The following is a 57,671-nucleotide window of genomic DNA, read 5'->3' as shown; positions in this document are numbered from 1 at the left end:
TTATAAGATTGTAAAAAGCAGGTATGATAACGATTTTGCTTTAATCAGCGAAATCGTAGATGCTGAATTACAATTGAACAACTCCCGAATTGAACTGGTTAACGCCAATTTAGATTTAATTATTCAATATTATTCCCTGCAATATGCTATGGGAAAACTTTAAGACAGGATATCATGAGCGAAGAAAATGCAACAAATGAAGCAATTCAAAAAGACAAAAAGCGAAATACGATTTTAACGGTTTTGTCTTTTGTTTTTTTAATTGCCGGAGCTTTATGGATTTTAAGCTTATTTTTTGATTTCAGTAATTATGAAACCACTAATAATGCTCAGGTTGAGGCTTATATCAACAGTGTTGCAGCAAGAGCAACGGGTCATATTAAAGAAATCAGGTTTGAAGCCAACCAGTATGTCCATAAAGGCGATACTTTGGTGATTTTGGATGATTCAGAATATAGCATCAAGGTAAAGCAGGCCGAAGCTGATTTGGCTATATCCGAGGGAAATCTGCATTCCTTAGTGCAGACCATTACAACGTCAGCATCCAATCAGGCTTCAGGACAAGAGAAGTTAGCCGGAGATTTGGCAAGTCTTGAAAAAGCCCAGAAAGATTATCAGCGATTCAAAAATATGTATGCGGATTCGGCTGTGACACGCAACCAATACGATCAGGTGATTTCCAAACTGAAATCGGAAGAAGCTTATGTAAAAGCGAGCCAAAAAGGACTGGAAGCGAGCGGATCTGTAACCAAACAAAGTAATATCAATCTGGAAGCGGCGAGAGCAACAGTTGCCAGAAAAAAAGCAGATCTCGATGCTGCCAAATTACAATTATCCTACACAAGTATTATGGCGCCATCTGATGGATTTGTTGGGGAACGCAATCTTTCTATTGGAGAATTAATCAACGCCAATCAAACAATAGCGACGATTGTACTGAACCAAAAATTATGGATTTCGGCCAATTTTAAAGAAACCCAAATTGAAAAAATAAAACAAGGACAACAGGTTACCATTACCATTGATGCATTGGACGGAAAAGAATTTAAAGGAAAAGTACTTGGTTTTTCGCCGGCAACAGGAGCTAAATTCTCTATGGTAGAACCGGATAATTCAACCGGAAATTTTGTGAAGATAACACAACGAATTCCTGTTAGAATTGAATTTGAAGCCACAGCCAAAGATTTGGAGGAAGTAAAACCGGGAATGAATGTAACTGTTGAAGTAAAAAAATAAAAGATGATCGCAGGAAAAAAAGGAAGCGTTTTTACCCTCATAGGATTATACATCCTTACGATTCCTTTTTTTAACGGACTGAATGTCACGACTTATGACAACTCGCAGATTCTTGGGCATTTTGGAGCGTCGACAATCGTTTTTACCTATTCTGTTTATATTCCCATTTTTAGCATGTTGGCTTTTATGCCATTGGGATTGAAATTGGGCAAACAAATTCGGGTTCGCACTATGATTTTATCGGTAAGTTTTTTATCAATTCTCTTCAATACGGCCTCTTTATTTGCACCAACTATTGAGTGGTTTACTTTGTGTCGCGCTCTTTTGGCTATTGTTTCCGTTATCGGAATATTTGCATCAATGGTTCCTATTTTATTAAAATACAATCCTGTTTTTAATATGGCTTTGCTGTACGGTATTCTTCAGTTTATTCAAAAAGGAAGTCAGCATTTGTATCAATATTTTGGTGCTCATTTTACGAGTTTACATAACTGGACTTTTGGTGTTTATTTTCTGAATGTCAATTTTTTGGTCTGTATTCTTCTGGCGTGGTATTTTTATAAAGCCGATGTCGCGCCTATGAAAGCAGTATTTGAGTTTGACTGGCGAGGCTGGATCATTATGATACTGTTTTTTATGGTCATTCTCTTTTTATGTGCCGAAGGACAAACCCGAAATTGGTTTGATGATCCTAAAATAGGATTGGCGACGGCTTTGTTATTTGTATTGTTTGGAATTTACCTACTGCATACCCGTTTTACAGAAAATCCTATAATCGATCCGGATGTGTATCGGTATAAAAATGTGGTGATTGGGGCTTTTTTGATGTTTTATATAGGCATAATGAACGGAACCGGAAGTGTTGTAACGGGTTATATGACTAATATTTTGGGTTTTGATTCGGTTTTGGGTGCACAAACGCATCTTGCTTTATTACTTGGTTTGTGTATTTCTATTCCGCTGTCGACTTATCTTTTATACAAACGAATCTATCTGGCAACCATCTGGATTATTGGCTTTGCCTGCTATGGCTTGTATCATGTTATGCTGTACTTAAGATTTTATCCCGGAATAGACTCATCGGATTTCTTTTTGCCATTGGTTTTTAAGGGACTCGGAATGGGGTTTCTTTTTCCGGTTTCACTGCTTTATATTTCAGAGGGAGTTCCTCCAAAACTAAGCACTTCACGTATGATGAGCGGAATTATTGCTCAGGCTGTTTTTGCATCACTTTTAGGGAGTGCCATTTTAGGAACCTTTATTTCAGATATGAACATACAGCACAAAACGGGTCTTAGTCAACAATTGATAGCAACTAATAAGCAAGCCGAGAATCAATTAGCCAATTCCAAAAGAAACTTTTTAGTCATGGGATTATCAGATGCTGAGGCACAGAAAAAAGCCGAAAAAAGCCTTTCTAATCAAACAGCTCAGACCGCTATGTTACTCGCGTACAAAGATATTTATCTCGTCATGTCGGCGATTTGTTTTTTGCCCATTTTTATCATTCTGCTCTTTAAACTTTGGCGCAGGCCGATTGGCAAAGTAGAAGCAGAGCCCATACCAATTTAAATATTGAATATGATTCAGTTTAGCCTCTTTTTAAATTAACAACCAGGAAATTATGGAACTAAAAAATAATCGCTTTTTATATCGTTTGTGGACACGGGAAAAAGGACTTAGTGTAATGTTGTTACTGCTCTGTATCATGCATTTTATTCTGATTCCGTTATTTGGCAGCTATTCTCGTTTCATGGTAGTTATTAATATTTTTTGGATGTTATTTATCATGGCGGGAATTATTTCATTGGCAAAAGATAAAAAGCAAGCCCTTCTTGTTTCTATTATCCCATTTTTGTTTTTAACGGTACAGTGGATCGATTTTTTTCAGCCCAACGTTATTGTGGTATTTGCAGACCTCTTTTTGTCGGTTGCTCTAATGTTGCTTCTAATTGGATTGGTTTTAATCAAAGTATTAGAACCCGGGCCCGTAACACAATATCGTATTATTGGTTCTATAGTCGTTTATATGTTACTGGTAAATCTATGGTGTACGGTGTATTTATTTGTTTTTAAACACATCGAAGGTTCTTTTCAGATCGCAGTTTCTCCATTTGATAGCAGTAGCGAACAGGCTAATTTTATGTATTTCAGTTATATCACCATGACCTCGACAGGTTATGGCGAAATTGTCCCCATTCATCCTTTTGCCCGTTCCCTGGTTCAGATCGAGGTGCTGACAGGCGTTTTATATCCAGTAATCTTAATAGGAAGATTGGTTTCTGACGCCAATTTTTCTTTAAAAAAATAATAAACAAACATATTTAACCAATTATTATCTAAAACAAAATAAAAATGGAAAATTCGAATGTGAATAAACGAAAAGAACTCTTTGACACTATTTTACAGCTATTTTTTATCTTTCTGGTTGTGGGTTTTTGTCTTACATTGCTAATGCCCTTTTTTATGCCAATTCTTTGGGCAGCAATATTGGCTGTAGCATTTTATCCTTTATTTAATTTTCTGCAAAGAATATTAAAAGGACGAAAAACGTTGGCAGCCGTAATAATTACAATAACGATTATTGCTGTAATGTTGATGCCAGTAATATATGCGTTAAAAGCAGCAACATCCAATTTTTTAGAATTGAAAACGGAGTTTGAAGCCGGAACGCTTAAGGTTAGTCCACCGGGACCTTCAATTAAAGAATGGCCTGTAATTGGTAAGCCTCTTTACGAATTTTTGCTTGCTGCATCAACAGATTTAGAACAGAGTGTTGTTAAATATCAGGATCAGATTAAAGAATTTTCTACAAAAATTATGGGTAGTATATTGAGTTCCGGAATGGCCTTTTTGCAATTTATACTTTCGGTCATTATTGCCGGAATTTTATTGGTTTCACCCGGAGCAAAAACGATGGTACATAAATTTCTAAAAAAGATTGCAGGAAACGAAGCAGATGAAATTATGACCATTTCAACTTCTACAATTTATCAGGTGGTGAAAGGAATTTTGGGAGTTGCTATCATTCAAACCATTATTCAGGCCTTTGGATTGTTTTTGGCCGATATTCCCTATGCCGGAATACTGACCTTGATTTGTCTCATATTTTCTATTTTACAAATCGGACCCATTATTATCAATATTGGAGTTATAGTATATCTTTTTTCCACTGGAGATTCCGGTTATGCGATTGGCTGGACTATCTTCTTTATCATAAGCGGACTTTCAGACAATGTGCTGAAACCACTTTTATTGGGTAAAGGTGCTTTGGTACCCATGCTTGTGATCTTTTTAGGCGTAATTGGCGGATTTATAATGTCAGGATTTATAGGATTGTTTGTCGGTCCAATTGTATTTTCAATTGGTTACAAATTATTTATTGCCTGGTTAGATGACAATCATTATGCAACTCCTCAGCCGGAAATTATTGATCCGGAAATTACTATTGAATAAAGTTTATTTCTTATCAATTATAAAAAGCAAAAATCCCATTTCATACCGAAATGGGATTTTTGTTTTATAAACTCGAATACGTTTTAAATCTTATCTACTACTCTTTAAAGCCGTTAATAAATCGACTAAATCTACAACTGCATAAGTAGAAGAATAATCAGATACGGCGTAAGGCAATATCAGGCTATTGTTATGAATAATAGCACCGCAAGAATAAACTACATTCGGAACATAACCTTCACGTTCGTCTTCAAGAGGGGAAAGTAAAGGCTCTTTTAATCTTCCAATTTCTTTAGACGGATCATCAAGATCAAACAAAGAAGCTCCAATGCAGTAACGTCGCATGGTTCCAACCCCGTGGGTAATCACGAGCCATCCTTCCGTTGTCCAGAGTGGCGATCCGCAATTTCCAATTTGTGTAAATTCCCAGGCAAAACGCGGTTCCTGAAGCAGGATAGGCGTATTCCATTGGGTAACTCTGTCTGAATACATGATGTAATTATTAACACCATCAATGCGCGAAAGCATCGCATATTTTCCTTTTATCTTTCTCGGAAATAAGGCGAGATTTTTATTTTGGGCACCTGCACCATGCAAAGGCATTACACGAAAAGTATAAAAGTCTTCGGTCGAAATAAGTTTTGGGAGTATGGCATGGCCATTATAAGCGGTATAAGTGGCCAATACACGATGTGAATCGTCATGATCATCATCAAACCGAACAAAACGGGCATCTTCTATACCACGGCTTTCTGACTCAGATATGGGAAAAATAACACGTTCTGTAATGTCAGAATCATGCTGGAAAGACAAATCATAGAACGAATTGGCCAGCCAGATGATTTCCTCTAGCGCCGTTCTTCTTTCCTGGCTAATCGAGGGATCACTTAAGCTGGTTTTTACCATGCTTTTTAAAACAGCATACTCAAATTCAGTAGGTAATTCCTGCATAACTTGCGCGATGTATTTATCATCAGTGTGCATTTCATACAGTTTCATCAGGAATCGCTCTTTATTGTACAAGGTTTTATGTTCAATCTCTGCCTTGTCAATATGATGCCCAATCTTCATTACCTGAAGATTGTTGTTGCGATCCAGAATTCCTCTTCTAAAAACAATCGACGAAATATGGCCTTCACCGGTTGCTCTAAAAGATAGAATGACACGTTTTTCGCCCATTTCTAAACCCGTCTGATCAAAATCTTCTATAATGGAAGGATTGAAAATAGCAGCAGATTCAATTGCATATTCCATGGTACAGTACGAACCAATCAGCATCTTACGATCGAGGGATATTGCTTCATAATCAACTTGCATTCCTTCAATAATAGGCCTGATTTTCTCGCAGTGTTTTAAAAATATGCTTGAAATATTTCGGTGTCGTCTCGCAAATTCCCGAAGTGTCTGTTCTAAAGTTTGTAAAACCTGTTTTTCATCCAGCATCATTATCCGCATCACCATTTGTTGGGTCCGTTCGTCACCATTCATAAAATATCTGGCGACAACTCTTTTGGAATCTGGTGTAAATACTATGTTTTTTCTAATGATGGGTACTCGCATATTTTTATTTTTTTGTTAGATAAAAGTCGGTCCAATTTTATTCCAAAATGGATAAAACGACTTCAGTTATTTTATTTTATGGTTCTTTTTTTAGAGAATTAAGAAACACATCTATTTTAAAACAAGCGTAACTTTGTATTAATAGCTCTATACAAGTTAGTGATTTTGCTAACGAAAAAAAACTAAAATTTTATTAAAACTCCATACATTGTCTCTTATTTTCAAATTTTAGTTTCTAAAGAAATCAATTTATAAAGTCTGATTTTAATAACGGGTATTTCAAATTTACAAAAAAGAATAAAATTATTTGTATAAATATTTGATTTACAATAGATATGTTTTACTGTTTGTTTTTTTGACAGGGATATCACATAAAAAAAAGGGACAAATGATCTTTTTTCACTTTGTCCCTTAAATAATTTTGAATGAATAATTAAACCTTTTAGGGTTATTCTTTATATAAAATGATCACCGCTTTGTAACCTTTACCAACATTCCACTGGCTTGATTCGATCACATCACCTTTATCATCATAAACCTGAAATTCAGCTGTATTTGGTGAAGCAGAACCTTCGTTCAGCGCTTCAAAATCAATTTTATTGATACCTTTTACTAAATTTATTTTGAAACCTTTATAACTTCCGTCAAGAAGTACTTCTGGTTCAATAACCTTATCATTCAAATATACTTTGATCTTATCACCGTCAACAAAAGCAGCATCCCTGTAACGAATGGTAGACGTAAAAGATTTCGTTACAAATCCACCTAAATATTCATTTCGTCTGTAAAAAACACCTTCTACATTAGCTTCTTTTTTATAAAGTATATTATTATTGAAAAGTTCGTCCGGGTTAATTTTTAAGACAATCGGCTCTTTTGAAAGTGCCGGTGGTTCTGCGGTTGGAGGTGTTTCAGTTGGCGGAATAACTTCTTTATTTTCTGAATTTTTAGGTGGGATTGATTGCTGTTTTCTGTTGAGCTCATCCTGCCCAAATCCATGCAGCGAAATACCAATCATCATAACTAAAAACAAAATCTTTTTCATACTTTTTTATTATTTTTTATATAAGTTAATATTAGATTTAACCTATTATCATAAACATTTAATTGAACTATTTATTGCCTTTATGAAGAACTGATTATCAAAAAGAGCTCGCTTTTATAAATTATTTAACAGCTGTTACCTTTTTTAAAAAGCTTCTCCAATTCTGAAATAAATTCCCCAGTCGTCTTTTCCAACTGCAGCATCAAGTCCTACGTTGAATTTTACGGTTTTAAAAGCTTTGTAGCGATATCCAACGCCGGCACCCGGATACATTTTCCAGTTGAAATCGGGTGTATCTGAGCCATAAATGGTGGCAAGACCCGCAAATCCTACAACACCCATCTTTTTATTAAAATTATATCGATATTCACTCTGTATCGCCATTAAGCCGTCACCGCGATATTTACCTTCAGAATATCCTCTGATGTCTTCCCCGCCAATGGTAACCTGTTGTTCAAAAGCAATATTACCCAATCCGAATTTACCGGAAAAACGGGCTGCCAAAACATCTGTTCCATTACGCATCGGAATGTATTTATTATATTCGGATAGTATTTTATTAGCATTAACCTCATTTCCAAACCATTCCGGAAAAGTAACCCATCGCATTCTGACTTTTTCACCTTTCGTAGGATAGTAAACGGCATCACGCGTATCATAAAGTGCTATGGCCTGTAAACCATTTGTATGTGTTTTTGAAGCGGGTTGTACATCGTCCTGGTAAGTAGTGTCATAATGTGCATACGAATAACCAATTCCCGCATATAATGATTTTACAATTTTACGTTGCACACTAAAATTCACCACAGTGGTTTTGGTACCATAATCGTAAAAATTAGGTGTATCAATATCATCCATATAAAATTGAGAATTCTGATTTCCTGTCATAAAGAAAAATGTGCCACGCCAACTATCTTCTTTAAAGTAAAATTTGTTGAATAAAGCCAGAAAATAAGATTTATTAGTAGTGTAAATGGCTGATGCTCCGGATAAGTTCTTGGGAGAAATTGTATCGGCTTGATTTATTTTATACATCATCATGGGAATAGCGCCAAACATAAATTCAAGATTTCTGTTGTAACTGATGTACGGCATTACATTAAAATCGATATTCTTTTGGGATTTTACAGCTGTTGCAGTACTATCATTTGGTTTAGTTTGCGTCCATGCCAATGAGCAATATAAAAACAAGATTATAAATACTAAAATTTTCTGCATTTGATTGTATTTGAAAGTTATGAATCGCTTATTAGTACACTATTTTACACAAAGAATTATCATAAATATACATAGAATTATTTTTAAAATGCTGATTTGTAATAGAATCATTATTTTTAAATGACCCATCAAAAAAAATTACCGCAAAGTGTGCAAAGTTTTTTTATCAGCTGTGTTTACAAGATCTTTAAAAAGTTCGCAAAGCTATGTGATTAACCTTTGCTACCCTTGCGTCAATTATTAGTTTGATTGCGTTTAAAAAGTTTAGCCACAGATTAAGGGATTAAAATAATTTCTTTTACTTTATTATTTCTCTCGCAGATTCCGCAGATATAGCAGATATAGGAATCTTAATTTAATCTGCGGAATCTGCGAGAGAAATTAATTTAAAAGACAACAATTCAAGCCATTTCAATTAACGAAATTCCTTCGCCTATTCGCTATCGCTTTTGTTGTGGCAAAAACTTTTATATATCGCAATAAAAAAGGCTTGAGCCTTTGTGAATTTTGCGGTTAAGGAAGCAAAACCTGAGTTTTCTATGTTAAAAACAAATTTTAATAAATAACAAAAAACACCTGCAGTTAGACTGCAGATGTCTTTCTCAGTAAAATGAAAATAAGTAATAAAGTATGCTGCTTATTCAGCTGCGACCATATTTACTGTATTTAATGCAACATCACTAAGCACACAATCGGCCTCTTTTTCTTCAGCCAGAGTTTGCGTTAATAATTTTGCGACGTCATTTTCGCCAAGTGTTTTTGCAAAGGCACATAAGGTACCATAAGTTGCAATTTCATAATGTTCAATTTTTTGTGATGCCGCTATAATACCAGCATCTCTAACAGCTCCCGGCACAGTTTCCAGAAGAATGCTGTCGCCTTCTTTTAGCAATCCGGCCATGGCTTCGCATTTTTTTCCTTCTGCACTTTCGCCAAGCAGTTCAAAAACTTTTTCCAATCTTTTTACTTGATTTTCGGTTACAGCCAGATGTTCTAAAATAGCACTTGTAAGGGTAGGAGATGTTGCATTGGAAGCCATTTTTGGCAAAGCACTCACAAGCGCATTTTCTGCCCAGTAAATATCTTTTAGACTGTCAATAAAGAAATCTTTTAGTTCCGAAGCAGCATCTGGAGAAGGTTGCACTATATTATTTTTTACCCCTTTATTTGTGGCAGTCGGAGTAGGGTTATCTGAATTTTTCATAAGTTGTATGTTTAGTGTTAATTGTATAAATTTTCCTCACGTTCCCAAATACGATGATTTGCCATGGCACTTATAAAATCGAGTGCAAATGTTTCGGTTGCAGGTTCACTGTAAAGTATTATACCTGTATCATCATTATTAAGTTTTGAAGCAAACGGTGTTTCGCTTAGAATTCCAATAGCCTGACCGTCGGCACCAATTACTTTGCAATGTTTGTAGGCGTCGTTTAAGAACTCAAGAACGTCATCATTCTTCGCCAAATCATTTAGGCCTTCACTAGACGGAATATAAACGGCATCAAAAAGAACTGATGAAGTAGTTAATAAACTAAAATCAACCGGAATTGCACCGCCTTCGTCTGTAAGAACAGATCCCAAGTTCTTAGCAATTACAAACCCTTTGGCATCTTCTTTTAATAAAATATTTTTGATGTTCATCACTGAAGCAGCAGAAACACCATCGGCACAAAGAATAGCTACTTTTCTGGAGGCAATTGTTGGAGAATTCGTTGGATTTTTGATCATCGAAAGCGCATCAGAAGACTTCACCGATGAATCGATAGAACGTGGTTCCTGATTTCCCATTTCATTTTCCGGAGAAACACCTTTGTTTATTGGAGTTTCAAGTATTGAGGGTACAGAAGTACCTAATCCTTCCGCCACTTTTTCGGCCAATTGCATGTCTACCTGAGATAAAAGGCCTAACATTCTGACTCTGATCGCAGCTGTTTCTACTTTTCCAAGTTCAAAACGCAACGCTTTTACAATATGACTTTTTTCTGTAGGGGTCTGACTGTTGAAGAATAATTTTGCCTGACCAAAATGATCGGCGAAACTTTCGCTTCTTTCTCGTACTTTATGAGCGTCTACACGTTCATTAAAACTTGAAAATCCACCTTCTTCAATTTTAGCCTGAAAAGGACATCCGCCTCCAAGCGAATTAGGATGGTAACTCACACGACCTTTATTGATCTCTTGGCGCATATGCCCGTCACGCTGGTTGTTGTGTGTTGGAGAAACGCTTCTGTTAATCGGAATTTCATGAAAGTTTGGACTTCCTAATCTTGATAATTGCGTATCGGTATAAGAGAACAATCTGCCCTGAAGCAGGGGATCATTTGTAAAATCAATTCCTGGTACAACATGTCCGGGATGAAAAGCAACCTGTTCTGTTTCTGCAAAGAAATTGTCCGGATTTTTATTCAATACCATGCGGCCAATTATTTTTACAGGAACCAATTCTTCAGGAACGATTTTAGTTGGATCCAGTAAATCAAATTCATATTTGTGTTCGTCTGCTTGTGGAATGATTTGTACACCTAGTTCCCATTCAGGGAAATTTCCCATGTCAATAGCTTCCCACAAATCCTGTCTGTGAAAATCAGGGTTTTTTCCTGAAATTTTCAAAGCTTCGTCCCAAACTACAGCATGTGTTCCTAATTTAGGCTTCCAGTGAAATTTCACAAAAACGGACTCGTTTGCTTCGTTAATTAATCTAAAAGTATGAACTCCAAAGCCTTCCATCATTCGATAACTTCTCGGAATAGCGCGGTCTGACATCGCCCACATAATCATGTGCATGGATTCCGGCATTAGCGAAATAAAGTCCCAGAAGGTATCGTGAGCAGAGGCAGCCTGCGGAATTTCATTATGCGGTTCTGGTTTTACAGCATGAATTAAATCAGGAAATTTTGAAGCATCCTGAATGAAGAAAACCGGAACATTATTCCCTACCAAATCATAAATTCCTTCTTGTGTATAAAATTTTACCGCAAATCCTCTCACATCTCTAGCAAGATCAGTAGAACCTCTAAAACCCGCAACTGTCGAAAAGCGAACAAAAACAGGCGTTTTTAATCCGGCTTCTTTCAAAAATCCGGCTTTTGTTAATTCCGGAATCGGGTTGGTCACTTCAAAAAAACCATGAGCACCGGAACCACGCGCGTGTACGATTCTTTCCGGAATTCTTTCGTGGTCAAAATGGGTTATTTTTTCTCTTAAAATAAAATCTTCGAGTAGCGAAGGGCCACGTTCGCCAGCTTTAAGTGAATTGTTGTCGTCGTTAATACGAACGCCCTGATCAGTGGTCAGGAACTTATTTGTTCCGTCTGATTTGTTTTGCAGCAAATCACGCTGTTTTTCATCTTGAAAATTTTCCATAATCTTGATTTTAGTTTTTTTTTTTGGAGTTTTTTGCTTTGTTATTGCCAGTGTATTAGTGTGTTATGTTTTAATAACAAATGATTTCAAATTTAATTTAAGTATCTGCTAACATCTTATAACATTATTTTTTAAGATTGTACAATTACCATTATATGCTTTGATGATGGGGTCTTATTTGCATGGTTACAATGTCACATCTTTTTGGTTGAGATAAACAAAATAAAACGCTCATGGCAATATCATCAGCTTCAAGCATTTCCATTTTATTAATTTTCTTTTGATGCTCTTCTTTTGTGCCGGGCTGCATATCGCTGGCAACAGCTCCAGGTTCAATTAAAGAAACTTTGATTCCGAATGGATTAACTTCTTTACGTAGTGAAGTGCTAAATCCTCGTATCGCAGATTTGGTGGTTACGTATATAGTGCTTTCCGGCGACTTGTTTTCGGCGCTCATAGAGCCTATATTGATAATATGTCCGGATTTTTGAGGTGACATTCTGGAAACGGCTTCTTTACAAAAACCGAGGTATCCCATAATATTGGTATCTATGATGTATTTCCATTCTTCAAAAGTTCCATCTGTAATGCCATCAGCGGCCAAAGCTGCGTTATTGATCAAAATATCAATACCGCCGAGCTCTTTATCAACTATTTTTAGGATAGTATTTATATCTTGTTTTTTCGTTACATCGGCAGGGGTACCATAAAGTTCGCAGTCTGGAAATTGTTGTTTGATATCATCAAAAGCCTTTCTGAAAGCTTCGTGGTCTCTTCCAAAAATAAGCACGCGTCCGCCAAGGGAAACCAATAAATCGGCAATGGCTTTTCCTATTCCGTTGGTTCCGCCTGTTATTACAATTCTTTTATCTTTAATGTTTTGTCCAAAATATTCGTTTAGCTGTCTCATAATTAGATTTTTATTTCTTAATTAATATTACCATTGTACTTTAATTAATCCCTTACCTGAAATTTCGTATTCGTTTATTTTTAGGTTTTCTTTAAATGGTTTCAGAGCTTCCTTGTTCTGAAATACTTTCATTTGAATTTTGTGATCATACATTTTTATAATTTTCAGATTGTATACCATATCCTGATCACCATCGAGTTTTATAGTGATTGATTTTCCTCTTTTAGTAGGTTGAGTAATAGGATAATCTATGAAAAGAAGAAAATTTCCACCGATTTTTATGTATTGTCTTGGTACAATTCCAAAGGCCATTCCGGCGCCATACACTTCCTGACCTACCTGACCGCTTTTTTGCCAGCCATTATACAAATCCTCCAAAGGAACCCACAAATCAGCCTGTATTTCTCCGGTTTTTACTTCGTCAGACAGCATGTCCTGCGGAAGCAGCGGCGGATAATAATAAGCGATTCGATTAACGGCGTATTTAACGAATTCCGGAATCAGGGTTTTTAACGATGGTAAAATATCCACGTCTTTCGACTGAACAAAATATTCCGACAATGCAGCATAAACTTCTAATTCTTCATAGGCAGCGGTATACGGCGCATCATTAAGTGGAAATATGGAAAAGAAATTAGTATAATTTTTACCGTAGCCATATTTGCAATCATAAAGCTGTACATTCTTGAATAATCCAGTGAGGCAGGTGTAGCTTATTTCCAGATATAATTTTTCATTGGTTATTTTATATAATTCTAATAATGCTCCGGCTGCAAATGCGGTGTTATTGGCCTGATACAATATTTCGACGCCTAGTTCTGCTAATTTTTTGGCTGCTTTTTTTGCTTCGTTTAAGTAGCGTTTTTCTTTAGTCAACTTAAAAAGCAATAGCATTAAGTGTGCATAAGCGCCTGCAACATCCCTTTCTCCTCCGGCGCCGGGAGCAGTCTCTTTTTTTATGATATTGAGGGTTTCCATATCATAAAACACCGGCCATTCGTATTTAAAATGATGAGCCACTTTTATAACATAATCGATAGAATCCAATACCAGCTTTCTGGCGCTCTTGTCTCCGTGTAATGCCAATCTGGCCAAATTCATTAAGGGATGATGCAAATACCAGGAATCCATCACCATTTCCTTCTTTTGTTCTTCAGACTGATCCAATTTGTCGGCAAGCGCCGGAAGCCATCGATTAATACAATTTATTTTTGGATCATAAAAAGCAGGCAACCCCTTAATTAAATCATCATAAAGTGCGTGTTTTTCACCAGTCCATTTTTCATATTCCTTAAATGGACCTAATACAGCAAGCTGAACCATACTTTCGGCCGGCGTTTCATAATCGCACAAGTAAGCATTTAGATACGGATTTCCGTTTGTTTGTGTCCATGCACCTTTATTTTGTTCTAAATCACTTAGAACTTTTTGAGCGATATCCGGCCAAATATGATATTCAATTCTGGGCTGTTGCAACACTTTATATACTTTAACAAGATTGTTTAAAAAGTGTTCACACACAGCTGAAGTTTTCTCTAAAATCTCAGTTTCCAAAACCACATACGCATCTGATATTATAAAAGGTTTACCTGCGGGAAGAGGTGATTTATCAGTTGCAGGGAGTTGAAATCCAATTTCTGGCCAGGTTCCTCCAACTGTACTTTTTGATTCGGTTTGGGTGGCTTCGCAATATTCTGACAATGAAGTAAGATTTTGATAATAAAGAAACGACCCTGTCTTTGGTTTTGTAATACTGGCAAATAGCAACCCGGATCGGGATCCAAATTGCTCCATATGAATTTTACCATTTGTATTTTCTACACTTCCATTTTGTGTCAAAGGCATAATGTCTCTAGGCCAAAACGGAATCATCAAGGGCGTATTTGCAGTAAAATTGGTTTTATAATGCAAGATAGGGGTTGCTGTGTCCGGAAAATCAACACTAACTTCATAATTTCCAAGTTTGGAATTCAATTGAATAACAATCGTTTCGTCATCATCAAAAAGATTAGTAATTTCAAAACAACTGTTCATTCCAAAAGCTGCACGAAATGCTATTTTTCCTTTTTTGGGAAGAAGTACGACAATCCATAAAGAATCGCCCGTATTATAAAATTGAAACGTATAATCAAGAATTTTTCTTTCTAAAAGTAATTCACTGTTTTTAACATCTTCCTGAACTGTGGCGCTCCAAGGCGTAACTGTTTGCATAATGATAAATTTTAATGGATTAAAAGATTCTTTTTATAGTTATTAAAATCTAAGGGTTATTCACCTGTTTGCATATGAGGTGCGTCAACAGGTTTCGACTGTGAGGAGCCAATCTGCCTTAAATAAACAGAAAGCAGTATGATGGCAAAAACAGAAAGGAATTCGCTTTGCCAGTTTTGAAAAGATTCAAACCAAAATCTGGAATCACCGATATAGTCAGAAACAGATTCTAAAGGCATTCCTTTTAATGTTAATTGCTCATTTTGATCTTTTAGACTTCCATAAAAATGAAGTATAAAAGAAATTACAAATAGCAATAACAACGAGATAGTGAGGGAATGTTTGTAGAGGGTAAGAATCCAACCGCCTTTTTTTACAGGCCAGGGCGCGTCTTTTCGGGCAGGTGAGGGTTCTCTGTCGACTTCTTCTTTTTTATCTAGATCCTTTGATTCTGAGGAACCTTTTTGCATTAAAAAAATAGTAAAGACAACAAACAAGCCCATTTGAAGAAATTCGCTTTCCCAATTTTCAAAAGTAGATTCAATAAAATGACCTGAAATAAAATAAGAAGAAAGATTTACGGCCGCACCGCCATTTTCGATTAACTCTTTATTATGTTCTTCAAATCCGAAAATTATCTGACCTGCCAGCGTTACTATAAAAAGTAATAAAAAGCAGATACATAAACCGTTATTGCGTAAGAAGTCTTTCATCTTTGTATTTGTTTCTATCAAAATTGACAAATACTTATGATGAAAAATTATATAATTAAGGTTAGAAGTTATAAAATTTAAAAGAAGATAATGAGTAGCAAAGCGGAGGGAAAAATAAAAAACCGCTAAAAATTGCTTTTACCGGTTTACTATAGAGAATAAAAATGCAATTACTCCAGTACTACATTTTTTAATTTAACTTTTCTGATCAGATGCAATGATTCTGTAATGTGGGTTTTGATTTCCAAAGTAGGAGTTCTGGTTATTTCAGAAGCATTTTTGGCAAGCGTCTCAATATTCATTTTGGCAGACAACAAATCAGATTCAAAAGCTCTCAGAACCGATCTTTTTAAAACGGCACTTTTATTATAGTAATAGATCGCATTATGCAAATCTTCAATTTGTCCGGTAAAATCTAAAATGGCTTTTTTAGAAACAGCCCTACTGTAATAATTTGAAAATTCCAATGGATTGGTTTCAATTGCTTTATCAAAATCTTCAATTGCATTGTAATGAAAATCCATCCTTTGTAAACAGTCGCCTTTAAGCTTATAAGCTTCAGGATGGGCATCAGAATTAGAAAAAGTACTCAAACAAACTAAAGCCTCTTCATATTTATTCGCTAAATAAAATTTCCTGGCTTTTTCTAAATTTTCAAACGATTTATCGGTTGTTGAATTTGAAAATTTCCCTCTAAATTTTAGCATCAAACTAGTGAACCATTTCATAATATGTTTACTTTTTAATTAATAACAGTTTGAAATCAGTGAGAGAGAAATGTAAATTTTTGGGGATTTAAATATAACTAATTTTTTGTAATATTTTGATTTTCAGTATAGAATTTGATTGTAATTTGTGTTAAAAAAAGTTTTTATACTTCTAAAGCAGCTAAAATTTCTTTGATAGAAAAATAAGCGCCACACACAAATTCGTCTGCAGCTCCGTAATACAGGGTAATTTTATCGCCATCCACAACATGGCCATTGGTAAAAACCACATAACCGAAAAAGCCACTCAGTTCGTAATTTTCCTGTGGACTCATAATGGGTTCGATTGTGCGGGCAATAACTTTAGAAGGATCTTCAAGGTCCATTAAAAATGCTCCTAGACAATATTGATGTTCTGCATTTGCTCCGTGGTAAATTTCGAGCCATCCTTTATCTGTTTTAATTGGCGCGGCTCCGGCACCAACTCTTGCACTATCCCAAAATCCCATTCGGGTTCCGAGAAGAAATTGATGATTTCCCCAATGAATTCCATCAGGAGATTCGGCCAGCCAAATAAAATTTCCTCCAATTTGTGGACTTGATGGTCGGTGTAAAGCATAAAATTTGCCGTTTATTTTTTCTTCAAAAAGAGCAACATCTTTATTGTGCGGAGGAAAGATCATGCCTTTCATTTCAAAATTTTTCCAGTCTTTAGTGGTTCGCAATCCAACTCCCACGCCGTTGGATGAAACTGCTGTATAAGTGATATAATATTGATTTTCGAGATAACTAACTCTGGCGTCTTCAATACCAAATTGTTCCAATATTCCGGAACCTACAAGAGGATTAAAACCTTGAGGAGTATAAAAATGAATGCCGTCATCGCTGCATACTAAACGAAGATGCGAAAGTGTCGTTAAATAATCAAGTCCTTTATATTGAATTACCCTGGCATCAGTAGCAATCAAATCAGGATCATTAAGCGGTATTTCAATAATTTCAATTTTTCCTAAAGCGTTTACTACCGGAAAAAAGATAACGCCTTCCTTTTGTGCAATACTTTCTGCAACTCGTACCAACAACCAGGTTTTTTCTTCGAAAACAAAAACTCCCGGGTTCAAAAGACTGATAATTTGTAATTCGTCGCTACTTGCCTGTAAATCTTTGGGCATTAAAAGTGGATTCTCTGGAAATCTTCGTGCAATGTCGCTCATAATTTATTTGTTTAAATTAAGTAGGAATCTGGAAAAGGTTGAAATGATTATAGAAATAAGGAAACATAAAAATAAGCAATTTTGTGCTTATGTTCTTTTATATAATAGGAGTTTAGTTTTTTAAAATTGACATTTCTATTTTTAAGAAAAAGTATAATTTATTTGATTTTATGTTTGTTATAGTGTTGTTTATCAATTATATGAGTTGATTTTTAAACCTTGTATTTAAGGTTGTTACTAATGAATTAGTTAAAATACTAACAAATTAGTTTGTCTACTAATTAATTAGTAGTATCTTGCATCAAAATTTGTAAACGATGATAAAACTAGCAAAAAGAGAAGAACAGATCATGCAGGTGTTTTGGGATTTGAACAAAGCCTTCATAAGAGATATTATTCCATTATTACCAGATCCGAAACCGCATTATAATAGTGTGGCGACTATAGTGAAGATACTGGAAGAAAAAGGTTTTTTGAATCATGAAACCGCTGGAAATATGCATTGCTTTTTTCCGGTAATAAGTAGGGAAGAGTACCAGCAATTTGCGCTAAAGGATATTGTGAGTCAGTATTTTGATAATTCTTATCCTCGAATGCTGGCCTTTTTTGCCAAAGAGCAGAAACTGACAGAAAAAGAATTAGATGAAATTGTGCACCTCATTAAAAAAGAAAAGATATGATACCTTATATTTTATATTCTGCGCTTATTCTTACGGCCTGTTTGGTATTTTACAAACTGCTTTTGCAAAAAGAAACTTTCTTTCATTTAAACCGACTTGTATTGCTTTCCTGCATGGCATTGGCTTTTATTTTGCCATTAGTTCCGGTTCCTTATCAATTATCTTTTAGAAAAATTGCTGTAGAAAAACCTGTTATTGTAACAGACACTCCGGTGAATACCTCTACAACTGCAGTGCTAAAAGAACAACCTGTACAACCAACACTTGCTGAAAAGACGGAACAATTTGTCAATTTTGAATCAATTACAAAGTTGTTATTTTATTTGTATTGGTTTGGTGTTATAGTGTTTGCCTTTAACTTTTTGATGCAGGCTGTCTTATTATTTTATAGAGCCTATTCGAAGTCGGTTATTCAGGATGGAAAATTCCGTATTGTCGAAATAACAGGCGATAAGGCGCCTTGTTCTTTTGCTAATACTATTTTTATTAATCCTGAAAAATATGAGTGGGAAACCTACAATCAGATTTTGCTTCATGAAAAAATTCATATTGAACAAAAGCATACCATTGATCTTTTGCTTGCTGAGATCGTTCTTATTTTTCAGTGGTTTAATCCTTTTGCCTGGCAATGGAGAAAAGCGTTAGAAATTAATCTTGAATTTTTGACAGATGACCAAATGCTGCAACAGGATACGGTGGAAAAAGAAAGTTATCAATTCAGTCTGCTACAGGTAGCAGCGCCACAATTCCCTTTGAGTCTTACAACTAATTATAATCAATCATTATTAAAAAAACGAATCATCATGATGAACTCAAAAAAATCAAACGTGCACACCACCTGGAAATACTTTTTCCTGCTGCCAATTATGGTGCTGTTTGCCTGCCTTTTTAATCAACCGGCAGCGCAAAGTCAAACGCTGGCTTTTAAAGAAAAAGAAGAAAAGCAAGAAAGACAGTCCAACATTCAGAGCGGAATGGAGACGGAAGGAAATTGGTTTGCCACTATCAAAGGCAATACTGTAAATGTGCAATTTAAAAGCGACGAAAACGACAATTCGAACAGTACTTTTCAGCTGAATGAATTTAAAGACCTCCCGAGAGACAAACAGGGAACATTCACCTTAACACGCGAAGCCGGAACAATGACTTTTGTTGGTAAATTTGAAGGTGACAAAGGCATGGGAACCTATAAATTTACGGCTAACACAGCTTATAGCGCAGCAATGGAGAAGGAAGGTATTGACCTTAAGGACGATGAAGATCGTATGGTTTTCTTTATGATTAACATCAAACAATCTTATGTACAAATGCTTAAGAAAAATGGTTACAGCAAACTAGACAAGGACCAACTTATTCCTCTTGCTGCATTAGATGTAAATGAGGACTATATTACTTCAATTAAACAAGCAGTTCCGGATATTGATTTGGAGGACCTTGTTCCTTTTAAATCATTGGGAATAGACCAGGCATATATTGAAGAAATTCGTAAATCTGGTTACAAAGATCTAAGTGCGGGTAACATTATTGCATTAAAATCTCAGGGAATTGATGCAAAATATATCAAGGATTTCCATGGTTCTACAACTTCGAAAAAGAATGACAAAGAGGCAAAAGATGGAGAAGATCAAGAAGATAAAGATGACGATATTATTGCATTTAAATCATTGAAAATTGATCAGGCTTTTATTGATTCCTTTAAAAAATTAGGTTATAATGCTCTTTCGAACGATGATCTAATTGCTTTCAAGTCGCTAAATGTAACGCCTGATTTCATAAATAGTTTTAAGAAAGCAGGTTATAACGATATCAGTGCAGAAGATTTATTAGCTTTGAAATCGTTAAATGTAACACCAGCATTACTACTAGAATAAAAGGATCTTGGTTTTAACGATTTGGATCTTGAAGATGTAGTGGGAGCAAAAGCAGTTGGTGCGACACCATCTTTTATCAAATCGATGAAAGGAAAAGGACACGATTTTAAAAGCCTGGATAAATATGTTTCATTGAAAGCGGTTCTGGGCGGTAACTAAACATAAAAATAAATCAGGTTGTAAGATAAAATAAGGCCCAAACCGAAAGGAATGGGCCTTATTTATGCTCCTTAATTAATGACTTTTGTCATTTTCAAAACCAAGAATGGTAATCATATAGGGTGTGGCAGAAACTTTTATTTTCTTTACAACTGTCAGTGTCGACAAATTTAGTTGTAGCAATTCGCCCGTAGCAGGAGAAGTGAGGTAAGCAAACTTTTCTGTTAATTGCATTTGTGGTTTTAAAGCGGCATCAGTGGCAGTTTCATTTATAATTTTGCCTTCTTTTTCAGCTTGTAAACTTGTCAGGTTGAATAATTTGAATTCACCTGAATGCAATAGGATTCCGAGTTTTGTCGAGTTGTAGTTCACCTTGCATTGCATGATGGCAGTACTCTGAAAAATAGGTTTAATAGAACCGTTAACTACATCAATTAAGTAAGCTCCTTTTGCAGCAGTATACCCAACAAATTTTCCTTTTGCTTTTGTTTCTAAAATACTTCCAAACCAGGCAGTTCCAAAATCTTCAGGAAGTGAAATAAGTTGCTGTTTTCCTGAACTTTCAACCACCAAAACACCGCTCGCTGAGCCGAAAACGGCATAAGTTCCGTCAGAGGCATTTCCGTGAATACCTTTTGTTGCCACAGTTGCATCAAAAAGGGTTTTCCCTGCATTATCAATAATTTTTACTTTTTCAGGAAGTGTTCCTGCAACCGAATTATCTTTTACGGTAATCGCATAAGTACCATTGCTAAAAGTAGCCATGGCACCGTGATGCGCCAACAAACCCGCATTTATCGATTTGAACTTTGCTCCGACTGTATTAATTTCTGATTCCTTAGCAACAGCTAACGTGCCGTCTCCGTCATTGAAAGTGAGTAATTCTCCTATTTTACTTTTAAAATGAGTTGGCAGAAGCGATTGACCAACCAAAGCACCAAACTTCGGAGTTCCGTCTACATCGACATGATCACCGTGACTTTCGAACCCACTGTCAAAAGTTTCTACAGTATTTGCTGTTCGGTGTATAATTCCTGCGTATCTACCGGATTCAGTGGTGTAAAGTGATGCTTTTGCAAATTTGGCAGTAAAGGAAGTTGTGCTGGCATCCAATGGATTTACCAATGTAAGAGCTGTTGTTTTTTCATCAGAAAGTAATATTCGCAGGTATTTGTATTCAGATAACGCTTCATCAGGAATTGCAGTGTTATCATCGTCATTGTTACAGGAAACTGCAAATGAGGCTAAAACAAATAAGAAAATCAGTTTGAAATAATTGTTTTTCATTTTTAAAGGGTTTAAAGTTATTATTGGGATTATGAATTAATAATTGATAGTAATGGGCATCGATTTATAAACACTCAGGTTGTAGGTTGTGTTTTTATAAAGTACCACCCAATTGTATTGACCAGATTGCCAGGCTTTGTCTCCCGTAATTACGGTTCCGTTTGCATCGTTTTCAGCACCAATTATGATACTCTCACCACCCCAAACCTCATTTATCTTGTGTAGGGTAGCCATTTTTGAAGCGGGTGGAAGGCCTTTATGTTCTACTTTTGAGATGACAATCACCTTTTTAAAATCCAGATTATCGATACTTTCAGGATGGTAATTGGCACTTTTCTTTATTAAAACAGAATACAAAATTCCGTCTCCCATAATCTGGCTCACCTGGGCATGTGCTGTAAGCAGATCCTTCTTTTTAAAGATTAATTCCGGTTCCACCCAGGTTTCCATATAATAAATCAAATCATCATTTCGGGAAAGCATATCTCTGCCAATTAACGGATCAGCAGGCATATTAGCGGGATCTGTAATCGTTAGTTCTTCTTTAATTTCGAGTTCGGTACCGTTTTCGTCTTTCACAATGAAATAGAAATCGAATTTACCTTCCGGAGCTTCTGAAGGAATATTGAAGTGTTTGTGTACATTGGTGTTTTTCGCCCCTTTGTATTCGATCCAGTTTAATTCAAACTTCCAGTCTTTACTATAGATTTCTCCTTTTTTTGGAAGGATTTTTAACTGTACATCGCCAATTTTATCACCGGAAATAACATCAGCATTAAAATGGAAATCACGGCCAATCAGGGCACGTTTGTTGTTGGCGGTTCCAATTTCGACGTTGTTAGCTGTTGGTTTCGAGACAGTGCGCTCGTCGTCGTCGTTATTACAAGCCGTAAAGGTGGCTGCCGTTACAAAAAACAGAAGAAATAATTTTACTTTTTTCATAGGGTTTGGGATTAATTAATTGAATTCATAGTGCATTTATTTTAATAGTAAAAAGGGAATTTTTACAGACAGAATAATGTTTCTGCTGGCTTCAGGCAGTTCTATTAAACGATAAAAACTGGTATGATTCAGGTATTTGGTATTGAATAAATTCTGAATCTGGAAGCTTAGAATGAAATCCTGCTGTCCTGCTTTAACTTTAGTTCCAAAGGCCAGATTAAAAACACTACTGCTTGCTGTTTTTTTCTCCGGCGGAACAATCTGATTTTGCGCCGCGGTATAACGGTAATCGATCGAAAAATAGGTACCGCTCAAATTTTTAATTTCCGGGGTATAATTCAGCCCAAACAAAATCGACGCAGGAGGCGAGAAAGGGAGTGTGTAGCCTTTTTTACTGCCCGATAATTGTTCTGAATAAAGATATTCTGCCAGAATTTCGCCGGTAAAAAGAGGCGTAAAGTGATAGCGCACTTGCAATTCTCCACCGTAGCGCATCACTTTGCTTTGTTCGTATTCAAAAACCTGATTGCCGGCACCATAATAAATATCGTGTAGCGAAGTCGGATTCAGGTAAATGTAATTGGGGAAATAATTGAAAAACGGACTCAACTGAACAGACCATTTATTGGACTTCCATTCCATACCAAGATCCAGCTGATAAGAACGTTCGGCTGCTAAATCTGGATTACCTTTCTCAAATCTGAAATAGTGGTAATTGACACCGTTTGAAGCGAGTTCTTTCGCAATTGGCATTCTGAAACTCGTTCCGAGATTTGCTTTTAACGACCATTGCCCGGGCGTATAATTCACGCCTGTTGACCAGTTAAAACTTTTAAATGTTCTTGTAAGGGCTGAAGAACGTTTTAAATGTTCAGCAGTAGTCAGCTCGTTTATTGTCTTTTCACTAGGAAACCAGTCTGTATATTGTTTCATTTCGATTCGGCCATAATCCATCCGAACAGCTCCATGTAACAACCATTGGTCGCTGAGCTGCATTTTGTCGTAAACAAATAATCCGGCATTGGTTTGTTTAAAAGCAGGAATTAAAAAACTCCAGCCGTTAATTTCATTTTGTTGCTGTTCGCCATTTAGCCCTACAGTTAAATGATGATTTTGGATTGAAAATTCATCCTTAATCGCAACAGAAAAAACTTCTTTATCATATTGTCTTTCTAAATCCTGTGGTGCATACATCCCTTCAGGATAGACAGGTGGCATATAGCCATGATTGACATAATGGCTGTATTCCCGACGGAAATTCTTCTGAAAACCCATTTGCGTTTCCAATTGATGAGCGCCCAATTGAAAAGAAGTTGTCGTACTAATTTTAGTATGCGTGACTTCCTGAAAAGGCATTAAAATATCTCTGCTTGATTTATCGTGAAGTTCGGTATCTACATTTCGGGGTTCCAGCCCATGTGCATTGGCAAAAAAGCCACTTTTGCTGTAAATGTTACTGATATATAAAACCGATTTAAATTTTTCACTACTGTAACCTCCACTGCCGTGCCAATCGAGTTCACGTCCTGCTGTGTTGCGTAAATGATTTTTATATAAGGGGACAGCATAATTATAAACCTGAACGGTATCAGTAGGAACACGATAATCTCCATAATCCATGGCAGTAAGTCGCGTATCGAAAAACCATTTCTCTTTACGTCCAAAAAGGTTGACCGAGCCACCAAATTGTGCATTATTGCTTTTTCCGCTAAAGTCAGCACTCCCCCCAAAAGTATTTTTAACTGGAAAAGGTACAGGTTTTATATTAACCGCACCGCCAATGGCATCTGATCCATAAATAAAAGAGGAAGGTCCTTTAATAATTTCAACCCGATTTACGGCGTATTGGTCAATTTCAAGCCCGTGATCGGCGCCCCATTGCTGACCTTCATGTTTGATGCCGTTTTCGACAACAATAACCTGATTAAAGCTTAGTCCCCGAATTAAGGGTTTTGAGCCACCGGAACCAATGGAAATGGTCTTAACACCCGGAATCCTTTGCAAGGACTGCATAAGGCTTCCACCGAGATTTCGCTGAATAAAACTGCTACTTACCGTTTCAATAGAAAGTGATGTTTCTTTTTTTCGATGTGTTTCATAAGAATCTGTAATAATCACTTCCTGCAACTCTTTTATTTCCGGATGTAATACAATAGCAGCAAGTACCATTTCCTTTTTATTTAAAGAAATTTGGACTTCATAGTACGCGTAACCGTAAAAATGTACGGTTAAGAATTTAGTATCTTTTGGTATCTGGTTAAAAAAGAAATTACCTCCGTGATCTGTAGTTGTACTTGCATTGCAGGGATAAAGAGTAACGATAGCGCCCTCTAATGGTTTGTGACCAGTAGAAATTACGCTACCCGATAAACGAACGGTTTGCGCTGTCCCCTTTGTCACTATAGCAAAACAAAAAAGCAACAGGCAAAAAGTCTGCAATCGATTTGATTTATTTTGATACATTAAAAACAACTTATAAAACTTTAATACTTAATCCTTTGATGGTTTGCCAGCCTTCTTTATCCGTCAAACGAATCATAAAATGATAATCACCCGGATCAACATCAGTCGGAATCAGGATTTCCTGTGATGCTTCGTAACTTTTTTGTCCTACGGGAATAGTAACTGAATTAATATACAACAGTGGGTTTACAGGCTTTTTGACAGGTTCAGTAGCACAATTATTGACTTCGGTGCTGTGCGTGTGATGGTCAAAATTGTGATGAATGTCAAGACTGTAAGAGCCCAATTCAGTGTTGTCTGTAAATTTCGCTCTGAATATAATTTTCTGGCCCCGGGTGACCTGGCTGCATTGTATAGGGAAAGCGTTTGCGGCCGAAGTATCCACTACAGGATACTCCGTATCAATTTCATTTTTGTCACTATCACAAGAAGTGAAAGCAAAGGCAATGGTGCAAAAAAATACCAGAATTCTGGTTGTTGGGCATGTTAGCGTATTCATAACTATTAAATATGGGTTACAGAGGACTGCATTTCGTGTCAGAAATGGGGTAAAATGTGAAATGTGAAATGCGGAATGTGAATTGTTAAACTGTGAAAAAGTGAAAAGGAGATGCGAGATGCTAGTGACGCAGAGTATTGTTTCCTAATGAAATAGAAATTATTATAATACGAATGCCTGAATTTACTGGTTTTCGAGGTGAAATAATCATGACACGCAAGCATTAAAGACAACGCTGGTGCTATTGTATGCAGGAAAAACGAATAGATACAACGCTTATCAGAAAAATTAATTCTTTTCGGATAATTTGCTTGTAAACCCTCTCAAATTTCAAACTTTACTTTTACAGTTTTAGAAAAGAGGAGGGGCCCTTAGAGAAAATAACGAGCCTTTGAAAAACTCAGAAAAGGATGAGAAATAAAAATGTACCGTATGGATTAACGGACTATTTTTATAAAACTGAAAACAGCTAAAAGAAAAAGTAGCTACAGGACTAAATTTAAAATGACAGATGGTACATTCTTCATTACTATGATCGTGTACTTTTAAATCCGCTTTATTGCTTTGTAATTGCAGTTTTACGCTTTTATGCGAAGTATTGTGACTTTGTATGTGTTCATAAGAATGTATCGCCGGAAATAGTATCGCAAATACTACAACCAGTGGTAAGAAAAGAGAAAAGATTCTTAATTTCATTTTCATTCTAATTAAACTATGCTTAACGCAATGTTGTTGCAAATATATACTTCTTATTTGTAAATGCAACATTGTTTCAATAAAAAAATCAGACATAAAAAAATCCTTATGTGTAGGTGCATAAGGATTAGTATTTTATAGTGAAATCGAGTTTTAATTATCGCAAAAAGCGCCAATTTGCTTTAGATGTCTTTCTGTTTGGTATTTATTAAAGTTGTCCCATTTTGGGGCAACAGTTGTTTTTTGACCGTACATCGCATCCAGACAAATATTGTTGTCTTTGTAGGTTTCATGTAAAACAGACAGAATTTTAAAGAAAAATTCGTCCAGCATTGTGATGGCTTCAAATTCAGATTTTAGCGTATCGTAATTCTCATCTGCCGAATTCAATAATTGAAGTAAATTTAAAACTTCCTTCTTTTCTTCTTCGTTGATTTCAGTAGCATAACCCATTTTCAATGTTTTAAAAACAAGATTATTCCATGCTTTGCTGTCATGACCCCACTGAACATCTGGAAGATTTAAGGAATGCTCACAAATCAGAATGATAGAAAAAAGAACATCATTTAAATATTCTGCAGGAAACTCATCAAAACTTCTGAATTCGAAACCGCTTTGGTACATTTTTTCCTGATTAAAATCAAGACCCACTTCTGAAAGCATTTCGTATTCCATTTCTGTTTCAATCTGATCGCGCCACCAGATGTTTTCTTCCTTTTCAAATTTCAATAACTTTCTGAAATTGTCTACGTTGTACGTTAGAATTTTACCTTTTGGCATTGCTTTGTTATACGTTCCAACGCCAATGTAACGGGACATTGCATTTCGCATAGAACCTAAAGTAAACTTTTTGTCCAGACTGTACTTGTCACTTATCACGCCCATAATATCAGGACTTCCAAGAGTAGCGATGAAAAAAGGCTCAAACCATTGCAATAAATAAATCGCATTAGCATGTGTTTTTTCAAAATCAGTATAGTCAACAATTCTGCTGTCTTCCGTCAATGAAGGTAACGTAATATGAAAATGATACGTTCCGTTATTAAACAAAACCAGGTTTTCCTGATTGGTCATGAACATATTAAGTCCGTTGTTGTAATCCGGAAAATTTAATTTTCCATTTAAAACAGATGATTCATTGATTTTATCTAAAAATAACTTTTTGGTTGCTTTTAGTTCTTTGCAGGAATCAGCAATGGTTCTGTTTTCAAAATATTTGGTTACAAATTCGATAGAATCGCCATCAAAATGTACAGATCCCATCGTTTTGTTTCTTTGGGTAATCATACTTTGAATGTTGTAAGGCTGATCTTCAAGGAAAAGTTCCATGATCGATTTCCCAAGATATTCAGGGTTTTCAATTGGCTGTGCGTTTTCTTCGCCAGTTGCCGTATCAATCAATGGTTTTATTGGCGATAACATTTTGTGCTGATAATTGATATCCAGTTTTTCAAGTGAATGACTGTTCATCATTCGGCTTACTTTGTAACTTTCTTTTGAGTTAAAAGCTTTTTTCAAAACAGGAGCAAGGCTTTCTGGTTTGTAGCATTTTCTATAGTCGATACTGTATTTCTCAAAACCAATTTTTTCTTGTATAAACGCACCAGAAACTATTAAGGATTCCTCAAATTGCATGTAGGTTTCGTTTTCTAATCCAATTCCCCAATAATATTTTTTTGTCTGATTGTCTTTCATTTATACTAATTTTCTTTTTATGGTTGATACTACTTTAAAGTTGTTTTTTTTATTAAGAGATACACATCCAATTGATCAAAACCAGAGACAAAGCAGCTTTAACGGATCGCATAAATTGTTGCCTCCATTAAAAAAGTTTATTCGACTTTTAGAATTTTAGAAATGTATTATAGTTTTAGGAATTTTGCACTTGTATCAACTGAATGACTGATAAAAAAGTAAAATTTTACAAAGGGGCTTATAAAATTATAATGATCACTAATTACTTTTATATCAATAATTTAAGCAGATAAATAGCCTAATTGTATTTTTTAGCTATTCCTGTTTTTTCCAAGTTGCAAAAGTAGTTATTTATTATGTTATTTCCAAGTGGTTAACACGCTGAAAATCAATTAATTTTTTGAATGTTTGACCAGAAGCTTTGTAGGCTTATTTTATTCATGATAGTAAAACACAAAAGAGGAATATAATTCATCGTTCCACCAGTCTTTTCTTACTTCCGAAAAATAATTGTAATTCAGCTTTCCTGCCTGAGATTGCAAGGGATAAACGACAACACCATTTTCGCGATACGCTTTATGTAAATCAGTTTCCGGAACAACTGGAACGATATGTCCTGAAAGTCCTTTTTCTCTTCTTTTGGCGCAAATGATTCCAATTCCGCCATTTTCATTTACCTTATTCTGAATTTCCTCAGCACTATCCATTTTCTCCCAGCCAAAATTAGGTCCCCATTCCAAAAACCAGTCGGTAATGGCGCTGGAATAAATTCGGTCTACGGTTTGCTCAAAAACAGCTTCGACGTCTTGCCCTTGTGCCATTTTTTCGAGAGATTCATCCGTCCACCAAACTGTCGGAAGATATACTTTCGAGAAATAACAATAATCGTATGAGTAGACATTGCAATAGGTATCTTCTACTGTTCGCTGATATCTAATATTATTTTCGACATCCAGTTTAGCAATAAGCTGGTGAATGCTTTCTTTTTTACTGGCAACATCCGTTAAATCTCTATACGGAATGGTGGAATCACTAAGTGGTGTTTCTTTCATTTCCGCAGAATCTAAACGAGATTCCGGATGGGGTAATAAATCGGCTTCTTTTATTTGAGGATATGTAATTGGATTATTTTCCAGAGGTAACGATGCTACTGATTCTATATGTTTTTCCATTATGACTTCTTAAAATTAATTGACTTAACAGTATAGAAACTGAATTCTTGTACCATTATTATTGTCAGCTAAAAAAGTAAATATAACAATTTTAAGTTTCTGAGGAATTTTGACAGAAGAAAATAGTAAAAAAATAATTTAAGTTTTCCCATGACATTATACAAAAAGTTGCTCTTCCTCTCTTTCCTTATCTGATAATTCCTTTGCAAAACCTTCACTCTTTCTAATAAGTGCAATTCTGGGACTTTTTACAAATTCGATAAGATTAAAATCAGAAAATTGGACAACTAAGTCATTGATTTCTTCTTCGTTTCCGGTAGCCTGGAATATGGTATAATCTCTTTCGATTGAAACTGCCGTGACAGCAGCATTATTTAGGAAAAAGTTTAAATTTTCCTGATAGAGGATTGATGTTAGCACTTTAAAAAGAGCAATTTGTTTCCAGATGATGTCTTCATTGGTATTGCAATAACATTTATAAACTTCAATTATTTTTTCAATTTGGGGAACTAAATTTTTGACGATTTCATAAGTTTCTGTTACCACGATTGTAAAACGAGATATTTGATCCACTTCAGAAGAAGAAAAGTTGAAGCTTTCTATTTTAATTTTTTTCCTTGAAAAGATTAAAGTGATTTTTTGGAACAATTGTACTTGATCTTCGGCATAAATGGTAAAAGTGTATTGTTTTTTCATGGCTGTTTCTTTATGAGTATGTATTAATTGTTAGGTTATTTTCAAAAAAAAACCTTCCTCGTTTTGACAGAGAAAGGTTTTTATTAGTATGCAATAGATTCCTGACTCGTCATGTGATACGAATACTAATAATTGCGATAATACTGTTAGTTGCTACGTTTTTCATAGTTGCTCAAAATAGAAAAGACCTCCTGAGTACGGGGAGGTCTTTTCAAATTATATCTTTAAATATATTTATACAACACCTCTCTGTAGACATCTAATAATGGCTACACTAATAATAATAGAGATGTTAATACTGTTTTTCATTTCTTTTTGTGAATTGCAAATGTATTGATTTTTAATTAATCGGGTTGTTTTAATTTGTAATATGCAATTATAATATCTTTTAAAAACCAATATAAATACTATAACCTATTTTTTTTACTTTTGTTAAAGCGTTATCGGGATTGTGTTAAGTTGTTTTTACTTTTTAAAAATATATTTATGAAAGCATTAGTTATTGGAGCGACAGGTTCGACAGGAGAATTTTTGGTTGACGAACTTTTAGCAGATGCAGCTTATACATCAGTTACTGTTTTTGTTAGAAGAACAATAGGAAAGCAAGATCCAAAGTTGACAGAACAAATTATCGATTTTTCTACTATTGATTCTTATAAAGATTTAATAGTGGGTGATGTCTTTTTTTCTTGTTTGGGAACAACACTTAAAGCCGCCGGATCAAAAGAGAATCAAACAAAAATTGATTTTGATATTCCTGTAACGTTTGCACGATTAGCAAAAGAAAACGGAGTTCCCTCTTTTGTATTACTGTCGGCTTACGGAGCCTCTGTAGAAAGCAAGGTTTTTTATTCTCAAATAAAAGGAAAATTGGAAGATGAGATTGCAAAACTTGATTTCAAACAATATATTATTTTCAAACCCGGATTACTTTCAAGAGCCGGCACGGATCGATTTGGTGAAAAAGTGATGGATAATCTTCTAAAATTTGCCAATGCAATAGGTTTGTTTAGAAAATTCAGACCATTAGCAACCAGTATTTTGGCAAAGAAATTAGCAATGGCACCAAAAGTGTTATCTAATGGAACTTCTGTCATTAAATTGGATGAAATATTCCGTTTTGGGGAATGATGGCATAAAATTTATTTTTATAATCATTTAAAAAAATATCCTTGCCGTAACTCTCTCTCTCTCTCTCTCTCTCTTTGAGAGTCTAAGCATATTAGGTTAATATCGTTTTTTCTTTTGCACCCATAATAAGAAGCCACAAACAGATTCCGATTTCTCCCAAGGCCGAAGGAATGCTTACATATTTAGAGAATCCATAATCAGAATAATCAGGGATTAAAGTATTTCCGAAAAAATTTATGAGGTAGCCAAAACACCCCATTATCAGTAAAACGCCAAAAAATTTAGGTAAAAAGCCGGATTGGTATACCAAATAACCAAACGGAAATAACCACAGTCCCCAAAATATCGAAACCATTAATATGCCATTATCATATTGATTGAGATAAAACATGATCTGCGATTTCAATTGTTCATTTGAAAAAATAGTATGATTTTCACCATTGATGAGCGACAGTACAGCGAATTTATTCTGGATATTTAAAAAGGAAACCGGAACACTAATTATGGCTAAAAGAACCATCAATTTTGCATACAATTCATTTACCGGTGCAAGGAGTTTATAAAGAGCAACAGGCAACATTAAAAAGAAAATATAACAGATTACACCACTCACAATTCCAAACCTAAAAAGTGTCTGAGATGCTTTTATAGCATTAAAAGTCTCCGTTGGATTATCCCAAAAAATAAGTTTAGAAGGTACATAAGCCAGGCTAAAAAAACCGGTTAACACAACAACGAGATAGAGTAACCCTGCAATTCTAGCCTTTTTTTTATTTGATGTCATATTGAAATTATTTAGATGGTTTCCTGTAAGTCGGTTTGTTTAGGCCAATTAAATGCTTTCCATACAATTATTGCTGTAATGATGCTTTCGAGAATCGCATAAAAAACATAAAAAGCTCTCCATTCCGAAAATGAAGTGACGGCAATCAACAGCATAATGGCAGTAAAAAAAAGACCAAAAATAATGTTTAACACTTTGTTTACGATTGGTTTTAGTAGTATTGACAAAGCAACCATCAGCGCCGGAATTGCTAATAACAACGAAGCCATAAATAATTTTTGAGGATTATCAAGTAAACTGGTTCCTTCCATTATTCCCGATGTTTTTCCGGGAACATATAGTTCAAAATAGTCTCCATACAGGTACAAAAATGTCACAGAAGCCCATAGCAGGGCAAGTTTAATTTTGATATTGATTTTGAAATCTTCAAGAATAGTTTTTTTCATCTTTTAAAAGGTTTTAAAGCTATTTTAAACTTTTAATAAGACGATTAGATGTTGATAATGTTACAGTTAATTATTCACATTGAATTTTTGAATGCATTCAAATTCCCATTTTATAAGAATTCGACCGTTTACAAATTATACAATTCCATTATTTACGCGGCTACGATCTCATTTAAATTTTGCGAAAAATGCTTCTTGCTATATATCGCAAAAAGGAATATAAATTAGCGAAATGTAGTGATTAGAAAAATATGTTTTTTATTTAATTGATTGATAATAAGTTATTTGTAATTTAGGTGTAAAGATTGTAATAGGTTTTTCTAAATTGAAAAATAAGGTAAACAATGTCGTTTTATTCAAAAAAAGGCAGTTGTCAGAACAATAATTAAAACTTGAAATTATAAAATCGTCATTGACAATACGTTATTAATCATTAAATATTTATTCTTATGACCAAATCAAAATCCATAATTCTCATACATGGAAACTTTGTAAATGACCTTAGCTGGGCAAAATGGAAAAGCCATTACGAACAAAAAGGATATACAGTTTATACTCCGGCCAATCCCGGACATGACGGAAATCCTTCCGATTTAAGAAAACAGGTACATCCTGCACTTGTTAAAACAGGTTTTATAGATATCGTTAACAACATTTCGAAGCTCATCGACAGTCTGCCTGAAAAACCATTAGTTATAGGGCATTCTATGGCCGGAATGGCAGTGATGAAATTGTTAGAATTAAATAAAGTAGCAGCGGCTGTAAGTATTGATGGTGCACCACCAAAGAATGTATTTCCTCCAGTACAAACCTTAAAATCAGTGATACCGGCATTTGGTTTTTTTTCCGGTAAAAAATATTTTATGGGGAGCCGTGAGTGGTATGACAAATGCTTTTTTAATACACTTCCTGAAAGTGAAAGAGCAAATGCTTTTGAAACTTATGCCGTGCCGGAAAGTTTCAAAGTAAGCCGCGAATTGGTCCTAAACTCTTTTTCTAACATTGATTTTGGAGTATCACACGAGCCGATTTTATTTATTGGCGGAGGCAGCGACAATATTTTTCCACAATCACTTACAACAACTTTGGCAAATAAATACAAAGACAAAAAAAGTCGTGTTGATCTGAAGATTTTTGACGGTAAAAGTCACTTCATCTGCGGCGAAAAAGGATGGGAAATAGTAGCCGATTATATTTTGGACTGGTATGAAAAACTATAAAAGTGAATTTAATTTAAAATGATTAATAACCATTAAAAAGAAGTAAAATGAGTACGATTACGGTTAAAGACGGAACAGAAATTTATTATAAAGATTGGGGAACAGGACAGCCTGTTTTCTTTCATCACGGCTGGCCATTATCAGCAGATGACTGGGATGCGCAAATGTTGTATTTCCTTGACCAGGGATTCAGAGTAATTGCACATGACAGACGCGGTCACGGAAGATCTACACAAACCTACAAAGGAAATGAAATGGATACTTATGCAGCTGATGTAGCAGAACTTACAGCATTTTTAGATTTGAAAGATGCCATACATATCGGACATTCAACAGGAGGAGGAGAAGCCATAAGATATGCCGCAAAATACGGAAGCAGAGTAGCTAAAGTAATACTTATAAGTGCAGTGACGCCTTATATGGTTTTGAACGATAATAATCCAGATGGTGTTCCAATTGCTGTATTTGATGATATTCGTTTTAATACTGCCAATAACAGACAACAGTTTTATCAGGATCTGACTTTCCCGTTTTATGGATACAATAGAGAAGGAGCTGCTGTAAAAAAAGGAATTCAGGATAATTGGTGGCGTCAGGGAATGATGGGCGGAATTAAAGCGCATTATGACTGTATAAAGGCATTTTCAGAAACAGATTTTACGGAAGACTTGAAAAGTGTAGACAAACCTGTACTTATACTACATGGAGAAGACGATCAGATTGTTCCCTATGTACCAACTGCTTTGAGAGCAGCTAAATTAGTTAAAAACGGAAAACTGATTACGTACCCAGGTTTATGCCACGGAATGCCAACGACAGATGCAGCAACTGTTAATGCAGATATCTTAGCTTTTATTAAAGCTTAAGAATCAGATTTAAGTCAAAAAAAATTGTAGAAAACCAGAACCGCAGTATTAAATTCAACTGAATTTGATACTGCGGTAATTTTTTATTATTTAATAAATTTCGTGAGAACTTCTTTAAAAAGTGGTGTTTCTGCTTTTTCAAGCCATTCAAACGCCAGCATATCGGGTGTGATTATTTCTGCTCCGTTTTTACTCATTCTTTCGAGCGCTCTTTCTTTATCGTTTGGAATTCGGGTTCCCACCGCTGAATCCAGAATAAAAACTTCGTAACCCAATTCCAGAAGATCCAGAACAGTTTGCTGTACACAAATGTGCGCCTCCGTTCCTGCCACAATAATTTGTTTTCTTTCTTTTTGAATTTTATCAAGAAGATTTCCTTCGCGAACAGCAGAAAAATAAACCTTTGTTATGATATCTTTTTCTTCAAATTTATCGCGTACTGTAGCGGGTGTCGTTCCTATTTTATGCGGACAATGTTCGGTTAAAATATGCGGAATACCGATTGTTTGTGCCAAATCTACAACCCATATCACACTTTTCATCACTTCTTCATTTTCATAAATTTTCGGCAATAATTTTTCCTGTACGTCAATAAGAAGTAAAGTCGAATTGGATGGTAAGATTTTCATGTATTGAAATTTAGCGTTACGTAGGTATTCAGTTCAATTAATTAAATTTTAAAGAAAGCGCAATTTTTCTTCTTCAATATCCAAATAATACATTTGCCTTCTGATTATGGATTCGTCCAGGGTTCGATCTTCCTTGTTTTTATCAATCAGCCATTGCCTTTGTTCGTTTAGTAAATCAAGATAAATAACCTTAAGTTCCTCTCCAATCGATTCGTCATCTATTCCGTTGCTGTGAAGTTCCCATTTTTGAATGAGATGCTGCAAAGGTGTATTGTTTTCAACTTCACCGCTATAATGGGTTTTTAGATAATGTATTGCGTGTTCCGCTAATTCTTTTCGAACCGTATTATACGCTTCCTCATGCGGAATAGGATCATAAATATCCGTAAGATTAATTTTTCTGATAAAGTAGGGCAGTGTCAGCCCCTGAATTACCAATGTCAGAAGAATAACAATAAAAGTAATAAACAAAATAAGGTTTCGTTGCAGAAAACCATTTCCGTTATTCAAATAAACAGGTATTGAAAGTGCAGCGGCAAGAGAAACAACACCGCGCATTCCGGTCCAGCCCAGTATAAAAGGTGTTTTGATACCGGGATTTCTTGTGTCTGCCACAGTGATGAAGTTACGGGCAATCATTGTTACTACTACAGCACCATAAGATGAAAGTATTCGGCTCACCATTAAGACTAACGTAATGAGCACACCATAACCAATTGCTGAGGGAAGGCTTACTTCTTCAAGGCCTTTTGTAATTTGAGGAAGATCTAATCCAATTAGCATAAATACGAATCCGTTCAATATAAAACAGAGACTCTCCCAGACATTTACACCACGCAAACGAGATTTGCTGGTAAGAAAGCGATGTCTGTTGTTTGATAAAAGCAAACCTCCGCTTACTACCGCCAGAACGCCTGAGCAGTGAATTTCTTCGGCAGCGAGATAAATAATGTAAGGGGTAAGAAGCGTAAGGACAATATCTGCATTTGTATTCGTAGGCAGGTATTTATGTGCTTTCATAAAAAGCCATCCAATTAGTAATCCAATCGAGACTCCGCCAATAATCATCCAGCTAAAACTTGTAGCGGCTTTGTAAAATATAAACTGTTCTGTTGCAACCGCAATCATAGCAAATCTGAAAATGATTAACGAAGATGCGTCATTGAGTAAACTTTCGCCTTCTAAAATAGAGGAGATTGCCTTTGGTACTTTTACGAATTTTAAAATAGCCCCCGCACTGACTGCATCTGGAGGAGATACAATTCCGCCCAATACAAAACCCAATGCCAGTGAAAATCCCGGAATAAAATAATTCGCAACAAGTGCTACTGAAAGTGCCGACAAAAAAACGACAACAAAAGCAAAACTTGTAATAATCCTGCGCCAACGCCACATTTCTTTCCAGGAAACGGTCCAGGCTGCTTCATAGAGCAGAGGAGGAAGGAAAATAAAAAATATGAGTTCCGGTTCGATATTAATTACAGGTACGCCCGGAATAAAACTAATAACCAATCCTGCTAATACTAACAAAATGGGGTACGCTACCTTTATTTTATTAGCTATCATAATCAGTAATAAGATAACTAGTAATATACCAAGATAAAAAGGAAAGTTGTCAAGCATTCTTTTAATTTATAAGAAGGAAATTTAATGTTGTATTCAGCCTAATAGGTCTGTATTCTTTTGAAATATAGTATAGCAGATAGCAAACCTTGCTCAAATGGTATCTGATGTATAGGATCACGAATATTTCTTTAGCTAATTTAATTAATTTAGTTGAATATCTACCTACGAAGCTTTAGAAGGTATGATTAAATAAATTAAAAGATATACTGTTTATCAGGTCAATAAAAAAGGATAACCATTGTGAAGACTAATGCATTTCATATGCGTTTTGTAAATCATTGCTCACTTTAAAAAGTTGTTTTCCGGATTTCGAAGTTTCCGGTAATTTCTTAAAATTTTCCGTAATAGGAATGTAGATATTAAATGTTACTCCCTTATTTAAATTACCGTCAGCAATTATAATTCCGTTGTGGTTTTCCACGATCTTCTTTACTATAGCCAACCCAATTCCTGTTCCTGAATATTCGGCGGTATGATGTAATCTTTGAAATATAACGAAGATGTTTTGATTGTACTGCGCGTCGAAACCAATTCCGTTATCCTGAAAAGTAAAGTTCCAGTAATCACAAATTTGCGGACTGTCAGGCAGATTAAGGGCTCTAAATTCTTCGTTTTTAAGAATCGAAGACTGTATTGTAATTTGAAGGGGAACTTTAGGTAAAGAGAACTTTAAGGAGTTGCTGATTAAATTGTAAATAAGCTGCCTAAACTGGGAGGTCATAATATTGACAGGCGCTAAACCTTTTATATTAAAAACAGTTTCTTTTTGATGAATTCTTTCAATAAGTTCTGTTTTTACATCGTCAATAATATCCTGTAAATCACTAATTTCATATTGATGATCGACCGCACTGACTCTTGAAAAATCCATTAAATCTTCAATAAGTTGTCTCATTCTTGTTGCTGCGACATGTATGCGATTCAAATTGTTTTTTCCGTCTTCAGTCATGTTTTTCATTTCTTTGTCCATCATAATTGAAATGAAAACCTGAATTTTTCGAAGCGGTTCCTGAAGATCATGACTTGAAATGAAATTGAATGCAAGCAGTTCTTTATTAGCATTAAGTAATTCAATAGCTCTTTTTTCTTTTTCAGCATTTTGAAATTCCAGTTCCTGGTTGGCTATTAAAAGCGCCGAAGTCTGCGTTTTTAATCTTTCGAGTAAATTTTCTTTTTCAATTAGTTCCTCAGCTTCTTTAAGCGCCCGGGTAATCTTTTGCAATAAGGATGAAAAATTATTTTTAGACACATAATCCGTTACACCTTCTTTTATAAGCCTTACAGCATTTTCCTCACCAATAGTACCGGAAACAATTATAAAAGGTATTTTAAGATCTCTTTCTTTAATTAATTTAAAGGCAGAAACAGCATCAAATGAAGGCAATGAATAGTCTGATAAAATAATATCCGGAAAAAAAGTAGCCAGTGCTTCTTCAAAACCTTTTCTTGATTCCACTATTTTGGAGCTAAATGATAATCCGGATTTTGTCAAATGCCTGACTATTAAGTCCGCATCAGCAGTATTGTCTTCTAATAGCAATACTTTTATATCCTTTTTAATTTGATATGGAATCATAAGTTAAGATTAAATGATTTGCTTAAATTTATACAGCAGGCTGGCTTAATATCATCCAGTACATTCCCATTTCTTTTATGGCATTAAAAAAATTATTACTGTCTACCGGTTTCACGATATAACTGTTGGCCCCCAGACTATAACATTTTGCTATATCAGGATCCTCCTGCGATGAAGTTAGTATAACTACCGGAATAGATTTTAGTTCAGCATCACTCTTAACTTTTTCAAGTACCTGCATTCCGGACATCTTTGGCATTTTTAAATCCAGAAGAAAAAGTTTTGGATGCGACTTAGGATTTCTGTCTGAATAAATACCTCTACAGTATATAAAATCAAGTGCTTCAGCACCATCTTTAACGTGTAAAAGTTTGTTTGTAAAACCGCTTTTGTTTAAGGCGCGAATAGTTAGTACAGCATCTTCCATGCTGTCTTCGGCAAATAAAATTTCAATATCGTCGTAGTTCATTTTTTGTTTTTTTAATGTTTAATATCCGGCAGGCTAAAGAAAAACTTTGCGCCGGCATCTAATTTTGATTCTGCCCACACCGTTCCGTGGTGTCGGTTTACTATTTTTTGCACAATTGCCAGGCCAATACCTGTCCCGGAAAACTCTTCCTGCGAGTGCAATCGCTGAAAGACGCCAAATAATTTATCATAATATTCCATGTCAAAACCTGCGCCCCAATCTTTTATACTATAGATAATTTTATCATTTTTGGAAGTTGATGTTATCTTGATTCGGGTTTCTGATTTATATTTTGAGTATTTGATCGCATTTGAAATTAAATTGATCCATACTTGTTTGATTAGTGACGGATCCCCATTTGCGGGAGCAATAACATCAATTTCGAAAATTGGTATATTTTCGTCTTTGTCAATAGTCATATCGCTTATAACGCCATTTAGGAGAGCGGCCATATTTATATTTACCGATGCAACCTGTTTTCGTCCTAATTTACTGAAAGCTAATAAGTCGTCTATTAAAACGCCCATTTTATTGGAGTTTTTTATTATGGCACGTAGCACATTCTTTCCATCGTCGTCAATGGCATCTACATGGTCTTCAGTAAGAATTTGTGTATAACCGTTAATCGCACGAATTGGTGCCCGAAGATCATGCGAAACAGAATAAGAAAAGGCTTCCAGTTCTTCCTGGGCTTTTTTGAGTTCATCGTTCGCAAGGCTTAGTTCTTTGCTTCGTTTTTCCTGATAAGCAAGTTCACGATTGGTAACAATCAGTTCGGCGGCACGCTTTTCTTTTTCTACTTTCCTTTTTTGCTTTAGAATATTTTCGGCAGCTAATTTTTTATTTGCAATAATTAATTCAGCGGCACGTTTTTCTTTTTCTTTACTCTGAATGGCAAGTTCTTTATTGGCGATTATTAATTCCTTTGCCCGCTGCTCTTTTTGCTCATTCTGAAATTTTAGTTCTTTATTGGCAATAACGAGTTCTGCGGCACGTTTTTCTTTTTCTTTATTCTGAAAAGCCAGTTCTTTATTGGCTATGATTAATTCTTTTGCCCGTTGTTCTTTTTGCTCATTCTGAAATTTCAGTTCTTTATTGGCAATAACTAATTCAGCAGCACGTTTTTCCTTTTCTTTATTCTGAAAAGCCAGTTCTTTATTGGCTATGATTAATTCAGATGCTCTTTTTTCTTTTTGCTCGTTCTGGAATTTTAGTTCTTTATTGGCGACAACTAATTCTGCGGCACGCTTTTCTTTTTCTTCATTTTGAAAAGCGAGTTCTTTATTAGCAATAACCAATTCAGAGGCTCTTTTTTCTTTTTCTTGTGCCTGAACAGCCAACTGCAAAAATTGTGTTTTGGCAAGCGTAATATCTGTAGCAATTTTTAAAATTTTATAAGGATTGCCCTGAGTATCTAAAATGGGATTATAACTACCAAAAAGCCATATTAATTTGCCATTTTTAGCAACTCGTATAAATTCATCTTTTTGATAAATTCCTTTTTTTAGATTGTTCCAAAACAATTTATAAGCATTCGATTTTGAGTACGCTGAATCAACAAAAAGGCTATGGTGTTTCCCTGCTAAATCAGCTTCATTGTAGCCCATAATTTCGAGAAAATTTTTATTGGCACTCAAAATATTTCCTTCAAGATCGAATTCTATAGATGCGTTTGAAGTATTAATAGCATTGATATGATTATGGAGTAATTGCTCTTTTGCTTTTAACTGATCTCTTAGCAGCCGAATATCTGTAATGTGTTTTGTACTATTGGGGACAGGCTTAGTATTGACAACGATAAATTCGGCAATATTTGTTGTTTTTTGATTAGATGCAGTAGGAAGTTCTTTTTTTAAAAGGAGTAGCTGATCATTTTTCTTTTCATTAAAAGTGATCTGATCAGTCGAAAGGAGTATTTCCTTTTTGTCATTTTTTTCTGTGTTATTCATATAATACGAATTTATATTTAGAAAAATAATGGCAGTAATTTGCTGGAAAAGCACCTATATTTTAGTAATTATGAGAACGGAAACCTTAAAGTCTATAATAAGAAATTACGATTTTTAACGAATATAGTTAAAATAACTGGTTAAATGCCCATTTATCTTTAGTATTATTGAAATAGGTAAACTTCAAATTATTATTTTTTACCCATTTTTAACGGTTGTATTACTAAAATGGTGTACCGTTTCATTTAAAATACTACCTTTCCCAACACTATAATTAACGTTAAGAATTTATGAATAAAGGCGGACCAATAGTCATTATAGAAGATGACCAGGATGATCAGGAAATTCTGGCGTTGGTGTTTAAAGAACTTGATTATAAAAATGAAATCATTTTTTTTAGTGATGGTGAATCGGCACTTAATTATCTGACGGCAACAGCGATCGAGCCCTTTATTATTTTCTCAGATATAAATATGCCAAAATTAAATGGAATAGAACTCCGTGCTAAAATTCATGAAAATGAAGATCTTAGAATGAAGTCCATTCCTTATTTATTTTTCACTACAGGCGCAGAACAGCAACATGTGGTGGAAGCCTATTCAAAATCAGTACAGGGATTTTTTATAAAGCCGCATGATTTTATAGAAATGAAAGAAATGATGAAAAGTATAGTGGAATACTGGCAGAAATGCGTTTCGCCCAATTATGTAAGATAGAATTATGTGTTTTTTTTCTTAAGACATCTTCCTCTTGGTTCATCGCCTTCATGCAGTACAATGTCAGAATGAAGAAATTCTGCAGCCTCTGCCGAATCTTTTACTTTAACAGCGCTGCGTTCCAACATTTCAGATTCAAATTCAGTTAATACACTTTCTCTTATTCCTGTTTTTTTCCAATGAATTGCAGATTTACATCCTTTTGCAATCCCGCGGGCGAGCGAAAGTGCATCTAACAAAGCCTGATTCGCACCTTGTCCCTTAAAAGGACTCATGGGGTGAGCCGCATCTCCGATCAAAGTAGCTTTACCACTTTTTTCTAATAATTCTGAATGGAGTAATTCACGATCATATACAGGGTAACCTGAAATTTGAGTTTCGAGAGTTGCAGCCATAATTTCCGGAATAGGAGTGTGCCATTGCGTTCTGCGACAGGCTTCTTCTTTGAGTGCCTGTGTTCCTTCCGCACTTAAAGCTTTAGCCTCTTCTTCTGTCATCGGAAAACTCAGTTGCCACATCACAGAGTCGGACGTGTAGGGCATCATATAAATTCGTTCATTGCCATTGGCCGTTTGAAATACAGTAGCCGAGTCGAGTAGAGGATTATCACGATCTTTGACCGCGCTTAACGGACAAATACCTAATATCACAATACAACCAAGGTAGCGTAAAGGAGTAATTTCTTCGCCAATTAATAACTTTCTGACAGAACTGCGAATACCATCAGCACCAACAATAAGATCCGCCTTAATAGTATTTATTTCTCCATTAACCTGAAAAGTTAGGTCAAGACTTTCGTCAGCAGCTTCTTTAAAAGCTATTAATTGATGTCCCCATTGTACTTTTTCGTTTCCGCCAAGCTGCTCTAACAAAGCTAAACGTAAAGATTGACGTGCAATATGAACATTGGTACGCTTTGCAGCATTGTTAGCTTCTGTTTGTAACCATTTTCTAATTCCCCATTCCCCAATTATTTTTCCTGCTGTGGTATGAACTACATGTCTTGTTGAAGTTACCCCATCTTTTAACGAAAAAATACCAAATCCTTCAATTGCTTTACTCGCTTGTTGCAAAGTAAGTCCGTAACCCTGAGATCGTGCATCGAAATTGTTGTCGCGCTCATAAAGAGTAAAAGGGATTCCGCGGTGCATACAAGCCACAGCCAGTGCAACTCCACCAATACCACCACCAATAATGGCAACGTGCGGATAGTTTTCGTTAGGAGCAACAGGAGCGTTCTGAGAAGGAAGTAATCCAGACCCGGAACAATTAAGGCATAAGTATAAATGCGCCCTGGGACGAATTGGAGCCATTCCTTCGCCTTTTGATTTTTCAAATAGTTCCAGCTCTGACTGGTAGTGAAGTCTTACTTTCTTACTGAGCCTTTGGCTTTTTTTGCCTCGTCCCTGACATTCGGGACAAATAATCCAGCTTGTTTGTTTGTTCTCCACTTTTTCTTTTCTCTTTATTTGGCTTCTTACGCTTCTGTTTTACAGCTGTGCAAATTTAAGGCAAAAGATCAGGAGTACAAACAACTTTAAGAGATTGAAGATTAAACAACTTTAATCTTCCGGATCATTGTAAGTATCCATCTATACTCTTGCTTCATTGTTGGGTAGTCCAGGTATTTTTTTTCAATTTGGATAAATTTATGTTTTTCATAAAAATATTTTGCCTGACTACTTTCCATCGTTTTAAGCCAAAGAATAGAGTAATTTTTCTCCTTACAAAGTGAAATTATAAATTCCATTATAATTTTTCCGATTCCTTTGTTCGCGTATTTCTTAAGAAGATATAATTTATCTATTTCAATACACTGTGCCTTTAGATAGGGACTTATTGCATTATTTCTTAATTTAAAATACCCTATTGCTTTGTCTGCATCATAAATCAAAAAATAAAAAATATCAGGTAATGAAAGCTCTTTTTTGAAATCTGTTTTTTTATAAAATTCAGCAAGATAAGATCTTCCATCATCTGTCCACAAATATTTATAAGTATCATTGTAGCTTTCTATCGCAATTTCGAACAATAAATCGAGCTGATTCTTTTGGCATTCTTTAATAGTAATCAATTGTAAAGTTTATGATGAGTAAGTTTAATTAGGAGTAAATGTAAAACATTGTAAGTTTATAATATCTATTTGATAGAGTTGAAGGTCTAAAAATAGGGTTTTGATATTTTAATTTTTCAGTTTTTTTGGGAAGTTGTAATCTCTTAGGTTAAAAAAAAAGGTAGATAGAAAGATTTATATCCGAAGTTTGGGCACGAAACTAAATCGTAACTCTTTCAAAAGACTTCAATTGGGGAATCGGTGATAAATTTTTATAAAAGTTAAAAAGTAAAAAAACAAATGTGGGTTGATTTTTATAGATTTGTAGAATCTGTTATTCTCAAAAATCAGTTTGGGAAACAATTATAAAACTAATGACAATGAAATCTGTTACTACGATATTTTTATTTTTAATGTTCGTTTGTTCAAATGCTTATTCACAATTAAGTGCGGATAAAATATTCGAGAGCTTTAAACAAGGTGAACGCACAAATTGCTCATCAATTGCTTTTATTAAGGCTGCTTTAAACGTTTACGGATTAGATAATCTTTTTGTAACTGAAAATATAAATGACAGTTTATATAAAATTACATTAAAAAATAATGCATCATTTGATTTAAAAAATGAAGAATTAAATAAAGCTAAAGTATCCGCTGGTTTTGTATTTATAAAAGATAATTGTGAGAGCGAAAAAATCACAGACTATGCCGTATTGACCTATGCCGTGATGGCAAAATACAAACAAATAATCGACAACGAGTCTACCTTTGACAGAGCGCTGGAAGATTTAGAAGATGGTGAAGTATATACTCCAACAATTTATAAATATTTAGGATTCGAAAAAGGCAAACAAATTCAAAAGTTAAAACGAGAGTCAGGAAGTGAATTTTGTGGTGTAGTTGCTTGGTCAACAGCGCATGCCGTTTTTGTTTGTGGAGAATTTATGGATTATTATGGCAATAAAAAAAGTATATGGATAAAATATCCCGGACGTTTTAGGATAATTAAATCATAATTGAAAGAAAATACATCTAATAAAAACAAAAGGATTATATACTTTTCTGTATTAACAGGCTAATACCATGATGTTAAGCTAAATGTTAATTTTTTTTTGAAAAAAGAAAATAATAAAGTTGTAATTTAAGTTAATTTATATATTTTTGTTTTTATCAACAACCAACCTACATTAAGAAAATGAAAATAAAAATTACTCTACTAAGTGTCCTTTTCTTCCTTACAACTGGCGCTATTTCAGCACAGGCAAAAAATGCTCCAAGAAGTATTATCAGTACAACAGCTCTTATCCGTAAATACCATGATCAAAAAGAATTGAGCGGTATGCAAAAGGGAGAACTTCTGGAATTATACATTGAGCGTATTAAAGTTTTAGTAAAAACATTACCGTACATCGCTTTGGTTACTAAACCAGGTGTTACAATGGCAGACTTAGGTATTCCGGATGATTCTGAACATAAAAAAGTGTTAGATGCTCAGGCATTAGGTACTACTACATTCTTAGATACTACAGTAGATTTTCAAAGAAAAATGATGCCTTACTCTGATAAAGGAAATCTAATTGCTGCAATTTTATTCTACGAAAGCACATTGAAATCATTACACGAATTCAACGATTTGAACGAAATGTAATATATATAATTTTCTTTTTTATTGTCTGATAGCTACAGATAGTTATTAAACAGAAAGGAGTAAATAAAAAATAAAAAGAAGTTATTTTTAGATGATAAGTCTAAGAATAACTTCTTTTTATTTTTGGCAACTTTTACGTTAGTCTGTTGAAAATATAAATTTGTTTTAATTCAAGCCTGTTTTTAGTACAGTATTCACTGTGTTTATTCTATAAATATTAAAAACGATTATATAAGCTTTTCTGGAGGTATTCAGGTAACTTTAATAAAATTTAAAATTTACAGTTATGAACGCAAATAATCAAAATCCGAACAACACTAAAAAAAGTGGTGCGGATACTCGAAGTGACATGAGAAAACATCAATACAAAGAGCATGATGAAATTTTAACAAATGATGAAAAGTATGATGTTGACACCCATGAGTTTAAAGGCGAAAAACCTGATTTAGACGATAAGTTAAACAATGAAGACAAGAAATAAACTGAAACGTCCCCAATTTTATTGGGGACGTTTTTTTTAAAATCATGAGTTGTGGAAATTTTATACCGTTTTTACTCTTTCTGAAGAAATTGTCTTAAAACATACTGTAGTATTCCATCATTTCTGTAATATTCAATTTCTATTTTTGAATCCAATCTGGCAATAGCATTAAAGCTTAACGTTGTACCATCTTCTTTTGTCACTGATACAAGTAATTCTTTTAAAGGTTTTATATCTTGTGCAATTCCGCTTATAGTAAAAGTTTCTTTACCTGTCAGCCCAAGGCTTAACGCATTTTCTCCCTCTTTATATTGCAAAGGTAAAACTCCCATACCAACTAAATTGCTTCGGTGAATACGTTCATAACTTTCAGCCAGCACAGCTTTGACACCTAAAAGAAAAGTTCCCTTTGCAGCCCAGTCTCTGGACGAACCGCTGCCATATTCTTTACCGGCAAGAATCAATAATGGAGTGTTTGTTTCTTTGTATTGTACTGACGCATCATACACACTCATTTCTTCGCCAGTTGGCAGGTATTTGGTATAACCACCTTCTTTATCTGCTAAGCCATTTTTAATACGAACATTGGCAAAAGTTCCTCTTATCATTACCTCATCATGACCGCGTCGGGATCCATACGAGTTAAAATCGGCTTTTTGTATGCCACGGCTCACTAAATATTTACCGGCCGCTGAATTCTCGTTAAAAGAACCTGCGGGCGAAATATGGTCGGTAGTAATACTGTCTCCAAGCATTAATAAAGTACGGGCATTTTCAATATCCTGTAAAGGTTTTGGATTTTCAGGGAGATCTTTAAAAAATGGCGCCTCTTTAATATAAGTTGACTGATCATCCCACGCATATATTTTTTCCTCAGGTATTTTTAATTTTTGCCACGTTTCATTTCCGTCAAAAATCGTTTCGTAGCTTTTGGCAAATTGTTGTGGAGATAAAACATTACTCAGAACCTCGTTGATTTCATCATTTGAAGGCCAAATATCTTTTAAATAAACAGGCAACTGATTCGCATCATAACTGATAGGTTCGTTCATTAAATCTATGTCGACACGACCCGCAATTGCAAATACAACTACAAGCATGGGCGACATTAAAAAATTCATTTTAACCTGAGGATGAATTCTTGCCTCAAAATTCCTATTGCCAGATAAGACAGATGCGAGAACGAGATCATGCTCATCAACAGCTGCGGCAATATGTGCTGGCAAAGGACCAGAGTTTCCAATACAGGAAGTACATCCGTAACCTACAACATGAAACTTTAAAGCTTCCAGATCACTAAGCAGGTCTGCTTTTGTCAGATAATCAGTAACTACCTTTGATCCAGGTGCCAATGAAGTTTTAACCCATGGTTTTACATTAAGTCCGCGTTCTCTTGCTTTTTTGGCAACCAGGCCAGCGCCAATCATTACAAAAGGGTTGGAGGTATTCGTGCATGATGTAATAGCGGCTATGGCAACTGCACCGTCAGAAAGCATAAATTGTTCATTGCCCAGTGTTACAGCAACAGTTTTAATACCATTTTCTATTTTTCCTTCAATTTTTGCATTATCAGGAATGGCAGCTTCACCTTGTATGGGCTGTGAACCACCTTCACCAGACCAACGTGCCATTTGTTTCGGTGGCAAATTTTTTCGGCCAAAAGTTTTATCCAGTAAATCGATAAGCTTTGGCTGTAGATTTTTAAGTAAAATTTTATCTTGCGGTCTTTTAGGGCCGGCAATAGTAGGCTCTATCGAGGAAAGATCAAGCTCAAGAATATCGGTATAAGTTATAGATTCATCTCCTGTTCTCCACAATAAGTTGGCTTTGCAATATTGTTCTACTAAATCAATCTGTTCTTCAGAACGATTGCTGAGGCGCATGTATTCTAATGTTTTATCATCAATAGGAAAGTAGGTAACAGTACACCCAAATTCAGGGGACATATTTCCGATTGTAGCACGGTCTGGAACACTTAAGCTGTCTAAACCTGGACCAAAAACCTCTACAAATTTACCAACAACACCATATTTTCTTAATAATTCTGCAATACTGAGTACCATGTCAGTGGCTGTAGATCCGAGTGGAATTGATCCGGATAATTTAAGTCCTATAACTTCTGGCATTATAAAATAAATAGGCTGACCCAGTATAGCAGCCTCCGCCTCAATTCCTCCTACACCCCAGGCAATAACCCCAATTCCATTAACCATTGGAGTATGACTGTCGGTTCCAACCAGAGTATCAGGAAAAACTTCGCCATTTCTTTCGATCACACCTTTTGACAAATATTCTAAATTAACCTGATGACAGATTCCCATTCCCGGAGGAACTACACTAAAGTTACTGAAAGACTGTTGTGCCCATTTTAAAAATTCGTATCGCTCCGTATTGCGCTTGTATTCTTCTTCCATATTACGGAGATAAGAATATTCTGTTCCGAAATAATCAACCTGTACAGAATGGTCAATTACCAAATCTACGGGAATCAAAGGATTAATCATATCCGGATTTTTTCCTTTTTTTGCAGCTTCAGACCGGAGAGAGGCAATGTCTACAACCGCGGGAACTCCCGTAAAATCCTGCATCAGTACACGGGCAGGTTTAAACGGAATGTCTTTGTCAGAAGCTTCGGGTTTCCAGTTTAGCAAGGTTTCAATGTTTTCTTTTGTAATAGCGAAATCATCATAATTTCGCAAGACATTTTCCAAAAGAATTCGAATAGAGAATGGCATTTTTTTAATATTAAAACCCTGATTTTCCATTTCCGCCAGACTGTAGTACGAATATGTTCGGTTTTTTGAGGTTAATAACCTTTTAATTTGATAGATGTCGTTTTGCATAATAAAAATATTAATTCAAATGTTATGGAAAGGGTTTCGTTATGTAGCAGTGAGCAACTAAAAAAATCATGATCTTTTAAATGCTAATAACGTTTTTCAATTTTTCAAAAAACTTGCCTAAATCATAAGGCGTTGATTATTAAATAATTAGTTTAAATGAGGTTGTGTTACATTTTCGATATATCGTTAATTTATAGAAAATCTAATAAAATCGGAGTAATAGCAATTTGGTATTCTTTTTTTTATGTCGTTGTTTTTAAAGTAAAGAATGTTGATTTATAATGCTTTATAGTAAAATTACATAAAATATGCTTCAAATTTGTTGTTTTAAATAATCCATCGCTTTTTAAAACAACAAATTATAAACTGCTATCTTTGATATAGAAATAATGTATTTACTAATTAAGACAATATACTGTATCTTATAAAAAATAAAATATGGAAAATTTAAAAAAAGCATATCTCGCTGGCGGATGTTTTTGGGGAATGGAAGACCTGTTTCGTGTGCGTCCCGGAGTCAAGGACACGGAAGTGGGGTATATTGGAGGTACAAATGATAATCCAACTTACCCAAACCATCCCGGACATGCGGAAGGAATAGAAATTACATATGATGCTAACGAGACCTCGTATAAAGAATTACTAGATTATTTTTTCAGAATGCACGATCCTACAACTGTAGACAGTCAAGGTAATGATAAAGGTTCAAGTTACAGATCAGCCTTATTTATACAAAATGAGGAGGAAAAGCAAATTGCTGATGAAATAATTAAAATCGTTGATGACTCAGGCAGATGGCAGGGTAAAGTTGTAACTACGTTTGAACCTTTTACTAAATTTTGGCCCGCTGAAGAAAATCATCAGGATTACCTGATTAAACAACCAAACGGATATACATGTCATTTTGAGAGATTTGGCACTTTTTTATAAAATCTGAATGTAGACCTTCATTTATCATTGAGCGTCATTTAAAACCTCCAAAGTCATTTGATTTTGGAGTTTTTTTTTGTTCAGAAGTAAAAATTATTTCGATCAAATAGAAAATAAACTTCGAAAAATTACTTCTTAGAATTATCAATAAATCTTTTTTACAACGTACATAAAATTTCGATTTTAATCAGAAAATTATCTAAACAATTGAAATATAGGCATAATCTCCCGTTAGATTTTCATAAATTAAAATTAAAATTCATGTTTTGGTAGAATAAAACACTTACAAAGGCGTTCGTTTACTTATAGAAAATTTTATTATGAGTTTATTTGATTTTATGACGGTGGAAATAGCTATGGATTTAGGAACTGCTAATACTTTAATAATTTATGACGGAAAAATCGTTGTGGATAGCCCTTCTATTGTGGCCAGAGATATTAGAAATGGGAAAATTATTGCTGTAGGTAAAGAGGCCAGTTTGATGCAAGGAAAGACACACGAAAATATTAGGACTATCCGACCTCTTAAAGATGGGGTTATTGCAGATTTTGATGCATCGGAGAAAATGATTAACTGGTTTATAAAAAACATACCTGAATTAAAAAAGAGTTTTTTTACTCCCGCACTCCGAATGGTAGTATGCATCCCGAGTGGTATTACAGAAGTAGAAATGAGAGCTGTAAGAGAATCTTGCGAAAGAGTCAATGGAAAGGAAGTCTTTTTAGTTCATGAACCAATGGCTGCTGCAATCGGAATTGGTTTAGATGTAATGCAACCACAAGGACATATTATTGTTGACATTGGAGGAGGAACTACCGAAATTGCCGTTATTGCTTTAGGGGGAATAATATGTGATAAATCCATAAAAATTGCCGGAGATGTTTTTACCAATGATATCTTATATTTTATGAGAACGCATCATAATTTATATATCGGAGAAGCGACAGCCGAGCAAATAAAAATAGATGTAGGTGCCGCTATGGAAGAGCTGGAAGTCACACCAGATGATTTATTGGTTCGTGGCAGGGATTTGCTTACCGGAAAACCCAAAGAGGTAAAAATAACTTCCAGAGAGATTGCCAGGGCTTTGGATAAGTCAATACTTAGAATTGAAGATGCTATTATGGTAACACTTTCTTTAACACCACCTGAACTGGCTGCGGATATTTATAATACAGGTTTGTATCTTGCTGGTGGAGGTGCGATGTTGCGTGGTCTTGATAAAAGAATATCAATTAAAACCGATTTGCCAGTTTATATTGCAGAAGATCCTTTGCGAGCTGTAGTAAGAGGCACTGGTATTGTTTTGAAAAACATAACTAAGTACAAGACCGTATTGATCACTTAGTATCTTTTAAGTAAGAATAAGATAAAAAAACCTCCAAAATTATTTGATTTTGGAGGTTTTGATATAATTGTCAATTATTAAGTTGCTATCAGTTTCCTTTTAATAAATTGATACTCACTGTCGCTATATCTGCGTCTGGAAATCGTTTAAAAATCGTTTGATCAGGATATAATCCAGCTTCGGCAGCGACCTTGTTAAAAACATCTATTTCAACAATATACTGATCTGAAAAACCATGAGTAGCATCATAGGCTGTTGCAGGAGTTTTGCCTAAATTACTGGCTGCCAATTTTGGATTTATGGTGTGTAATTCAATCAGAAGCAAACCAAATTTACGGACATAGGGCGACCATTTTTGCAGATGCTCCAAAAGATTATCTTCAACAAGGTTATTACTGATTCTTTTTCCTCTGTATGCAAATGCACCAGTAGAAGTACTGATCCTGTCTTTGTGAATGTTTTCAGGATCTTTCCAAATTCTATTATGATCCAAAAAAGTTCTTACGTTAAGCAAATCCTTCAGGTCAATATTGTAATTTTCTCTCAAATCATCAGAAAGTACGTTCGGACGCCCAATATCTCCCCAAATAACCTTTGCCCAAATATCTGCCTTTATAAGATTGGCTCTGGTTACTTTTAAAGCAGCCTGATTATAATCTGCCCCAACCAAAAACAAAGGATATTCATCGAGTATTTGCCCACGCAAAGTTTGTCTGTCGATTACTTCAAAAATATGTTGCAGGAAAGCGCCATTACCGCAGCCCATATCCAGAATTCCTTTGGGTTGTTCTTCAATAGGTAAGTTAAAAAGCTTAATAATAATGTCATCTACCACTTTAAAGTAAGTATCGTGGGCACCGCCGCTTCCCCAGACATTCATTTCGCGATCAACATGAATTTCATTTTCGCCATCTGCAACCATTCGTAAAACGGCGGGATCTCCAAAAATCAATTCTTCAATTTTGGCAAATGTTGGCAGATAAGAAACGGTTACACCGTAAGCACTTGATCTCTTTGCAAAAAACAAACCCACTTCAGTAAATTGATAATTACCATTTTTTTCCAGAAACCATCCAAGATGTACAAGAAAGTCTAATATTTTTTTGAAATTTTCAGCCGATTTATGAAACTCTTCCGGTTTGAAAGAAGTTTCCATAAAGTATTTATGAAACATCCCGTTCATTGCCAAACGGACGATTGTTGGTGCAATCAAATAACCTTCGATGTGTTTTAAAATTTGATCCTGGATACTGTTTGTAAGCGCATCGTTTGAATGTTCGATTCCATATCCCTTTTTATATTTTTCAAAAATAATATTGAGTTTTTCAAACGGTACATCATCAAAAATACGGGTATGAAACTGGATAGAAAACTGAAGTAAAGACACAACATCTTCGTAAAGATGAAATAAGGAAAAGGCTATTGCTGTCTTTTCATTCACCGATATCGTAATTTCCTGTGTTTGGTTATCAACTTCATAATCTAAAAAGCCCTGCGAAGCCAGAATCCTTAAACCAACATTTAGGTAGCCTTCATTTGCTTTAAAAACAGTTGTTAACGCTGTTAATTGCACTTGTTTCTTATTTAAAATAAAATCTAAAACTGCATTTTTTTTAAGTGCTATTGCTACGGGAGCAACAGCTAAGCCGTCAAGATGTCTGAAAATAGAACTTCGGAGTTGTGCTTTATCGGTCATAATAAATGAATGAAGGTTTGTTTAAAATTAGTGATTTTTTTTAACTGGTCACCTATCAATTTTGTTTATATCTGTTCTGAAATTTAAAAGCACTTTTTTTTATGAATTTTAAATTATTTATGTGTTTTGTATTTTTTTAAGATTTTTTCTATAAAAACTGTTTTTTTTAAGCTTAAAAACGGCTTTAAATGCATAAACAAAACTTTAGTATACCCAAAAACGTATTTTATTACCCCTTTAAAATCCATTAATTAATCACTTTTGTCAACGTAAAATCACCAATCTATTAAACAAAAATATTGAAGTGATTTTTACAAACTAACTAATCAATTAACCAAAAATTTCAAACCAAAAATGACAAATTTTATTAGGATTAAAAAAAGTCCTGATAGTGTATTTGGCTTTAATTTGAAAAAGAAAATGATGCTGTTTTGTGTATTGTTTTCTTTATTTCAAGTTCATGGATACGCTATTAGTTCTAAAAGTGCAAAAGAGTCGCAAAAAGTACAACAACAAAAAAGTATTAAAGGGCAAGTCAACGATGAAAACGGTTTGCCAATGCCGGGAGTATCCGTTTTGGAAAAAGGAAGTAAAAATGGTACTACAACAGACTTTGATGGAAAATTTACTTTAAAAGTAGATAACGAAAATGCTGTATTAGTAGTTTCTTATTTGGGTTACGTAAGTACAGAGGTAGTTTTAAAGGGACAAACTTCCATTACTGTAAAAATGCAAAGAGCGACAGCTTCATTAGACGAAGTTGTGGTTGTAGGTTATGGTAAAATGAAGAAAAAGGATCTGACAGGAGCAATCGTCCAGATTACGCCTGACAGGCTGGCGAACCAAAATCCGCAGACTGTTCAGGATATCCTGAGAGGTACTCCGGGTATAAATGTAGGGTATGATCCTTCTGCAAAAGGAGGAGGGAGACTGCAAATTCGTGGACAAGGTTCTGTTTATGATCCAAGAAAAGAAGGTGTGCATAGTGCACCGCTTATTATTTTAGACGGAATGCAATTTTATGGTGAGCTTTCAGAAATCAATCCAGATGATATTGGCCAGATCGATATTTTAAAAGATGCATCGGCGGCATCTGTATATGGGGCAAAAGCAGCGGCAGGGGTTATTATTATTTCTACTAAAAGAGGTAAAACCGGTAAGCCTATTGTTAGTTTTACTACTAATACAACAATTACCAATAAAAGTGCCTATCGTACGGTGTATTCTCCCGAAGGTTACTTAAAATATCGTGAAGATTGGGAAACTGCCCAAACGTATGGTGGTAATGCAGCAACAGGGCAGTACGAAGCTTGGGTAACAGGAACACTGGCTCCTAATAAACCTGGATATTTCTCAAATCCTGGTGACTTAGCCAAATGGGGTATTACTGAAGCCCAATGGTTAGCGTATCAACCAGCCACACAAACAGCAGGAAAAAGTTCGAAGGAAGTATGGGGAGCCCGTTTGGGATTGAATTTTGATCCTTCGCTGATGGCTAATTTCCTGGCAGGAAAAACACACGATTGGAGTGATAGTTCTTTTAGAACAGGGATTAATCATGACAATAATTTGAGTATTTCCGGAGCAAGCGACAAGGTAAATTATTATATGTCTTTTGGTTATTTAAGTTCAGAAGGAGCTATTGTTGGAAATGATTATAAATCAGCTCGTTCTAATATGAAAATTGACGCTAAAATTACGGATTGGCTTGAATTTGGGGCAAACGTTAATTTTCAGGATCGATCAGACGGAGATGTTACCCCTTCATTAGACACACGTTCCGGGTTTAATAATATGATGAGAACCAGCCCGTTTGGAACTTTTATAGATGCAAATGGCGATTATGAGAGACAGCCAATGGGGAAAAATGTTTCAGGACAAAACTATAACTATTACTACGATCGTCAATTTATTGACAAGGAGACAGGTTTTACAACATTGAATACTATTTTCAATACAAAGGTTAGTTTGCCTTTAGGGATTACGTATACATTTAATATTGCACCGCGTTATCAATTTTGGCACGATCGTTATTTTGAATCGGCACAAAATCCAAATTGGGCTGCAGCTACCCATGGAGCAGTTAGAAATAATTCTACAAGTTTTGATTACAACTTAAATAATACAATAGCGTGGGATTATACAATTGCTAAAAAACATCATTTCATCTTAACTTTCGTTCAGGAAGCTGAAGAACGCCGTTATTGGTCAGATGGAATGGATGCTTATAATATCCTGCCAACGGATGCTTTAGGATTTCACAATGTTGAAACGGCAACATTGGCTAATAGCAAGCTAAGATCAAAAGATACACATGAAACGGCAGACGCATTGATGGCAAGACTATTCTATTCGTTTGATAATCGTTATATGCTGACTGCGACTGTGCGCCGTGATGGATATTCAGCCTTTGGAACTTCAAATCCATACGCAACTTTCCCTTCTTTCGGAATTGCATGGAACTTTAAAAATGAAAGCTGGTTTAATTGGGATGCGATGTCTACCGGTAAATTACGTTTGTCATGGGGTGAAAATGGAAACAGATCGCTTGATGATCCGTACATTTCTTTGGCAAACTTGACAAATACAGGGACGATGGGATATTTAGATGCTACAGGAAAAGCTCTTGAACTAAAGTATTTAGCACTTGACCGTATGGCCAATCCAAATTTGGAATGGGAAAAAACAAGATCAACCAATATAGGTTTTGATTTAGGTTTCTTACATGACCGTATTACTGCTACCGTAGATGCTTACCAAAAGATTACCCATGATATGATTATGAGTCAGGCACTGCCTGGTTTTACAGGCTTTTCAAACATTGCAACCAATCTTGGAGAGGTTAAGAATCAAGGTTTTGAATTGAGTATTAACACTCTTAATATGAAAAAAGCAAACTTTGAATGGCGTACTACATTCGGGATATCTTATAACGAAAATACTATTGAGTCCTTATATGGCAATATGGTAGATATTAAGGATGCCAATGGTACTGTTATTGGAAAAAAAGAGGGTGATGATTCTGCTAATGGATGGTTTATAGGCAGACCGATTAGTCAGATTTGGGATTATAGAGTAACTGGAATTTGGCAAAAGGATGAATGGAAAGAGGCTCAAAAATATGGGCAGCGTCCTGGAGATCCAAAAGTAGCAAATAGTTATACTGCAGATGATGTAGATGCAGTAGGAGCAGATGGTGTTCCTTATAAAAAAGCGGTTTATAATGAAAAGGATAAGCAGTTTTTAGGACAATCCAGTCCTCCTGTACAGTGGTCGCTGCGAAATGAATTTAAGATTTACAAAAATTGGGATTTGGCTGTCAATATGTATTCTTATATGGGACAAAAAGCACTTAATTCAGGCTATATGAATACTTTTAACGATAGTAGTTTGTATAAATTCAACTTCAATCCTTATGTCAATCCGTATTGGACACTTGACAATCCAACTAATGATTGGGCACGCCTTGATGCTAAGGGACCTGCAGGAACTCCGGCTGCACCAGGAAAGTTGTATGATCGCAGTTTTATTCGTCTCGATAATATTTCGCTGGCCTATTCTTTACCAAGAGATCTTTTGGATCGTGTACATATTAAAAATTTAAAAATTTATACTTCAGTTCAAAACGTAGCAACATGGTCTGCTTCTAAACAATGGAAATATTATGGAGATCCGGAAGGAGATGTTGAGAATAAAGGAGGATTGGCTACACGAATGTTTAATTTAGGTTTCAACTTTCAACTTTAAAAAATTATTCAAAAATGAAAAGATATATAAAAAATAAAATTACAAGACTGATGCCACTTATAGTATTGGCTGCAATGTCTGGTTCTTGTTCAAAAGATTTTCTCGACTCAGACCCGCTTTCGTTTTACGAACCTGAAACTACCTTTTCTACAGAGGCGGGGTTACAGGCAACTTTGGCACTGTGCGATAAACAGCTGCGTAATAATTATATTCACTTTGGCTTTTCGGGTGTGAGTGTGCCTATTGGTTCAGAGTATCTTTTTTCTGATATGGCACAATATGGGAAAACAGATACAGGTAGTAATAGTGCTGATTATGCTGCTACTATAGTACCTACTAACATTGATGCTTTCCGAAGAGACGCAGGTGGTGAAGCACTTTATCTTGGGTTTCTCTGGACGGAAGCTTATACAGGTATTAAGAATGCTAATACCGTATTATCGTATATTGGAAATGTGACAACTTTATCCGACGAGGTTAAAAATAAATACATTGGGCAAGCCTATTTTCATAGAGCATACCGTTATCTTAATCTGGTATATGAATTTGGAGACATACCGTTGATTACTAAAATTTTGGAGGTTCCAAAGCAGAGTTATTATTCTACTAAAAAAGAAGCCATTATAGAAATGATTACGGCAGATATGGAGAAAGCCGTACAATTTGTACCAGAACAGTCAAAAATTGGATATGTAGGTATGGTTAGTAAAGGAGCATGTCGTCAGTTATTAATTAAGTGTTATTTGGCATCCGGCAGGTTTGCTGATGCGGAAGCGCAAGCCAACATTCTGATTAATCAATCGGGTTACTCTTTGGTACAAAACGCTCTTGGAATTTTTGACCCGGGAGGAAATCCTACTGCATGGCCTATTACCAGAAATGTGATCTGGGATTTGCACCGACCTGAAAACAAAGTAATTTCTTCTAATACTGAAGCGATATTAGTGGCGCCAAATGGAGGAGCACAATCATTTTTAGCATTTGCTTCGATGAGAATTTTTGGACCTAACTGGAATGACGCCAATTTAATTACGCCCGATGGTAAAACAGCAGCACCACGTTTTCCATTGACAGATAAAACGAATTATAATGCAAAATATGATTATCAAAGAGCATTAGGACGTGGCATTGGTACAATCAGTGGTTCTTATTATTCACAACATCCTATGTGGGTTGTGAATGGTGTTGAAGATAAAGTGGATCTTAGGCATAATAGCACGGTTGGTAACTGGGTCAATATGGAAGATCTTAAATATGCTCCCGGAGCTGGTGGTAGTACAGTATGGGCTGGACAAAGCTTTAGAATGAAGGATGCAGCGGGTAAATTGCTGGCACAAGATTCTATTCGTGATTGGTATGATTTTCCGCATTATAAAATCTTTTTACACGATGTTGTAGCTGAAGCTAATCCGGCAGCAAATGATTTTCAGGGAGCTACTGCAGGAGCTAGTGCGCATTTGTACATCTATCGTTTAGCTGAGACTTATCTATTACGTGCAGAAGCCCGTTTTTACCAGGGTAATACTACCGGAGCAGCTCAGGATGTGAATGTAGTACGAGCAAGAGCAAAAGCATCAAGAATGTATAGTACTGTAACAATTGGAGATATTTGTGCAGAAAGAGGAAGAGAACTTTATTTGGAAGAATGGAGAAATGTGGAGTTAAAACGTATTTCACATTGTCTGGCCCTAAGCGGTAAACCAGACGAATGGGGCAATA

The 57,671-nt window shown here is 35.2% G+C and carries 47 protein-coding genes (2 of these 47 cut by a window edge); 19 read left to right on the top strand and 28 right to left on the bottom strand.

Features of this window, described 5'->3' with window-relative positions:
- The 5 genes in view from B0A65_RS01830 to B0A65_RS01810 are tightly spaced (at most 52 nt apart) and all read left to right on the top strand, a layout consistent with a single transcriptional unit that may run on beyond the window.
- Positions 1–163, top strand: the 3' end of a protein-coding gene (locus B0A65_RS01830; RefSeq protein ID WP_089069601.1) for a TolC family protein. Its footprint begins 1,175 nt before the window's first position; the window shows 163 of its 1,338 coding nt (coding positions 1,176–1,338); its start codon lies beyond the left edge, outside the window; the stop codon is at positions 161–163.
- Between the two features lie 11 nt (positions 164–174).
- Entirely contained in the window at positions 175–1,236 is a 1,062-nt protein-coding gene (locus tag B0A65_RS01825) for an HlyD family secretion protein (protein WP_074657980.1), read from the top strand.
- A gap of 3 nt (positions 1,237–1,239) precedes the next feature.
- A complete protein-coding gene (locus tag B0A65_RS01820; protein WP_074657982.1) occupies positions 1,240–2,808 on the top strand; it encodes an efflux MFS transporter permease in 1,569 nt (522 codons plus the stop codon).
- A 52-nt stretch (positions 2,809–2,860) separates the two neighbouring features.
- Entirely contained in the window at positions 2,861–3,547 is a 687-nt protein-coding gene (locus B0A65_RS01815) for a potassium channel family protein (protein ID WP_083370382.1), read from the top strand.
- Positions 3,548–3,591: 44 nt separating this feature from the next.
- Positions 3,592–4,692, top strand: coding sequence for an AI-2E family transporter (locus tag B0A65_RS01810; RefSeq protein WP_074657986.1), 1,101 nt, complete (start codon positions 3,592–3,594; stop codon positions 4,690–4,692).
- 90 nt (positions 4,693–4,782) lie between these two features.
- On the opposite strand, the gene B0A65_RS01805 is transcribed toward B0A65_RS01810, so the two are convergent.
- The 10 genes from B0A65_RS01805 to B0A65_RS01760 all read right to left on the bottom strand — a co-directional run bounded on the left by B0A65_RS01805 (position 4,783) and on the right by B0A65_RS01760 (position 17,633).
- The gene (locus tag B0A65_RS01805) at positions 4,783–6,252 is read right to left on the bottom strand and encodes a glycoside hydrolase family 130 protein (RefSeq protein WP_074657988.1); all 1,470 of its coding nucleotides are present in this window, start codon (positions 6,250–6,252) and stop codon (positions 4,783–4,785) included.
- 448 nt (positions 6,253–6,700) lie between these two features.
- The gene (locus B0A65_RS01800; RefSeq protein WP_074657990.1) at positions 6,701–7,297 is read right to left on the bottom strand and encodes a hypothetical protein; all 597 of its coding nucleotides are present in this window, start codon (positions 7,295–7,297) and stop codon (positions 6,701–6,703) included.
- Between the two features lie 144 nt (positions 7,298–7,441).
- Positions 7,442–8,515 carry a BamA/TamA family outer membrane protein gene (locus tag B0A65_RS01795; RefSeq protein ID WP_074657992.1) on the bottom strand — a complete coding sequence of 358 codons (1,074 nt, stop codon included), beginning with the start codon at positions 8,513–8,515 and terminating at the stop codon, positions 7,442–7,444.
- A gap of 637 nt (positions 8,516–9,152) precedes the next feature.
- The gene (locus B0A65_RS01790; RefSeq protein WP_074657994.1) at positions 9,153–9,719 is read right to left on the bottom strand and encodes a YciE/YciF ferroxidase family protein; all 567 of its coding nucleotides are present in this window, start codon (positions 9,717–9,719) and stop codon (positions 9,153–9,155) included.
- Between the two features lie 17 nt (positions 9,720–9,736).
- Positions 9,737–11,878, bottom strand: coding sequence for a catalase (locus B0A65_RS01785; protein WP_074657996.1), 2,142 nt, complete (start codon positions 11,876–11,878; stop codon positions 9,737–9,739).
- Between the two features lie 151 nt (positions 11,879–12,029).
- On the bottom strand, positions 12,030–12,788 hold the full coding sequence (locus tag B0A65_RS01780; RefSeq protein ID WP_074657998.1) for an SDR family oxidoreductase: 759 nt from the start codon (positions 12,786–12,788) through the stop codon (positions 12,030–12,032).
- 27 nt (positions 12,789–12,815) lie between these two features.
- On the bottom strand, positions 12,816–14,999 hold the full coding sequence (locus tag B0A65_RS01775; protein WP_074658000.1) for a hypothetical protein: 2,184 nt from the start codon (positions 14,997–14,999) through the stop codon (positions 12,816–12,818).
- 56 nt (positions 15,000–15,055) lie between these two features.
- Positions 15,056–15,712: a DUF6766 family protein gene (locus B0A65_RS01770; protein WP_074658002.1), complete on the bottom strand. Its 657-nt coding sequence runs from the start codon at positions 15,710–15,712 to the stop codon at positions 15,056–15,058.
- Positions 15,713–15,882: 170 nt separating this feature from the next.
- The gene (locus B0A65_RS01765; protein WP_074658004.1) at positions 15,883–16,440 is read right to left on the bottom strand and encodes a hypothetical protein; all 558 of its coding nucleotides are present in this window, start codon (positions 16,438–16,440) and stop codon (positions 15,883–15,885) included.
- A gap of 143 nt (positions 16,441–16,583) precedes the next feature.
- Positions 16,584–17,633 (bottom strand): glycoside hydrolase family 130 protein, encoded by a 1,050-nt coding sequence (locus B0A65_RS01760; protein ID WP_074658006.1) that lies wholly within the window; start codon positions 17,631–17,633, stop codon positions 16,584–16,586.
- A 317-nt stretch (positions 17,634–17,950) separates the two neighbouring features.
- Between B0A65_RS01760 and B0A65_RS01755 the strand changes: the two genes are divergently transcribed.
- The 3 genes from B0A65_RS01755 to B0A65_RS23205 are packed head-to-tail and all read left to right on the top strand — an operon-like array spanning position 17,951 to position 20,343.
- Positions 17,951–18,313 (top strand): BlaI/MecI/CopY family transcriptional regulator, encoded by a 363-nt coding sequence (locus B0A65_RS01755; RefSeq protein WP_074658008.1) that lies wholly within the window; start codon positions 17,951–17,953, stop codon positions 18,311–18,313.
- A complete protein-coding gene (locus B0A65_RS01750) occupies positions 18,310–20,184 on the top strand; it encodes a M56 family metallopeptidase (protein ID WP_207556394.1) in 1,875 nt (624 codons plus the stop codon). The genes B0A65_RS01755 and B0A65_RS01750 overlap by 4 nt, the downstream gene beginning before the upstream one ends.
- Before the next feature lie 21 nt (positions 20,185–20,205).
- Complete coding sequence (locus B0A65_RS23205; protein ID WP_207556393.1) at positions 20,206–20,343, top strand: hypothetical protein; 138 nt, start codon at positions 20,206–20,208, stop codon at positions 20,341–20,343.
- Between the two features lie 75 nt (positions 20,344–20,418).
- Here B0A65_RS23205 and B0A65_RS01745 read toward each other — a convergent pair whose 3' ends face one another.
- The 7 genes from B0A65_RS01745 to ilvN form a co-directional block, all read right to left on the bottom strand.
- The gene (locus B0A65_RS01745) at positions 20,419–21,630 is read right to left on the bottom strand and encodes a hypothetical protein (RefSeq protein WP_074658010.1); all 1,212 of its coding nucleotides are present in this window, start codon (positions 21,628–21,630) and stop codon (positions 20,419–20,421) included.
- A gap of 36 nt (positions 21,631–21,666) precedes the next feature.
- On the bottom strand, positions 21,667–22,572 hold the full coding sequence (locus B0A65_RS01740; protein ID WP_074658012.1) for a DUF4625 domain-containing protein: 906 nt from the start codon (positions 22,570–22,572) through the stop codon (positions 21,667–21,669).
- Positions 22,573–22,608: 36 nt separating this feature from the next.
- Positions 22,609–25,035 carry a TonB-dependent receptor gene (locus tag B0A65_RS01735; protein WP_083370383.1) on the bottom strand — a complete coding sequence of 809 codons (2,427 nt, stop codon included), beginning with the start codon at positions 25,033–25,035 and terminating at the stop codon, positions 22,609–22,611.
- Positions 25,036–25,045: 10 nt separating this feature from the next.
- Positions 25,046–25,534, bottom strand: a complete 489-nt coding sequence (locus B0A65_RS01730) for a DUF4625 domain-containing protein (RefSeq protein WP_074658014.1) — start codon at positions 25,532–25,534, stop codon at positions 25,046–25,048.
- An 849-nt stretch (positions 25,535–26,383) separates the two neighbouring features.
- On the bottom strand, positions 26,384–27,925 hold the full coding sequence (locus B0A65_RS01720) for a hypothetical protein (RefSeq protein ID WP_074658018.1): 1,542 nt from the start codon (positions 27,923–27,925) through the stop codon (positions 26,384–26,386).
- A 434-nt stretch (positions 27,926–28,359) separates the two neighbouring features.
- The gene (locus B0A65_RS01715) at positions 28,360–29,097 is read right to left on the bottom strand and encodes a hypothetical protein (protein WP_074658020.1); all 738 of its coding nucleotides are present in this window, start codon (positions 29,095–29,097) and stop codon (positions 28,360–28,362) included.
- 156 nt (positions 29,098–29,253) lie between these two features.
- On the bottom strand, positions 29,254–29,793 hold the full coding sequence (gene ilvN, locus B0A65_RS01710; RefSeq protein ID WP_074658022.1) for an acetolactate synthase small subunit: 540 nt from the start codon (positions 29,791–29,793) through the stop codon (positions 29,254–29,256).
- A 486-nt stretch (positions 29,794–30,279) separates the two neighbouring features.
- Here ilvN and B0A65_RS01705 point away from each other — a divergent pair, with 486 nt between their 5' ends.
- Positions 30,280–30,924, top strand: coding sequence for an NAD(P)H-binding protein (locus B0A65_RS01705; RefSeq protein WP_074658024.1), 645 nt, complete (start codon positions 30,280–30,282; stop codon positions 30,922–30,924).
- Positions 30,925–31,015: 91 nt separating this feature from the next.
- On the opposite strand, the gene B0A65_RS01700 is transcribed toward B0A65_RS01705, so the two are convergent.
- Together B0A65_RS01700 and B0A65_RS01695 are read right to left on the bottom strand one after the other, a co-directional pair.
- The gene (locus B0A65_RS01700; protein ID WP_074658026.1) at positions 31,016–31,708 is read right to left on the bottom strand and encodes a DUF4386 domain-containing protein; all 693 of its coding nucleotides are present in this window, start codon (positions 31,706–31,708) and stop codon (positions 31,016–31,018) included.
- An 11-nt stretch (positions 31,709–31,719) separates the two neighbouring features.
- Positions 31,720–32,154: a DUF6326 family protein gene (locus B0A65_RS01695; protein ID WP_074658028.1), complete on the bottom strand. Its 435-nt coding sequence runs from the start codon at positions 32,152–32,154 to the stop codon at positions 31,720–31,722.
- A gap of 449 nt (positions 32,155–32,603) precedes the next feature.
- Between B0A65_RS01695 and B0A65_RS01690 the strand changes: the two genes are divergently transcribed.
- Both B0A65_RS01690 and B0A65_RS01685 read left to right on the top strand, forming a co-directional pair.
- Positions 32,604–33,374, top strand: a complete 771-nt coding sequence (locus B0A65_RS01690) for an alpha/beta hydrolase (RefSeq protein ID WP_074658029.1) — start codon at positions 32,604–32,606, stop codon at positions 33,372–33,374.
- A 47-nt stretch (positions 33,375–33,421) separates the two neighbouring features.
- Positions 33,422–34,240, top strand: coding sequence for an alpha/beta fold hydrolase (locus B0A65_RS01685; protein ID WP_074658031.1), 819 nt, complete (start codon positions 33,422–33,424; stop codon positions 34,238–34,240).
- Between the two features lie 86 nt (positions 34,241–34,326).
- Here the strand turns inward: B0A65_RS01685 and B0A65_RS01680 are convergent, their stop codons facing one another.
- The 5 genes from B0A65_RS01680 to B0A65_RS01660 form a co-directional block, all read right to left on the bottom strand.
- Positions 34,327–34,869 (bottom strand): isochorismatase family protein, encoded by a 543-nt coding sequence (locus tag B0A65_RS01680; RefSeq protein ID WP_074658033.1) that lies wholly within the window; start codon positions 34,867–34,869, stop codon positions 34,327–34,329.
- Between the two features lie 48 nt (positions 34,870–34,917).
- Entirely contained in the window at positions 34,918–36,492 is a 1,575-nt protein-coding gene (locus B0A65_RS01675; RefSeq protein ID WP_074658035.1) for a Na+/H+ antiporter, read from the bottom strand.
- 250 nt (positions 36,493–36,742) lie between these two features.
- Entirely contained in the window at positions 36,743–38,071 is a 1,329-nt protein-coding gene (locus B0A65_RS01670) for a hybrid sensor histidine kinase/response regulator (protein ID WP_074658037.1), read from the bottom strand.
- A 28-nt stretch (positions 38,072–38,099) separates the two neighbouring features.
- Positions 38,100–38,540: a response regulator gene (locus B0A65_RS01665; protein ID WP_074658039.1), complete on the bottom strand. Its 441-nt coding sequence runs from the start codon at positions 38,538–38,540 to the stop codon at positions 38,100–38,102.
- 11 nt (positions 38,541–38,551) lie between these two features.
- Positions 38,552–40,489, bottom strand: coding sequence for a PAS domain-containing sensor histidine kinase (locus B0A65_RS01660; RefSeq protein ID WP_089069600.1), 1,938 nt, complete (start codon positions 40,487–40,489; stop codon positions 38,552–38,554).
- Positions 40,490–40,779: 290 nt separating this feature from the next.
- Between B0A65_RS01660 and B0A65_RS01655 the strand changes: the two genes are divergently transcribed.
- Positions 40,780–41,205, top strand: coding sequence for a response regulator (locus B0A65_RS01655; protein ID WP_074658041.1), 426 nt, complete (start codon positions 40,780–40,782; stop codon positions 41,203–41,205).
- Positions 41,206–41,207: 2 nt separating this feature from the next.
- Here B0A65_RS01655 and B0A65_RS01650 read toward each other — a convergent pair whose 3' ends face one another.
- Complete coding sequence (locus tag B0A65_RS01650) at positions 41,208–42,656, bottom strand: FAD-dependent oxidoreductase (RefSeq protein ID WP_074658043.1); 1,449 nt, start codon at positions 42,654–42,656, stop codon at positions 41,208–41,210.
- Positions 42,657–42,757: 101 nt separating this feature from the next.
- Positions 42,758–43,279, bottom strand: coding sequence for a GNAT family N-acetyltransferase (locus tag B0A65_RS01645; protein WP_074658045.1), 522 nt, complete (start codon positions 43,277–43,279; stop codon positions 42,758–42,760).
- Positions 43,280–43,638: 359 nt separating this feature from the next.
- Between B0A65_RS01645 and B0A65_RS01640 the strand changes: the two genes are divergently transcribed.
- From B0A65_RS01640 to B0A65_RS01630, 3 genes are all read left to right on the top strand, one after another.
- A complete protein-coding gene (locus tag B0A65_RS01640; RefSeq protein ID WP_074658047.1) occupies positions 43,639–44,274 on the top strand; it encodes a hypothetical protein in 636 nt (211 codons plus the stop codon).
- 179 nt (positions 44,275–44,453) lie between these two features.
- A complete protein-coding gene (locus B0A65_RS01635; protein ID WP_074658049.1) occupies positions 44,454–44,906 on the top strand; it encodes a hypothetical protein in 453 nt (150 codons plus the stop codon).
- Between the two features lie 286 nt (positions 44,907–45,192).
- Entirely contained in the window at positions 45,193–45,387 is a 195-nt protein-coding gene (locus B0A65_RS01630) for a hypothetical protein (protein WP_074658051.1), read from the top strand.
- 71 nt (positions 45,388–45,458) lie between these two features.
- Here the strand turns inward: B0A65_RS01630 and acnA are convergent, their stop codons facing one another.
- On the bottom strand, positions 45,459–48,230 hold the full coding sequence (gene acnA, locus B0A65_RS01625) for an aconitate hydratase AcnA (RefSeq protein ID WP_074658053.1): 2,772 nt from the start codon (positions 48,228–48,230) through the stop codon (positions 45,459–45,461).
- 438 nt (positions 48,231–48,668) lie between these two features.
- Between acnA and msrA the strand changes: the two genes are divergently transcribed.
- Both msrA and B0A65_RS01615 read left to right on the top strand, forming a co-directional pair.
- On the top strand, positions 48,669–49,160 hold the full coding sequence (gene msrA, locus B0A65_RS01620) for a peptide-methionine (S)-S-oxide reductase MsrA (protein WP_074658055.1): 492 nt from the start codon (positions 48,669–48,671) through the stop codon (positions 49,158–49,160).
- A gap of 320 nt (positions 49,161–49,480) precedes the next feature.
- Complete coding sequence (locus tag B0A65_RS01615; RefSeq protein WP_074658057.1) at positions 49,481–50,509, top strand: rod shape-determining protein; 1,029 nt, start codon at positions 49,481–49,483, stop codon at positions 50,507–50,509.
- 88 nt (positions 50,510–50,597) lie between these two features.
- Here the strand turns inward: B0A65_RS01615 and B0A65_RS01610 are convergent, their stop codons facing one another.
- Positions 50,598–52,205 carry a class I SAM-dependent methyltransferase gene (locus B0A65_RS01610; protein WP_074658059.1) on the bottom strand — a complete coding sequence of 536 codons (1,608 nt, stop codon included), beginning with the start codon at positions 52,203–52,205 and terminating at the stop codon, positions 50,598–50,600.
- Positions 52,206–52,559: 354 nt separating this feature from the next.
- Between B0A65_RS01610 and B0A65_RS01605 the strand changes: the two genes are divergently transcribed.
- Positions 52,560–55,952, top strand: coding sequence for a SusC/RagA family TonB-linked outer membrane protein (locus B0A65_RS01605; protein WP_074658061.1), 3,393 nt, complete (start codon positions 52,560–52,562; stop codon positions 55,950–55,952).
- Between the two features lie 14 nt (positions 55,953–55,966).
- Positions 55,967–57,671 carry the 5' portion of a RagB/SusD family nutrient uptake outer membrane protein gene (locus B0A65_RS01600; RefSeq protein WP_074658063.1) on the top strand. 305 nt of this gene lie beyond the right edge of the window, so only the first 1,705 of its 2,010 coding nucleotides appear in the window; the start codon lies at positions 55,967–55,969; the stop codon falls past the right edge of the window.

The organism is Flavobacterium frigidimaris (assembly GCF_002217275.1).
GTDB lineage: Bacteria > Bacteroidota > Bacteroidia > Flavobacteriales > Flavobacteriaceae > Flavobacterium > Flavobacterium aquidurense.
Note: the sequence above shows the minus strand (reverse complement) of the source record. Positions and strands in the feature narration are given on the sequence as shown.

Coding starts and splice junctions, on each gene's coding strand:
- B0A65_RS01720 (WP_074658018.1), bottom strand. CDS start 27,925: ATGAAAGACAATCAGACAAAAAAATATTATTGGGGAATTGGATTAGAA.
- B0A65_RS01640 (WP_074658047.1), top strand. CDS start 43,639: ATGAAATCTGTTACTACGATATTTTTATTTTTAATGTTCGTTTGTTCA.
- B0A65_RS01775 (WP_074658000.1), bottom strand. CDS start 14,999: ATGCAAACAGTTACGCCTTGGAGCGCCACAGTTCAGGAAGATGTTAAA.
- msrA (WP_074658055.1), top strand. CDS start 48,669: ATGGAAAATTTAAAAAAAGCATATCTCGCTGGCGGATGTTTTTGGGGA.
- B0A65_RS01705 (WP_074658024.1), top strand. CDS start 30,280: ATGAAAGCATTAGTTATTGGAGCGACAGGTTCGACAGGAGAATTTTTG.
- B0A65_RS01755 (WP_074658008.1), top strand. CDS start 17,951: ATGATAAAACTAGCAAAAAGAGAAGAACAGATCATGCAGGTGTTTTGG.
- B0A65_RS01690 (WP_074658029.1), top strand. CDS start 32,604: ATGACCAAATCAAAATCCATAATTCTCATACATGGAAACTTTGTAAAT.
- acnA (WP_074658053.1), bottom strand. CDS start 48,230: ATGCAAAACGACATCTATCAAATTAAAAGGTTATTAACCTCAAAAAAC.
- B0A65_RS01765 (WP_074658004.1), bottom strand. CDS start 16,440: ATGAAATGGTTCACTAGTTTGATGCTAAAATTTAGAGGGAAATTTTCA.
- B0A65_RS01815 (WP_083370382.1), top strand. CDS start 2,861: ATGGAACTAAAAAATAATCGCTTTTTATATCGTTTGTGGACACGGGAA.
- B0A65_RS01730 (WP_074658014.1), bottom strand. CDS start 25,534: ATGAATACGCTAACATGCCCAACAACCAGAATTCTGGTATTTTTTTGC.
- B0A65_RS01695 (WP_074658028.1), bottom strand. CDS start 32,154: ATGAAAAAAACTATTCTTGAAGATTTCAAAATCAATATCAAAATTAAA.
- B0A65_RS01800 (WP_074657990.1), bottom strand. CDS start 7,297: ATGAAAAAGATTTTGTTTTTAGTTATGATGATTGGTATTTCGCTGCAT.
- B0A65_RS01790 (WP_074657994.1), bottom strand. CDS start 9,719: ATGAAAAATTCAGATAACCCTACTCCGACTGCCACAAATAAAGGGGTA.
- B0A65_RS01770 (WP_074658002.1), bottom strand. CDS start 15,712: ATGAAAGACTTCTTACGCAATAACGGTTTATGTATCTGCTTTTTATTA.
- B0A65_RS01660 (WP_089069600.1), bottom strand. CDS start 40,489: ATGAATAACACAGAAAAAAATGACAAAAAGGAAATACTCCTTTCGACT.
- B0A65_RS01655 (WP_074658041.1), top strand. CDS start 40,780: ATGAATAAAGGCGGACCAATAGTCATTATAGAAGATGACCAGGATGAT.
- B0A65_RS01630 (WP_074658051.1), top strand. CDS start 45,193: ATGAACGCAAATAATCAAAATCCGAACAACACTAAAAAAAGTGGTGCG.
- B0A65_RS01750 (WP_207556394.1), top strand. CDS start 18,310: ATGATACCTTATATTTTATATTCTGCGCTTATTCTTACGGCCTGTTTG.
- B0A65_RS01700 (WP_074658026.1), bottom strand. CDS start 31,708: ATGACATCAAATAAAAAAAAGGCTAGAATTGCAGGGTTACTCTATCTC.
- B0A65_RS01605 (WP_074658061.1), top strand. CDS start 52,560: ATGACAAATTTTATTAGGATTAAAAAAAGTCCTGATAGTGTATTTGGC.
- B0A65_RS01740 (WP_074658012.1), bottom strand. CDS start 22,572: ATGAAAAAAGTAAAATTATTTCTTCTGTTTTTTGTAACGGCAGCCACC.
- B0A65_RS01735 (WP_083370383.1), bottom strand. CDS start 25,035: ATGTATCAAAATAAATCAAATCGATTGCAGACTTTTTGCCTGTTGCTT.
- B0A65_RS01745 (WP_074658010.1), bottom strand. CDS start 21,630: ATGAAAAACAATTATTTCAAACTGATTTTCTTATTTGTTTTAGCCTCA.
- ilvN (WP_074658022.1), bottom strand. CDS start 29,793: ATGAAAAAACAATACACTTTTACCATTTATGCCGAAGATCAAGTACAA.
- B0A65_RS01760 (WP_074658006.1), bottom strand. CDS start 17,633: ATGAGCGACATTGCACGAAGATTTCCAGAGAATCCACTTTTAATGCCC.
- B0A65_RS01785 (WP_074657996.1), bottom strand. CDS start 11,878: ATGGAAAATTTTCAAGATGAAAAACAGCGTGATTTGCTGCAAAACAAA.
- B0A65_RS01825 (WP_074657980.1), top strand. CDS start 175: ATGAGCGAAGAAAATGCAACAAATGAAGCAATTCAAAAAGACAAAAAG.
- B0A65_RS01820 (WP_074657982.1), top strand. CDS start 1,240: ATGATCGCAGGAAAAAAAGGAAGCGTTTTTACCCTCATAGGATTATAC.
- B0A65_RS01635 (WP_074658049.1), top strand. CDS start 44,454: ATGAAAATAAAAATTACTCTACTAAGTGTCCTTTTCTTCCTTACAACT.
- B0A65_RS01615 (WP_074658057.1), top strand. CDS start 49,481: ATGAGTTTATTTGATTTTATGACGGTGGAAATAGCTATGGATTTAGGA.
- B0A65_RS01780 (WP_074657998.1), bottom strand. CDS start 12,788: ATGAGACAGCTAAACGAATATTTTGGACAAAACATTAAAGATAAAAGA.
- B0A65_RS01675 (WP_074658035.1), bottom strand. CDS start 36,492: ATGCTTGACAACTTTCCTTTTTATCTTGGTATATTACTAGTTATCTTA.
- B0A65_RS01670 (WP_074658037.1), bottom strand. CDS start 38,071: ATGATTCCATATCAAATTAAAAAGGATATAAAAGTATTGCTATTAGAA.
- B0A65_RS01680 (WP_074658033.1), bottom strand. CDS start 34,869: ATGAAAATCTTACCATCCAATTCGACTTTACTTCTTATTGACGTACAG.
- B0A65_RS01810 (WP_074657986.1), top strand. CDS start 3,592: ATGGAAAATTCGAATGTGAATAAACGAAAAGAACTCTTTGACACTATT.
- B0A65_RS01665 (WP_074658039.1), bottom strand. CDS start 38,540: ATGAACTACGACGATATTGAAATTTTATTTGCCGAAGACAGCATGGAA.
- B0A65_RS01610 (WP_074658059.1), bottom strand. CDS start 52,205: ATGACCGATAAAGCACAACTCCGAAGTTCTATTTTCAGACATCTTGAC.
- B0A65_RS01715 (WP_074658020.1), bottom strand. CDS start 29,097: ATGGAAAAACATATAGAATCAGTAGCATCGTTACCTCTGGAAAATAAT.
- B0A65_RS01685 (WP_074658031.1), top strand. CDS start 33,422: ATGAGTACGATTACGGTTAAAGACGGAACAGAAATTTATTATAAAGAT.
- B0A65_RS01805 (WP_074657988.1), bottom strand. CDS start 6,252: ATGCGAGTACCCATCATTAGAAAAAACATAGTATTTACACCAGATTCC.
- B0A65_RS01795 (WP_074657992.1), bottom strand. CDS start 8,515: ATGCAGAAAATTTTAGTATTTATAATCTTGTTTTTATATTGCTCATTG.